The sequence below is a fragment of the Psychrobacter sp. A3 genome, from assembly GCF_028823565.1.
Lineage (GTDB): Bacteria > Pseudomonadota > Gammaproteobacteria > Pseudomonadales > Moraxellaceae > Psychrobacter > Psychrobacter celer.
Map to the genome: position 1 here is coordinate 1 of NZ_JAPEHS010000014.1, position 43,292 is coordinate 43,292.

Annotated in this window: 34 protein-coding genes and 1 pseudogene; 19 read left to right on the top strand and 16 right to left on the bottom strand. The window is 47.9% G+C overall.

Features of this window, described 5'->3' with window-relative positions; genetic code table 11:
• Positions 1-28: 28 nt before the first annotated feature.
• The 6 genes from NK638_RS03745 to NK638_RS03770 form a co-directional block, all read right to left on the bottom strand.
• Entirely contained in the window at positions 29-988 is a 960-nt protein-coding gene (locus NK638_RS03745; RefSeq protein WP_274631991.1) for a MetQ/NlpA family ABC transporter substrate-binding protein, read from the bottom strand.
• A 168-nt stretch (positions 989-1,156) separates the two neighbouring features.
• Positions 1,157-1,843: a methionine ABC transporter permease gene (locus NK638_RS03750; RefSeq protein WP_274631992.1), complete on the bottom strand. Its 687-nt coding sequence runs from the start codon at positions 1,841-1,843 to the stop codon at positions 1,157-1,159.
• Between the two features lie 18 nt (positions 1,844-1,861).
• Entirely contained in the window at positions 1,862-2,632 is a 771-nt protein-coding gene (locus NK638_RS03755) for a methionine ABC transporter ATP-binding protein (RefSeq protein WP_274631993.1), read from the bottom strand.
• 298 nt (positions 2,633-2,930) lie between these two features.
• Positions 2,931-5,177 (bottom strand): HAMP domain-containing sensor histidine kinase, encoded by a 2,247-nt coding sequence (locus NK638_RS03760; protein WP_274631994.1) that lies wholly within the window; start codon positions 5,175-5,177, stop codon positions 2,931-2,933.
• Positions 5,178-5,275: 98 nt separating this feature from the next.
• Complete coding sequence (locus NK638_RS03765) at positions 5,276-5,998, bottom strand: response regulator transcription factor (RefSeq protein WP_058025471.1); 723 nt, start codon at positions 5,996-5,998, stop codon at positions 5,276-5,278.
• A gap of 307 nt (positions 5,999-6,305) precedes the next feature.
• The gene (locus NK638_RS03770) at positions 6,306-7,604 is read right to left on the bottom strand and encodes an efflux RND transporter periplasmic adaptor subunit (RefSeq protein WP_274631995.1); all 1,299 of its coding nucleotides are present in this window, start codon (positions 7,602-7,604) and stop codon (positions 6,306-6,308) included.
• Between the two features lie 786 nt (positions 7,605-8,390).
• Here NK638_RS03770 and pilG point away from each other — a divergent pair.
• From pilG to NK638_RS03815, 9 genes and pseudogenes are all read left to right on the top strand, one after another.
• Positions 8,391-8,768 (top strand): twitching motility response regulator PilG, encoded by a 378-nt coding sequence (gene pilG, locus NK638_RS03775; RefSeq protein WP_075100386.1) that lies wholly within the window; start codon positions 8,391-8,393, stop codon positions 8,766-8,768.
• A gap of 219 nt (positions 8,769-8,987) precedes the next feature.
• Positions 8,988-9,350 carry a response regulator gene (locus NK638_RS03780; protein WP_075100388.1) on the top strand — a complete coding sequence of 121 codons (363 nt, stop codon included), beginning with the start codon at positions 8,988-8,990 and terminating at the stop codon, positions 9,348-9,350.
• Between the two features lie 3 nt (positions 9,351-9,353).
• Complete coding sequence (locus NK638_RS03785) at positions 9,354-9,884, top strand: chemotaxis protein CheW (protein WP_274631996.1); 531 nt, start codon at positions 9,354-9,356, stop codon at positions 9,882-9,884.
• Between the two features lie 516 nt (positions 9,885-10,400).
• Positions 10,401-11,474 (top strand): annotated as a pseudogene (locus NK638_RS03790) (methyl-accepting chemotaxis protein); the annotation flags it as partial.
• Between the two features lie 72 nt (positions 11,475-11,546).
• On the top strand, positions 11,547-12,512 hold the full coding sequence (locus tag NK638_RS03795; RefSeq protein WP_274631997.1) for a CheR family methyltransferase: 966 nt from the start codon (positions 11,547-11,549) through the stop codon (positions 12,510-12,512).
• Positions 12,513-12,567: 55 nt separating this feature from the next.
• A complete protein-coding gene (locus tag NK638_RS03800) occupies positions 12,568-19,536 on the top strand; it encodes an Hpt domain-containing protein (protein ID WP_274631998.1) in 6,969 nt (2,322 codons plus the stop codon).
• Positions 19,526-20,527, top strand: coding sequence for a chemotaxis protein CheB (locus tag NK638_RS03805; RefSeq protein ID WP_274631999.1), 1,002 nt, complete (start codon positions 19,526-19,528; stop codon positions 20,525-20,527). Before NK638_RS03800 ends, NK638_RS03805 begins: the two co-directional genes overlap by 11 nt.
• Before the next feature lie 17 nt (positions 20,528-20,544).
• Positions 20,545-21,051: a hypothetical protein gene (locus NK638_RS03810; protein WP_274632000.1), complete on the top strand. Its 507-nt coding sequence runs from the start codon at positions 20,545-20,547 to the stop codon at positions 21,049-21,051.
• Between the two features lie 121 nt (positions 21,052-21,172).
• Positions 21,173-21,700 (top strand): cytochrome b, encoded by a 528-nt coding sequence (locus NK638_RS03815; RefSeq protein ID WP_274632001.1) that lies wholly within the window; start codon positions 21,173-21,175, stop codon positions 21,698-21,700.
• 102 nt (positions 21,701-21,802) lie between these two features.
• Here NK638_RS03815 and minE read toward each other — a convergent pair whose 3' ends face one another.
• From minE to NK638_RS03840, 5 genes are all read right to left on the bottom strand, one after another.
• On the bottom strand, positions 21,803-22,096 hold the full coding sequence (minE, locus tag NK638_RS03820) for a cell division topological specificity factor MinE (RefSeq protein ID WP_105244123.1): 294 nt from the start codon (positions 22,094-22,096) through the stop codon (positions 21,803-21,805).
• 2 nt (positions 22,097-22,098) lie between these two features.
• Entirely contained in the window at positions 22,099-22,911 is an 813-nt protein-coding gene (gene minD / locus NK638_RS03825) for a septum site-determining protein MinD (protein ID WP_192994936.1), read from the bottom strand.
• A 523-nt stretch (positions 22,912-23,434) separates the two neighbouring features.
• Complete coding sequence (gene minC / locus NK638_RS03830; RefSeq protein WP_274632002.1) at positions 23,435-24,328, bottom strand: septum site-determining protein MinC; 894 nt, start codon at positions 24,326-24,328, stop codon at positions 23,435-23,437.
• 135 nt (positions 24,329-24,463) lie between these two features.
• Positions 24,464-25,561 (bottom strand): hypothetical protein, encoded by a 1,098-nt coding sequence (locus tag NK638_RS03835; RefSeq protein ID WP_274632003.1) that lies wholly within the window; start codon positions 25,559-25,561, stop codon positions 24,464-24,466.
• A gap of 256 nt (positions 25,562-25,817) precedes the next feature.
• Positions 25,818-26,783 (bottom strand): acyltransferase, encoded by a 966-nt coding sequence (locus NK638_RS03840; RefSeq protein ID WP_274632004.1) that lies wholly within the window; start codon positions 26,781-26,783, stop codon positions 25,818-25,820.
• A gap of 455 nt (positions 26,784-27,238) precedes the next feature.
• Here NK638_RS03840 and NK638_RS03845 point away from each other — a divergent pair, with 455 nt between their 5' ends.
• From NK638_RS03845 to NK638_RS03875, 7 genes are all read left to right on the top strand, one after another.
• Positions 27,239-27,895 (top strand): OmpA family protein, encoded by a 657-nt coding sequence (locus NK638_RS03845; RefSeq protein ID WP_274632005.1) that lies wholly within the window; start codon positions 27,239-27,241, stop codon positions 27,893-27,895.
• A gap of 314 nt (positions 27,896-28,209) precedes the next feature.
• Positions 28,210-29,670, top strand: coding sequence for an imelysin family protein (locus tag NK638_RS03850; RefSeq protein WP_274632006.1), 1,461 nt, complete (start codon positions 28,210-28,212; stop codon positions 29,668-29,670).
• 272 nt (positions 29,671-29,942) lie between these two features.
• The gene (locus NK638_RS03855) at positions 29,943-31,604 is read left to right on the top strand and encodes a di-heme oxidoreductase family protein (RefSeq protein WP_274632007.1); all 1,662 of its coding nucleotides are present in this window, start codon (positions 29,943-29,945) and stop codon (positions 31,602-31,604) included.
• 95 nt (positions 31,605-31,699) lie between these two features.
• The gene (locus tag NK638_RS03860; protein ID WP_274632008.1) at positions 31,700-32,848 is read left to right on the top strand and encodes an imelysin family protein; all 1,149 of its coding nucleotides are present in this window, start codon (positions 31,700-31,702) and stop codon (positions 32,846-32,848) included.
• A 3-nt stretch (positions 32,849-32,851) separates the two neighbouring features.
• Positions 32,852-34,435, top strand: a complete 1,584-nt coding sequence (locus NK638_RS03865; RefSeq protein ID WP_274632009.1) for a DUF1513 domain-containing protein — start codon at positions 32,852-32,854, stop codon at positions 34,433-34,435.
• Between the two features lie 70 nt (positions 34,436-34,505).
• Positions 34,506-35,132, top strand: a complete 627-nt coding sequence (locus tag NK638_RS03870; RefSeq protein ID WP_274632010.1) for a M48 family metallopeptidase — start codon at positions 34,506-34,508, stop codon at positions 35,130-35,132.
• Positions 35,133-35,255: 123 nt separating this feature from the next.
• On the top strand, positions 35,256-35,858 hold the full coding sequence (locus NK638_RS03875) for a methyltransferase domain-containing protein (RefSeq protein ID WP_274632011.1): 603 nt from the start codon (positions 35,256-35,258) through the stop codon (positions 35,856-35,858).
• On the opposite strand, the gene NK638_RS03880 is transcribed toward NK638_RS03875, so the two are convergent.
• Together NK638_RS03880 and NK638_RS03885 are read right to left on the bottom strand one after the other, a co-directional pair.
• The gene (locus NK638_RS03880) at positions 35,839-36,507 is read right to left on the bottom strand and encodes an HD domain-containing protein (protein ID WP_274632012.1); all 669 of its coding nucleotides are present in this window, start codon (positions 36,505-36,507) and stop codon (positions 35,839-35,841) included. The two genes, NK638_RS03875 and NK638_RS03880, sit on opposite strands and share 20 nt — an antisense overlap.
• A 54-nt stretch (positions 36,508-36,561) precedes the next feature.
• A complete protein-coding gene (locus tag NK638_RS03885; protein WP_105244112.1) occupies positions 36,562-37,470 on the bottom strand; it encodes a hydrogen peroxide-inducible genes activator in 909 nt (302 codons plus the stop codon).
• A 293-nt stretch (positions 37,471-37,763) separates the two neighbouring features.
• Between NK638_RS03885 and ahpC the strand changes: the two genes are divergently transcribed.
• The gene (gene ahpC, locus NK638_RS03890) at positions 37,764-38,330 is read left to right on the top strand and encodes an alkyl hydroperoxide reductase subunit C (protein ID WP_075100409.1); all 567 of its coding nucleotides are present in this window, start codon (positions 37,764-37,766) and stop codon (positions 38,328-38,330) included.
• Positions 38,331-38,612: 282 nt separating this feature from the next.
• Entirely contained in the window at positions 38,613-39,479 is an 867-nt protein-coding gene (locus NK638_RS03895) for a glucose 1-dehydrogenase (RefSeq protein ID WP_274632013.1), read from the top strand.
• A gap of 92 nt (positions 39,480-39,571) precedes the next feature.
• On the opposite strand, the gene NK638_RS03900 is transcribed toward NK638_RS03895, so the two are convergent.
• Complete coding sequence (locus tag NK638_RS03900) at positions 39,572-39,835, bottom strand: YdcH family protein (protein ID WP_274632014.1); 264 nt, start codon at positions 39,833-39,835, stop codon at positions 39,572-39,574.
• 411 nt (positions 39,836-40,246) lie between these two features.
• On the opposite strand from NK638_RS03900, the gene ahpF reads away from it, so the two are divergent.
• Positions 40,247-41,824, top strand: coding sequence for an alkyl hydroperoxide reductase subunit F (ahpF, locus tag NK638_RS03905; protein ID WP_274632015.1), 1,578 nt, complete (start codon positions 40,247-40,249; stop codon positions 41,822-41,824).
• 176 nt (positions 41,825-42,000) lie between these two features.
• Here the strand turns inward: ahpF and NK638_RS03910 are convergent, their stop codons facing one another.
• Positions 42,001-42,333, bottom strand: a complete 333-nt coding sequence (locus NK638_RS03910) for a TIGR01244 family sulfur transferase (RefSeq protein ID WP_100750024.1) — start codon at positions 42,331-42,333, stop codon at positions 42,001-42,003.
• Positions 42,334-42,669: 336 nt separating this feature from the next.
• On the bottom strand, positions 42,670-42,996 hold the full coding sequence (locus tag NK638_RS03915; protein ID WP_274632016.1) for a beta-lactamase hydrolase domain-containing protein: 327 nt from the start codon (positions 42,994-42,996) through the stop codon (positions 42,670-42,672).
• Positions 42,997-43,292 lie beyond the last annotated feature (296 nt).

The window sequence follows — 43,292 nt, forward strand, 5'->3', positions numbered from 1 at the left end:
TTTATAGACGCGGAAGCACGGTTATAAATTACTGCGCCGCTTCGGTCTCTACAGCCGCATTTTCAGGGGCTTTGGTTGCGTCGGCGGTGTTTTCACCCCAGATTTTTGGGTATTTGTAGCCCGGGAATGTCTCATGCGCGTACTTTTTAAAGGCTTCTGAGTTATAGGCGTTGGTGACGTCTTCTACCCATTTTTTACCAGTATCGGCAGACTTGATCGCTGACCAGTTGACATAAGCAAAGCTTGGCTCTTGAAACAGTGCTTCGGTCAATTTGATACCAGAGTCGGTGGCATAGTTACCATTAATCACCGCAAAATCAACTTCATCACGGGCACGTGGCAGCTGTGCGGCTTCTAATTCGACGATATTGATGTCGTATTTGCTGTTATCCGCGATATCAGTCTTTGAGGCTGTCAACGGATCGATATTGTCTTTTAGCGTAATCCAGCCAAGGTCGTCCATCATCACAAGGGCGCGCGCAAAGTTGCTTGGATCGTTTGGTGCTGAGACACTCATGCCTTTGTAGGCTTCATCAAGGCTGGTCTTTTTACCTGAATAAAGACCAAGCGGGGCGGTCGGTACTTGGAATACCTCAACCAAATCTAGATTGTTTTCTTTTTTAAAGGTATCAAGATAAGGTTTATGCTGGAAGATATTGATATCCAAGTCGCCTTCAGCCAGCGCCAAGTTAGGACGCACATAGTCGGTAAATGCGATGAGCTCAACTTCATAACCTTGTTCTTCTAGCGCGCCTTTGACTTGGTTACGTACCATGTCGGCAAAGTCACCTTCAGTGGTACCGATGACGATTTTGCTATGCTCAGGATCGATATCGCTGTCCGCTGCTTGGGCTGTGGTGTTTTCAGTCGCCGTTTCTTTGTTGGCTTCTGGCGCTGATGAGTTGTTACAGCCCACCAATACAAGCCCTGTCATACCAACGGTTGCAAAGGCAGTGGCCAACTGACGGCTGATATCTGTTAATTTCATAAAATTTCCTTATTCGTACATGGGATTGGGTTATGTGAGTCGCGCCTGAGCATTAAAAAAGCAACATTCTACATAGTAATGCTGCTTTTTATGATAAGAGCTAAGAGGATTCATTACTGCCAAAAATAAACTGAGTCGCTGGCAATGTCAAGTATTTGCCGAAGCGGTTTAACGTTTGTCTAAGCGGTTGGCCAGCCAGTTACCAGACGCTTGGATAGCAATGACCATGATCGATAGCATAATCACGATAAAAATCATCACCTCAGTTTGGTAACGATAATAACCATAACGAATGGCCAAATCGCCCAAACCGCCGCCGCCGATCATACCCGCCGCCGCAGAGTATGACAGCAAGCTGATACACAAGATAGTCACTGACAGCACCAGCCCTGAGCGCGCCTCGTTAAGCAAGACTTTGATAATGGTAAAGGGGCGAGCGCCCATCGACTCGGTGGCCTCGATGATACCGCGCGGGACTTCACGCAGGTTTTGCTCGACCAAACGGGCAAAATAAAACGAGCCGGCAATCGCAAGCACCAAAGAGGCGGCAATCGGTCCGATACCTGTACCGACGATGGCTTTGGTAAATGGACTCATCGCAATCATTAAAATCACAAACGGGAAGGCGCGCATAAAGTTGGTGATGCCGCCTAACACACCATATAGTGTTTTATTTTGCAAAAACTGTCTATCGCTGGATAAGAATAAGAATATTCCAAATAGCCCACCGATCAAAATGGCAACCGTCGTTGAGATACCCAGCATGATAAAGGTATCAATAAACGCAGTCACAATATCTTTACGCAGCGCAAACAGCTTCTCGATCGAGGCGGATAGTTCCGTACCAGTTAACATATTATTTCTCCTACCTCATTAGTCCTCAACGACTAAGCCTTTGCCAATCGGGGTGGTGGCCTGAATCAGACCATCTCTTACGTCTGCAACCTCAAGCAGCTTGCCTTGGTGTAGTAAGGCGGCGCGGTCGCAAAGCCTGCGAATCACATTCATCTCGTGGGTGACGATGACGATGGTCACGCCTAGCTGCTCGTTGATATCACGCAGACAGGTGAGCAAGCTACGAGTTGTCGCAGGATCGAGGGCACTGGTCGGCTCATCGGCCAGTAGCACCTTTGGACTAGGCGCTATCGCGCGGGCGATACCAACGCGCTGCTTTTGGCCGCCTGAGAGCTGCGCTGGATAGTGACCGGCGCGATCAGTCAGATCGACAATCTCCAGGCAGTCCATGACACGCTGATGAATATCACGACGCGGATAGCCTGCGACCATCAAGTTAAAGGCCACGTTGTCAAAGACGGTGCGATTGGACATGAGATTAAACTGTTGAAATATCATACCGATATTGTGGCGCGCCACTCGTAGGTCGCTGGCTGATAAGTTGGTCAAATCAGTGCCATCGATGATGACCTGACCTGAATCTGGACGCTCGAGCATATTGATCAGGCGCAACAAGGTGGATTTACCGGCACCTGAATAGCCCATTAGGCCAAAGATTTCACCTTGCTGGATGGACAGTGACGTCGGCTCGACAGCAGTAAACCAGTGGGGTTTGCCATCTTTGTCTTTGATTGAGCGGTCACTTAAAAAACTTTTGGTCACATCGTTTAAGACAATCATGTCATTCATGGAGGGCTCAAAATTCAATGGTTTTTTTAATGTCACAAACGCCTTGTTTTGCCTCTATCGTCATCTAAGAGGTAAAAAAACAACCGTTCATAACCCTATAATAAGGGGCGCTAATATAGCATATTGTCGGGTACTTTGGATATGCGCATCCGCGACCCGCTTATGATGAATAGCGATTAGGCAGGGGAGGCGAGGAAAAGAGGCAGATAATAAGAGCGGTTTTTGACAAGAAGACGGCACACTTAATAAAGGGGTTTGTGCTAGAGAGGGGTTTGCGCTAGCAAGATAAGAATACGTCCTAGCCATTTGGATGATAGTGCGGATTATGCTTGACTGGCAGTATGACCAAAAACCTTGTATGGCCATTGATGGTATCAGTGATGATACGGCCCTGATGCGCGGTGACGATTTGTGATACCAGTGATAACCCCAGCCCTGAGCCTTTATTTTTTTGTTGCAAACGCACAAATGGGCTAAACACTTCTTCGCGCTTTTCTTCAGGGATGCCAGCTCCTTCGTCGATGACGGCCAGTACCGCGTATTTGGGCAGAGGACGTTCAGGCTCTGTTTTGGTTTTTTTGAGATGCTTGGTAAACAAGCCTTCTTTGCGCGGCGCGTCCATAGTCTCCCCGTCAAGCTGCGTCGCGTTTTTGCTACTAAATTTCTGGTCTTTTGGCTTTTTACTATCATCGCTAGTGGCTGTGCTATCGGCGATGGCGCTTTTTTGGCTGTGGCCATTTTTTAGCGCATTGATACCTTTGCTCATCAGACTGTCTTTGGTTTTTTGTACTGTAAGGTCACTATCAGCCTGCGCCGCGCTCTCAGGTACCGCACGCCAAATGACTTTTTTGATTTTGTCCGCAAACTCAGAGGTAAAGCGCTGATAGTCTGTCATCACAGATAGCGATGCGCGCGCGTCCTTTGGTTTAAGAGCGGTATGGTTATTGGCCGAAGCGAGAGCGTTATCATCCGTCTCCGTTGCAAGCGTGTCATCCGCCCTTACTACAGATGTCTTAATCTGATGCGTCTCGCAGTTTGGTGTTGCATCGTGGTTAGGACGGTCAGCAGCGTTGTCGTTTGTCGTGTCGACCGCAGTGTGAGTAGCATCAGTATTATCTGCCTCATTAACGACAGCGGCCTCGTCAACGAGCGTTTCGCCGTTTTTGTAGATAGGCGGTGCAGGCAGGGCCATGACCGTCTCTGTCATGTCTGCTTCAGCCGCGGCGGTATCTGTGAGCGCGGTATCGTCGCCTTGCGCTGATGCCGCCCGCCCATCCTCTCGGGTTGGAGCCGCGGTCTCATCATAGGAGTCAAAGTCTGAGCTATTATAGTCGGCGAAACTACTGCAAATGAGGGTTTGCAGCAGGTAGTCTGGGATGCTATCGGCCTCGTCAATGGTCTGTACGCCATATAGCAGTACGGTCACTGGCGGCACCCCATGTAGCATCGCATTGGTCAATAGATTGCGAATCAAATGGGTTAGCATAGAGGCCTGCCCATCGATGACGATGTGCTCGCCGATCAACGTCGCTTCAGGGTAATGTTGGCGCTCTTGATTGATGAGATCGTATAGATCTAGGCGCTCTACTTGCTGCAACGCATGACCTGCATCCAAGCGGCTGACCAGCAAGATGCTTTCTACCAAGTCATTGAGCCCAGACAAATCGCGATTGATGGCTTGGGCGCGTTTATCAAACTTTTCTTTGATATCAGAGGGCAGCGCGCCTGCCAGCATGTCCATCATCTCAATCTGCAAGCGAATACGCGTGATGGGTGTGCGTAGCTCATGAGAGGCGTGCGCCAGCAGTAAGTTATTGGCATCGACCAAATGCTCGATTTTTTGTGCCGCTTGGTTAAAACCGCGCGCCAAGGAAGCAATCTCATCATTACCGCGCGCATTGACTCGCACGGTAAAATCACCATCACCCAGCTGCGTCATCTGCTGGCTCATCTGATTGATACGCCACGTCATGGTGCGAGCAATAATCCACAAAACCCCTGCCATGATAAGCAGCAGCAATAAGGTGCCGGTAAATAGGTTCAATGCCGCAGAAAGGGCTGGTTTTTTGGGCGGTAAACGCGGTTCGTACAGCAGCGTATAGCCTGTGCTGCTATATACTTGTGCTTGCTGGGTCGTGGCGGTATCAGAAAAAGAAGGGAAAACGCGTGATAACAAAGACGGGGTAGGCGGCAGCTCTAATGGCAAATCGCTGTGGTCGGTTTGCATCAGCAAATGACCATCGCTGTCATACAGACCCATCTTGGCCTGTAAAGACTCGTCAAAAATATCAAAGCTTTTTTTGACGACCGCCAGCATAAACCGCGACTGCAAACGGTTGTCTTTGCTAATGGCGATATTTAGCTCATGCAAAAAAGGATCGATTTGCCCTAATATCTGAGTGGCCAATACCTCGGAGCGAATTCCCGCATCTTTATCATGGACCAGCTGGGTCAACAGCACCATCGCCACTGCAAATAAGATAAGCGCCAGCATCACACTGGCAAATAGCTTGGCAAATAAAGAGCGAAAACCCAAGTGCTGCATTAAACCATCTCTATTATCAGACGTTTATAACGATTCAAAACGGCTACCATACAGTCTGCCGTTTATAGCGTGCTACCGCTCATAATATGAACAAACAATCAGACCTGATCGGTGGCAAATTGATAACCGACGCCGCGTACGGTGATGATACGTTTGGGCTGGCGAGGGTTGTCTTCAATCAAGGCGCGTAAACGTGAAATATGCACATCAATGGCGCGGTCGATATTGTCTGAGCTGTCATCATTTGGCATCGCCTGCCAGAGCTGCTCACGATTGAGTACTTTACCAGAATGCGTGGCAAAGTAGTGTAGTAATTGAAACTGATGCGTGGTCAAACGTACAGGCTCATCATCAATCGTCACCTCATGACTGTCAGGAAATACGCTTAAGCGGCCAAACGTCAAGCTATCTGACTGGCTGTCTGCTTGGTTTGGCTGCTCATGACGGCGAATCACAGCGCGGATACGAGCCAATAACTCACGCGGCTCAAAAGGCTTGGCGATATAGTCATCGGCACCCATCTCAAGGCCCAACACGCGATCTGTGGTATCACCTTTGGCCGTCAACATGATAATAGGTACTTTATTGGTCATGTTGTTTTTATTGCCACGGATCTTTTGACAGACCTGCATACCATCCATATCGGGCAGCATCAAATCAAGCACAACCAAATCGATATCGCGCTCTTTGGTATCTAATAAGTCAAGACCTTCTTGACCAAGCCCTGCGTGATGCACGTCGTAATAATTCATGGTCAGATAGTCACTGATCAATTCTGCTAAATCTGGATCATCTTCTATTAATAAGATCTGTTTACTCATGGGTTATCCTCTAGTTGTTGTTATCATGGGTCAGGCGTTTATACAGCTCTGTACAGTCATTCTGATAAATACATCAGATGCGACCGCTGTTATGCCAAACGTCTGAATGCGCTATTTAAAGACATTATTTAAAGGCACTATTTAAAAGTACTATCTCGTAAATATACATACGCTTAAATACGTATGCTTGCTGTAAACGCGCTAATAATAAAGACCGCTAATAAAGACATAGTGCCTAATTTTGCTGTGACAAAACAAGACAAGCTTTGTTAATGTTTCTACATAATGTAACTGCCAGCGTAAGCCATTAGGACACAATGACTTTTTTGCCTTTAGAATCAAGGGGTAAATCGGCCAAGCAAATCAAGCTATCATTACTGATGCCTGCGATCAGATACTGCTGAGTGGTGGGGTTAAACTCGATTACTTCTACAGGCTGGCGCGCCAGACGCTGATCTTGTCCGATGATCCACACATTTGCCGCCAATGGCCTTAGAGGTTTATATGGCGGTGAATGCAATTCTGTCAAGTTCACATCATGTAAAGCGCGTCTAGGCACGATAGTGCCGACATCGATTTGTCCATAGTTGACCCGCCCCGTGACCTGCATCTTAGGCAGCAGTTTTTTGCGACTGCTCTCGTTATCGATCACATTGACATGGACCAGCAGCTTTTTGGGGTGCGGGGCTTCGACCAGTTTGCTGACTTGACCGGTGAACTGATCTGTCAGCTCAGCGGTTGTAAAATTAACCGTTTGTCCTACCGATAGCTGCGGCTTTGCCTGAATAGGCACGGTTGCGACAAAGTATAGCTTGGTCTCATCAGCGATCTGCAATAAGGACGTACGTGCAGCGAGCTGCTGTCCTGCGGCGGCATTTAACTGCGCGATCCGCCCAGCGAAGCTGGCACGCACTGTGATAAGTTGGTATGACGAATGCTTTGAGGCGTCGTCCGGTGTGTCTGTCGCAGCGTCTGCATCCGCGTCGTTTTGGCGCGGCAGCTTGGCTGAGGCAGGGTTGCTGTCGGAGGTGGCTTGGCTAGCAGAGGTAGACTTGCTATCGATGGCTGATGGCTCGGAGGCCGCGTCCTCTATGGTGGCTTGTTTTGTCTGCTCCGGACGAGGTGAGGTTTTTTCAGTAGCTGGGTCTTTTGCTGCACTTTTGGTTTGCGGTGCTGCATTCTCGGTTTGCGGCGCTGAGTTGCCATCGGCCTCTGTATTTATCTCATCTGAGCGTTTGGGAGGTATTTGACTGGTCATGTCCAGCCGTCGGACGATAAGCAAAGGCGCGTCTTTTTCGACCTGCTGACCTTCACTGACCAGTACTTGTTCGACATACAGCGGCTGGGCGGCGACAAACTGACTTTGTTTGATCGGCTGTATATTGCCCTGTAGCCCGAGGCTGGGTTGATAGCGCGATGGTTTGATACTTAGAATATGGTCTGGCGTCATCGTCACCGTGCTATCACTGATGATCAGTGGGTTATCTACTGTCTCACTGTTTTCGGCTGTGACAGGCTCATCGGTAGGCGGGGAGGGCTGACAAGCCAGCAGCAGCAAAACGCTAAGTAAGTACGGGCTTTTTTTTAACCATTGAAAAGCTGTCATAGCAGTCACCGTTATAATCGTCGTTTTATTATATAGTGAAATCCTGTGAGGTGAAACGATTGTACGCTAGCTGATTGTGCAGTGACCAAACATTGCCGCTCGTCATGCCATCATGACTGCCAAATGCTAAACCATACAACCTGCTAACAACCTGCTGATAGAAGCATGACTGGAGTATGACTATAGGTAGCTATTTAGATAACCGTTTAGGTAATTATTTGGATAGCTATTTAAGTTGTTAACTAGGAGACTGGTCAGTCTGAACATAAATTTGTTAATCACTGGAATTGCATGAACAACTGTGCTAAAACAAACATAACAAAATATATTGATACATTTTTATCACAATCGAAAATTATTCAGCAATGTGGTGGTTGATTCTATATAATGCAGAAATATCATGAAGTTGGTGAGTTTTTTGCCCTGTTTTTATCAAAAAGTAGGATGACGATAGTTTATGGCAAAGTGCTTTAATGTTTTTTATGCATTAAGATACCTTTATCTGGCGACACGCTAAGCACAGTGGTTGGTGATTGGCCACCGGATTGAGCGTCAATCGATTCAGCCACCATAAATTGCCTATCATGACCCAGATGGCGGGGGTACTTTTGCTCAGGACTGATAAAAGCCAGATACTCATAAAAGAAAAGATAGGTCCGCTACGATATAGATAGATGGCAGAGGTCGTCTCAAGCCCATAATCAATAAATGATCAATTGAGAATACCCTAACAGCTGTGTTGATAGATCGCGTGACAAACCCATAGTCGTTCATAGGACAATGAGAATGGAAAATAATTTTGATGGCTTAAAAGTGATGGTGATTGATGATTCCAAAACCATTCGCCGTACTGCAGAAACCTTGTTACAAAAGGCTGGCTGCGAAGTTGTAACTGCTATTGATGGCTTTGATGCACTTGCAAAGATTGTCGATAACAATCCCGATATTATTTTTGTGGATATTATGATGCCACGTTTAGATGGTTATCAAACCTGTGCTTTGATCAAAAACAACCCTGATTATGCCGACAAGCCTGTAATCATGTTGTCATCTAAAGACGGTTTATTTGATAAAGCACGCGGCCGTATCGTTGGCTCTGATGAGTATCTGACCAAGCCATTTAGTAAAGACGAGCTGTTTGACGCGATCAACCAATACCGCTAGACAAAGGGTCAAAATAAATGTGCCAGACTATCTTTGAGCGTGGCGTATTTTGTGCAGGTTTTGATATCACGTACGGCTGTTGCTAGCCGCTTGACAACGAGTAACCACTGCGGTGAGAGGCGTGTGATCATGAGTATTTGGAGCACAGGCTTTAGTAGTTGGTCTTTATAATATATTTGAATATCCAAATGCATATCTTCGTAAATAAAGGAAAATCCTATGACTACCGTCTTAGTCATTGACGACTCGCCATCTGAAATGGCGAAATTTCGCGACATGCTCTCCAAAAACAATTTTCAAGTGTTGGAGGCGACCAATGGGGAGCAGGGCTGTCAGATGGCAGCAGATCATCTGCCAGATGTGATTTTGATGGATGTGGTGATGCCAGAGATGAATGGTTTTCAGGCGACACGCAAGATCACCCGCGGCAAAACCACCGCCCATATCCCAGTGATCATGATCAGTACCAAAAACCAAGAAACAGACCGTGTATGGGGTAAGCGTCAAGGCGCTAAAGAGTATATGAACAAACCCATTGACGAGAGCAGCTTGGTCAATATCATTCGTCGAGTAATGGAGTAGCTTGTGGCTTCCAAAGGGTTTATTGAGCTTCTGCGTCTAGCAGATCTGGCACGCGCGCGCAAAAGTGGTCGCCGCAGTGGGCAAGAATATGACTGGCAAGGTGTGGTATTTGAGATTGGCGGACAGCGTTTGGTGGCGCCAATGGGTCAGGTATCGGAGGTGTTGGCCATGCCAGAATATACCAGCTTACCCTTAGTGAAGCCTTGGATGCTAGGTATTGCCAATATCCGTGGTCGTTTATTACCGATCACGGATTTGTCACAGTTTTTACAAGTACCTAGCCGTGTGGCGCAAATGAGTCAGCGTAAGGTCATTGTCATCGATCACGACAACCTGTTTTCAGGTTTGCTCGTCGATCAGGTGATCGGTATTGAGCAGTTTACCAGTGAACAATATCGCGCCGAGGCCATCGAGCCAAGCTCACCATTTGCGCCTTATAATCACGGTAAGTTTTATAAAAATGAGCAAGATTGGTATATTTTCATGCCAAGCTTACTAGCGCAGGATTTGCAGTATAGCGATGCGGCAATATAACTGTCGATAATACAGAATCTGTCTCATTCATAAAGACAGAGGATTAGCGACTGACATGATGCGGTTGGATGTCAGCATTCATACAGGCTTTGTTGATCGTTGTTTTGATAACAATAAGATTGTCAAAGTCAGTCACGATAAGACTTTGACGATTGTTTGAAAGGAATACGTAAGATGAGTGATGTTATAAAAAAACCTGTAGCTGGTACGCCCAAAACCACAGCGGATGGCAAAGATGCCTATAGTGAATGGAATTTATTGCTGGTTCTGTTTGTGGCGATAAGCGTGGCTTGTTTGATTTGGCTAGGCAACTCTGTATCGTCAGTGAGTCAGTATTTCTCTGACTTTAATCAATCGGTCATTCTGCCTGTGGTGGTGTTGATCATAGGCATGCTAGGTATTTTCTTTGCCTTATATAAAATCCTAAAACAACGGGGCGGCTCAGAGCGCATCTTGATCGAAAAAGAAACCCTACGTCGCCGTCAAGAAGCCGAGGCGGAGTCTGAGCGTGCTCGTCAAATCCAAGAAGAAAACGAGCGTAACCAGATCGCTATTTTGCGTCTACTCGATGAGCTAGGCGACTTGGCAGAAGGGGACTTGACCGTCAATGCGACTGTATCAGAAGACTTTACAGGGGCGATTGCTGACTCAGTCAACTTTGCCATCGACCAGCTGCGTCAGCTGGTACTGGTCATTAACAGTACCGCTGAGCGCGTCTCGCAATCATCAGAGCAAACACAGATGAACGCTGTAGAGCTGGCCGAAGCCTCTGAGCACCAAGCACAAGAGATCGCTGGCGTGTCGGCGGCGATTAATGAGATGACGGTGTCGATTGACCAAGTGTCTAACAACGCCTCAGAGTCAGCGACCGTGGCCCAGCGCTCAGTTGCCATTGCCTATAATGGAGCCGAGGTGGTACAGCGCTCTATCGAAGGTATGAACGTGATTCGTGATCAGATTCAAGAAACCTCAAAGCGTATCAAGCGCTTGGGTGAGTCGTCACAAGAGATTGGCGATATCGTTAGCTTGATTAATGACATTGCCGATCAGACCAACGTTTTGGCCTTGAACGCGGCCATTCAGGCGTCGATGGCAGGTGAGGCAGGCCGAGGCTTTGCGGTCGTTGCTGATGAAGTTCAGCGCCTCGCTGAGCGTTCAGCCAATGCGACCAAGCAGATCGAAACACTGGTAAAAACCATTCAGGCAGATACAAATGAGGCGGTCGTTTCGATGGAATCAACGACCTCTGAAGTCGTACGCGGTGCACGTCTGGCAAAAGACGCCGGTGAGGCACTAGAAGAAGTGCAAAGCGTTTCAAACACGCTCGCTGATTTGATCCAAAACATCTCAAACGCGGCATTGCAGCAAGCTGAATCTGCAGGCCATATTTCACACACCATGAACGTCATTCAAGACATTACGTCACAGACCTCATCAGGTACCATGGCGACTGCGCGCTCTATCGGCGAGTTGAGTGAGATGGCAGCCGCACTACAAGAGTCCGTCACTGGGTTTAAAATCTCAAATGACGATGAGTTGTTGGACGCTGATATGCTAGAGTCTGAAGAGGTTTTATCAGAGAGCGTCTGATAAGTATTTGGTGCCAGAGCCTGATTCGGTAAACAGGTGCAGTAACGGTGCATAACAATGATAGCAGGTCATGTGGACGATCTTAATCAACCAACCCGCAGCTTTGTTAAAGCAAGCAGCGCTGCGCTGGGCAAGACGATAATGCAAAACGATCATTTTGATGCGCAGCAATGGCAGCGGTATATAGAGCTCGAAACGGGCTTTGTACTACCAGATGTCCAGCTAAAATGGTTAAAAAATGCGATTGATCATACCGCCCAGTCGCATGGCTTAAGCGTCAAGCAGCTATGGTATCAGCTGCCCAAAAGCAATGCGCTGCGTCAACAGCTGCTGGACAAAGTACTTATCCACGAAAGCCGTTTTTTTCGACATCAGCCTTCGATAGATTTTGTGACCCAGTGCGCCGCCGAGCATCAAAGCCTAGTTCTAAACGCCGATAGGATAAGTGCTGATGGGGTAAGCGGCGTAGATAAATTGTTTCGTATTTGGAGTGTGGGCTGTGCCGGTGGGCAAGAGGCGTGGTCGCTGACCATGAGTCTGGCGGCGCAGCAGCTGACGAGGTTTGCGATATTAGGTACTGACGTTAGTGAACAAGCACTGGCAAAAGCACGGTTGGCGCAATATGACAAACGTCAGCAGGCCTTGATTCCGCAGCACTGTCAGCCGTATGTGTATCCGTTATCAACAAACCGCCCAACGCCTACATCGAGCTTGGCAGATACCGCGATGCCTGCTACAGCGATACAGACATCATGGCAAGTTGCCCCAACGCTGCAATCACACGTAAGCTTTGCTTTACATAATATTATCGAGCAGCAACCACCCACGCCACATCTGCAGCAGGTGATTATTTGCCAAAACATGCTGCTGTATTTTCGCAAATTTGATCAGCGTGATATTTTGGCGCGGCTGTCAGCGCAGTGTGCTCCCGGTGGATACATTGTATTGGCTCCGGGTGAGGCGCTGTTTTGGCGTCCTGCAAATATGCGCCGTATTGCGAACCCACAGGTTAATGTGTGGCAAAAGACCAACACTTAAGCCCCGTGCCTTCATGAGTGGCAAAATTAGTGCCTAGACGAGTTAGGATGACCCTATGAAAAACCAGCCCAATGACATAGTGACGCTTGAGTGGTTGCTCCCTCTATTTAATCAGCAATTATCACAGGTATCGGATGGCTGGCAATTAGACGCTGATCCCATCAATTATGAGCACATGGTCGTGCCCTATCATCAGCTCGGTGGCGCGCTCATCATAAGCAATCTACCGGCATTGGCAGATCTGGCATACAAGCTCAGCGCATTAGCAGAAGTTGGTGGTCGCGATGGCCTAGCTAGCGAGGCGCGCCGCGTGGGTCAGCTTGCGCACCGATTGTTGCAGCGAGCGCTAAATCAGTATGCTCGCATCGGCAGTCACCATACCGCTTCAATCACGGCCGCCGCGGAGCAACTGCTTGAGGTGCTAACGCAATTGGGAGCGGCTAGTGGGTCATCATTGGCATCCAGCGCTATTCAGCAGGGTGCATTGCATCAAAAAACTGACACAGATGCGGCTGTGGCTGGGTTTGAGCTGGCCGTACCAGTGCGAACAGATGACGTCACCGAGCATCTAGATGAGCAGCAATACCAGCAGTTGTTGCTCGTCTGGCGACAACAAGTACAAGTGTTGTTAAGTGTTAATAGTAATCAGCCGCCGTTATTAACCCCGCTAGAAAAAGTCAGCCAATACCTGCGTCAGACGAGCCAAGAGGAAAATTTGCAGCGGCTCTGGTACTTGACTGAGCTGTGGTTTAGTGAGCTTGCGCAAAACACCGCTCCGTTGCCTAAGCAGTATGCCCCTCTGTTAAGCGAGCTTGAGCAGATCATTGATGCTTTTGTACAGCAAACACCGCCTGTGCCAAGTGTCATCAACAGCCTTATAACCAATATTTATATCGAGCTAAGTGGTCTCGACCAAAGCAGTGACAATACGCAGTCGATACTGAGCAACTTGCCCCAAAGCTCGGCGGTAGAGTCGCGTTTTTTACCGCGTATATTGAGTGAACTTGAGACTTTGGTTTTTCATTTAGACAAGCCAACCACACTGTTGTATCCGCTGCAAAAGATACAAACCCAGCTGGAGGGGCGTGGTTGGACATATTATGCCGCTCAAGTGGCAGAAATACTGACCGAGATAGAGCAGGCGCTGGCGTCTGAGGCGGCGCTGACCCAAGTACAATGGCAAATTGAACAAAAGCTGCAAGAGCTATACAGCGCTATTTACAATACGGAGCAAGTGATCTCGCAAAAGATTGGTGAGGCCGCCGCGTTTGTTCCTTTTTCTGATGTACTTGCCAGTGCCAACGATCAACCCGTCACAAGTGCTGATGCTGTGTCGGCGGGTGAAGGGCTGCGTGAGCTGCGCATTGCTGTCGAAGACGTCAAACAAAGCTTTAATGAGTATATACAGCGTCAAGAAGTGCAGCTGCTACCGACGACTGCTGACTTTGCAAAAATCGGTCAAGCCTTTGATGATATGGGGTTGCCAACGATCTGCCAAACCACCGATCAGATCGCGCATATCTTTAGCCAGCTAAAAACGCACGAGATTGATGCGCTGAGTTGGGATGTGACGCAAGCCTTGGCGGAAGCACTGACGTCAATTGAGCTGTTGTTAGACTATCTGGCTCAGCAGATTTTTGATCAGCAATTATTAACGCTCGCAAGTGAGCATACGGCCAGAGCAGAAGCACTGCTTGATGCTTATATTGAGGCACCAGAGATGGTTAGTGATACTTTTCATACCCAGACACCTGCCGCAACTGACGTGCTGCGCTATGATGACAGCGGTGAGATTGCTCCTGCCAGTCATGATCTATCTGCCCAGCCATCCGATGATGCGCTAGAGGATGACAACATGCGTGATGACAACGTGCACGATGACAGTGCTACGCATAAGGATAGTGAGGCATTGGCCGAGGCTCGCACGCAGCTGCAGCCTGATAGCTTTGAGGCAGATGCTGATATCCGTGAGATATTTATCGAAGAAGTCACAGAAGTGATGGCTGATTTAGAAGACTTTTTGCCTATTTGGCAGCAAGACTCACAGGATTTGACACCCTTGACAGAAGTGCGTAGAGGTTTTCATACTCTAAAAGGCTCAGGGCGCATGGTGGGGGCTTTTAGCATCAGTGAGATGGCTTGGTCTATCGAAAACTTGCTGAATCGATTGTTGGACAAAACCTTGCCCGTCACCGAAGACGTGGTAACTCTGGTCACGCAAACCACAACGAACCTGCCCACTCTGGTCGCCGACTTTCAAGCGAAACGGCCGCCAAGTGTGGATCCTGCTATCACAATACTGCAAAGCCGTAACCTATTGAGCGGACAGCCTATCGACGCTGGATTGGTCGAAAGCGAGTCTGCATTGGTCATCTCTGACACCGAGTCAGGGGCTGAGGCGGAAATGCTGGCTGATGAAGTGCAAGTGGCAGCTGACGTCGCTGCATCACAGAGTAATGATGCCGCTGCGTCTGATGAGATCGGTATGGATATAGCCGATACCGAAGTGCGCGGCGAAACGGTGTCTTTGTTTGATTTTGAGGTTCCAGTAGTGCTTGCGCCCTTTATGCCAGATGCTGGGCAGCTACCAGCCGATGCCAATGATGCAGACCCTGATATTAAAGAGATATTTATCGAAGAGGCCGATGAGGTATTGAGCGAAATCGTGCCTTTGTATGAAAACTGGCGCATGTCTCCTACTGACCTAGATGCCTTGACAGATATTCGCCGCGGCTTCCATACCCTAAAAGGCTCAGGCCGCATGGTCGGGGCCAACTATAGCGCTGAGCTGGCTTGGGCCATTGAAAATATGCTCAATCGTGTACTGGATCACAGTATTGAGATGACAGCAGATATCACTCAGCTAATGGCTGATGTATTAGCCGCTTACCCAGCGATGCTCGCTACCTTTGAGCAAGGTGGTGAAGAGTATCCAGCACTGATACCGTTATGGATTGCCTGTGCAAACGCCTATAGCAAACAAAAATCTCAGGACTTTAGTTACCCTGCCTTACTGGCGCAAATGGGCAGTACGCCTGCGTCTGATATTCACAAAGACGACTTGGCTTTAGCTTCAGAGCGGTGGGATGAGACTGATGCCGATGAGATTGAGACTGCGAGCGACTATGAAGGTAGTGATGACAGCGAGGTAAGGGACGCTGTAGCGGCCATAGAGGTAGATAGCACCTTGCAATCGCTTACTTCTGTCAATGAGATGATGGCAGAAGCACCGGTGATTTTGACGCCGCAGAGCGAAGAAGAGCAAGCCTTCTGTGAGATTTTCATCGATGAAGCCGAAGCGTTATTACAAGACATTGAGCAGTTTGTTGCCACGCATCGAGATCAGCCTCAGATTGAGGTGACCGATGAGATTGTACGAGCCTTTCATACGCTGCGCGGCGCATCAGGCTCTAGTGCGTTAGCGGCTATCAGTGACGTGAGTGCGACGATAGAGCATAGTTTAGAGCTGCTACAACAGCAAGATACCGCGATGACGCCGCTGCATTTAGAGGCGTTGGCACGGTCAGCTATGCTGATCAATGGTTATCTAACGAATTATAAGCAAAACGTCCAACAACCTGATGTTTCGGCGGAAGATGCCCAAAGCCAGCAAGATATTGCGTCATTGCAAGCCATGCTTGGTGAGCAGTATCTCATCCATGACGATCAGACAGCCTCCGACAATAAGCCAACGATTGAGCAGTTGTTGGATGACAATATTGATGAGTTATTAGACGCTGAGTGGGAGCTAGAGGAGGCGCTAAGTCAGGGGGATATCTCGCAGGCTCAGCGCTATATAGAGCAGCAACTTAGCCAAATCAAACACCTCACCAATAAAACCCAAGAATTTCCAAAATTCACTACTATCCTTGGCGGTTTGGCGCACGCTTATGCTTATCTACAGCGGCATCCAGAATCGGCAAAACAAGCAGAGGTGCAGGCGGTATTACTCGCTGGCCACGCGCAATTGGTCGGCTTGTTCGATGCGCTCGCTGGCAGCACTTCACTAAAAGTCGACCCGCAAGTGCTACATGAGTTGCAGGCGCTTGCTGGCTTCGATGACGGCGATGATGACGAGTCGATGGTTCGCACGGTTGCTGCACCCGAGCTGCAGCTTGAGTCGATCGATACCGATGTAGAGCTGCTTGAGATCTTCTTAGAAGAAGCGCAAGAGCTAGATGACGCGCTGGATGAAAGCTTTAGTAAGTGGCGTGCCGATATCACCAATATCAACGCGCTTAAAGTATTGCAGCGTCACCTACACACCATCAAAGGTGGCGCAAGAATGGCGGGCATTAGCAGTATTGGCGACCTGACCCACGAGGCGGAGAGCATTTATGAAGCCTTTGTAGAAAACAGGAAAACACCAACCGCGCAGTGGCTAAAGATTATGCAAGTGGTGCAGGACACCATGTCATTGCAAGTCATGCATATCGTTCGTCATCAGCAGTCGTTTTTTGCTACAGAATTGATTGAGCAGTTACAACAGTTTGAAAAAGCAGACACATTGCCAGCGGTGGTTGAGCTGATCATACCAGCACCGACCAACCACTTCGATGCCGACACCCAATCACAGGCTGACAATACCCAGCAGAGCCATGAAGTAGCAGACACGGTCAGCTTAGATACCATGATCAAGCAATCATGGGCCAATGGTTTGCCTGATCCTGATCTTTTGGCGGTGTTTTTAGAAGAAGCAGAAGAGCTGACCAACCAAAACCGACACTTGCAAGTGTTTTTGCAGGATGCCGAAGATACCGTGGCGTTGCAGTCGCTACAGCGTGATCTGCATACCATCACAGGTGGTGCCAAGATGGTCGGCGCCAGCGGCATCGCTGACTTGGCTTATGAGCTAGAAGCGACGTATAAAAACTTTGCCAGCCGTCGCCGTCCTGCAACCGAAAAAGCTCAAGCATTGATTGTTGCTTGTCACGACTGGCTGGCAGATGCGGTATTTATGCTAGGTCTACAGGTCAACCCGCCAACACCGACGCTACTGATTGAAGCGCTACAGCAGTTTGGTAAAAACCCTAATAGCCTAAAACAAGTACCAAAAGAGTCGCTGCAAGCACAGCGTACAGCGATCTTGCTGGCAAAAGAAGCACAAGATTCGCAATATCTAGAAAAAGACATCAGTCAGATGCCGTCGATGTTTGCAGAGACCGATGAGGAAGAGCAGAGCGCCAGCAGTAATGAGATGATTCGTATCTCAGGTGGCTTGATTGAGCATATGATCAACCTATCGGGTGAGTCTGCGATCAACCGTGCTCGTATCGATATGGGTATGAGCAGCTTGACCAACAGTATCGAAGAGATGGGCATTACCGTACAGCGCTTGGCCGATCAGCTGCGCCGTATGGAGACGGAGCTTGAAGCACAGATATTGTCGCAAATCGATGACGAGCTGATTAATAATGAAGGCTTTGACCCGTTGGAGATGGATCAGTACTCGTCACTCAATCAGCTGTCCAAATCATTGTCAGAGTCGGCCTCGGATTTGGTCGATATCAACCACACTTTATTAGAAAAAACCCGTGATAGCGAAAGCTTGCTGCTGCAGCTGGCACGTACACAAACCGAGCTACAGGACGGTTTGATGAACTCGCGTATGGTGCCGTTTACGCGCTTGACCCCGCGTCTGGAGCGTATCGTCCGTCAGACTGCAAACGAGCTTAATAAATCTGTAGAATTGACCATTATCAATGCTGATGATGAGATGGATAGAACCATTTTGGAGCGGATTACCTCACCGCTTGAGCATATGCTGCGAAACGCTGTCGACCACGGTATCGAAAACACCTCAGCTCGACTCAAAGCAGGCAAAGAGCGTAGCGGTCATATCACTTTAGAGGTGCACCGCGAAGGGAGTGAAGTCGTCATTCAGTTATCGGATGATGGCCGCGGTATCGATGTAGAAGCCGTACGCAACAAAGCCATCTCTCAAGGCCTTATCGATGCCAATGACGATAGCCTGACTGATGTCGATATCATGCAATATATCTTTAATGCCGGCTTGAGTACCAGTAAGCAAGTGACGCAAATCTCAGGCCGCGGCGTTGGTATGGATGTAGTGATCAGTGAGATTCGCCAGTTGGGCGGGGCGGTCACTGTGGTGTCGGAGCTGGGCAAAGGGTCACGCTTTACCATGCGCTTACCACTGACAGTTGCAGTGTCTGATGCGCTGGTCGTACGTGCAGCCGATCGCTACTATGCTATTCCACTGGTACAGATCGAGCGTGTGGTGCGTATCAACCCAGAAAAACTTTATGAGTATTATCAGTCCAACGACGCCACGTTAGCGTTTGAAGGGAATGATTACCGCGTACGTTATCTCAACGAGATTCTCTCGGGTAATAAGCTCAACGAGCTGATGGTCAATACCAACACTAGCCTACCACTGATCATCATCAAAAACCGCACGGGACAAAACATCGCCTTACAGGTCGATCAGATTGCAGGCTCACGTATTGAAGTGGTCGTCAAACCATTGGGACAGCAGCTATCCAACCTCTCAGGCGTTTCGGCGGCGACCATCATGGGTGATGGCTCGGTCATGCCGATTTTGGACTTGATTGCCCTAATGCGAAATGCGCCAAGGGTCAAAAACGTGACCAAGCCTAGCGGCACTCAGTCAAAACCGACGGTACTGGTGGTGGATGACTCAGTCACGGTACGTAAAGTGACCTCTCGTTTCTTAGAGCGTCAAGGCTTCAATGTGGCGCTTGCCAGAGATGGTATCGATGCTATCGAAATACTACAAGAAACCACGCCAGATATGATATTGCTTGATATTGAGATGCCGCGGATGGATGGCTTTGAGGTGGCAACGCAAGTCAGAAACAATCAGCGCTTACAGCATATTCCAATCATTATGATCACCTCGCGTACTGGTGAAAAGCATCGTCAGCGCGCCTTAGAGATTGGGGTAAATGACTATATGGGCAAACCGTTCCAAGAAAAACAGCTGCTTGATAAAATCCAGAGACTGCTGGGTGATGAGGTCAGCTTAACTTATGAAGGATAATGCAGGTATTTTGGCACTAACAGGGAAGACAAAAGCAAATATAAAGGTGCTGGTGGTGGCCGAAGACCATCATCAGCGCATGGCGTTTTCAGACACAGTTCGTAGCTGCGGTTTTGCGCTGATAGACTGTGTGTCGCGTGCGCAATTACAAAAAAAAACCACACTTTTTGAGGCCGAAATAGACATTTGGCTGATCGATAGCGACTATGACGATGATATGGCGACGGTGACGGCTGCCTCCAAACCTGCCGCCGTGCTGGTGGGATTTAGTCAAGCCCCTTATCTCAATGAAGCGCAGCTGTATGCTAAATGGCAGCGTCAACTAAAGCGTAAGCTGGCGCAGATGCTGGCATTGCCCGTGTTGGTGCATACGCCTGTCTATAAAAGCGATGATGCTGATAACGACTGGCATTATGTGGTGTTTTTGGGTGCCTCTATGGGCGGGCCGAGCGCGGTAAAAGAGTTTTTGGATAACTTATCGCCCACGCTACCGATTTGTATTTTACTCGCGCATCATTTTAACCAAACCATGATTGGTACGCTGCCCCGTATTTTAAATCGCCATAACGAGTGGCGCTGTCAGGTCATCACCTCATCGCAGCGTCTGCGAGCTGGTCAATGTCTGATAGCCCCTATAGACAAGCAGATAGTCTGTGACTCTACTGGGCGGGTGATACTGCTAGAGCAGCCTTGGGATGGTGAATACAAACCAGCTATTGGCCAGATTTTAAAAAACACCAGCGATGTGTACGGCAGTGAGCTTATCAACATCATATTTTCAGGTATGGGTGATGATGGCTCGCAATACTTGGATCTTATTCAAGATAATGACAGCCAATTATGGGCACAAGAGCCAAGCTTGAGTGCTTGTCCGAGCCAACCACAGGCCATCATTGATTCAGGTTATTGTGATTTTGTCGGCAGCCCTGTTCAATTGGCACAAAAACTTACCGACTATATTGGTGAAAAGGCGACGGCCTCTTTGCGTTAACTTACTGTGAGCGATGTATGAAACAAATTTTACGACACTCGTTTGAAGCAGTCAGCTTGCTGACCACAAACCACGGTATGCTGGATGTCACTTTTATTCCCGCTTTTAATCAGCCTGATTGGATTATTCCAAGCGGTCTGATTTTGAGCATTGAGGACACTCATAAGCGAGCCTCCAGCTATCATTGGCAGCAGCAAGTATTGCCTGTGTTTGATCTGCTCACGCAAGAACAAACGCCTGATAAGATGATTATACTAGAAGGTAACACCATAGAGCACCGCATGGTGCTCCAGACGTCAGGTCAATTGTATCAGCGCCAAGTGGGTATCTCTGATGTGAAAGATACAGATAGGCAGGCGTATTTTGCCGACTCTGACAGCACGGATAAAACTACCGCTGAGGGACGCTTTACGGCAGAGGGTATGCTATCCTACCTTTTTCAAACGGTGATGATTGAGGACACCGTTTATGTGGTGCCTGATTTAGAAAAAATCGCGCATCAGTTGGTTGAGATGGACAGCTAGCGTTCGGTTGGTATCGTTAATCTGTTTTAAAATAGATACAAACCTACGGCTATTCATTTTCCTTGTGTGCATTGCCAACCAATCACTGTCATAAATAGCGATAAGGATAATAGAGCAGCTCATGAATAACACACAGTCAAATATGTCCAAGTGGTCAGTCACTAGTCGCGTGTTTCATTGGATTAGTGCGGTTTTGTTGCTAGTCACTTGGATTCTGATATTGTTACACGAAAACCTCGATAGCAATCTTTATATCGGCTTGCATAAGGCGTTTGGGATCAGTTTATTGTTTTGGATGATCGCGCGGGTGATTAACCGTGTTTTTACCAAAGCGCCGTCAGCACTGCCCATGCCAGCTTGGCAGTTGTGGGTCTCTAAACTGTCGCACTTTGCCTTGTATGCTACATTGATCGCGATGCCGTTGGCGGGTTTGTTGATGTCTGTATATGGTGGCAGACCGGTAGATATTTTTGGTTTGTTTCAGATTCCAGTATTTGTCACACCAGATAGAAGCTTGGCGCGTTTTTTTAATGACATGCATACCGATATCATTTGGCCGATGATTATCGGCTTTACATTGCTACATATCGCTGCAGTGTTGTATCATCAGTTTGTCAAAAAAGACAACCTGCTCGCTCGTATGAAATAAGCGTACTGACAGATTGCCACATAGAAAAGCCCTAAGTAAGATGCTTAGGGCTTTTTCGTATGCGTCACAAAATCGCTGATAAGAGGCGCTGTACTGCTAGACTTATCTTTTTTTGTGCTCAGGCAAATTGATGTTCATTTCTAAGACGTCTAAGCTGTCTTCGGAGCGATGATTGATATTGACATCATCAATCTGTACACCATTGACGTATTTATTGACAACCTCTAGTATTTCACGCTTCATTTTTTCGATGCGATCGGCGGTGAGACGACTATTTAGGCGGTTTTCGCTTGCAACGATGACCTTAAGACGCTCAGTGGCTAGGTTGGCGCTACCAGCACTACTGCTGTCATCAGTACCAAATAGGCTACTCCAAAATCCTTTTTTCTTACTCATTATTAACTCCCAAACCAGCGCTGTAGTAGACTCTTTTTCTTCACATCGATATGACGCAGCGGACGCTCTTCACCCAAAAAGCGGGCAACGATGTCATCATAACATTGACCAGCAACCGAATCGCCATAATGAATCACAGGCTCACCATGGTTAGAGGCTTCCAAGACGGAGTGGCTTTCGGGCACCACACCGAGCAATGGCACTTTTAAAATATCATTAGAGATGGTGTTAATGTCCATCATCTCATTTGCTGCTGCACGTTCAGGATTGTAGCGCGTGATGACCAAATGCTCACGGACGGAGCCTTGGTTTTCTGCAACTTTTTTTGTTTGGCTTTGCAAAATACCAATAATGCGATCTGAGTCACGAACCGAGGAAATCTCAGGGTTGGTGACGATGATGGCTTCATCAGCATGATACATGGCCAGCTGCGCGCCGCGCTCGATACCAGCAGGCGAGTCGCAGATGATATAGTCAAACTGCTTAGACAGCTCAGACATGACCTCGCTCACGCCCTCATCTGTCAGAGCGTCTTTATCACGCGTTTGACTGGCAGGAAGGATATACAAGTTTTCAAGCTGTTTGTCTTTGACAAGCGCTTGCGACAAACGAGCATTGCCGTTGATCACATCGACAAAGTCGTACACGATTCGATTTTCGCAACCCATGATTAAGTCTAGATTACGTAGACCCACATCAAAATCGATAACGACCGTCTTATAACCACGCAATGCTAAACCGGCGGCAAAAGAGGCACTTGTCGTGGTTTTGCCCACGCCGCCTTTACCTGAAGTGATGACAACTATCTTCGCCACAATGGCACACTCCTATGAATCAATGGGATATCTATTATAAAAAATAGCGCACGCTTATATCGTTCACTGTAAATATAAGCACTACCTGCGAAAGTAGCCTAGCATAAATAAACAAAAATTTATAGCAGGTCTATACGGCAGTAAACAATCTGTATCAGTCGCCCTGCACACCATCAGATGCCAGTGTATTTATATCTAAACGACGATACCGAGTTCAATACCAATACCAATACCAGTATGACTCGTGCTATGGCACCTCTCTATAGCCTATAGACCGGCGCAACATAAACGCCTTAACAGATGATATAACGAGCGCTGATGAATAGGGTAAATAGTGGCAGAGCCAGCAATTCATCATAGAGCAGTTTTGTTAAATAAACTTACAGTACTATTAAAGCGGTCATTATCTATAGTGAGACTGCCCATATCGTAGCATTATTTGTCGCCAGCCATGTTTTTATTTGCGCAGACGCTTACAAGCCAGAGCTGCTGGTATTGCGGCTGGCACTTTTGTCTACTAGCGCTATACATCATCCATGACTGTAAATACTAAACCTTCTCCTTCGACAAACCGCACTTGTACTGATTTGTCGATCACGTGCTCAGGTAGGTTGTCGCGCAGGCAGTAAGTGCCAGCGACCGATACCAATGAGGGGTTAAAGACTTGACAGAAGATACGCGCGTCTTTGTCGCCGGTGGCACCTGCTACCAGACGGCCTTGCGCACGCCCATATACGTGTAGGCTGTTGTCAGTGATGGCTTCAGCGCCGCTATTGACGCTATTGGTCAAAATCAAATCGCCGCCCACATGATTGAGGCTTTGGCCTGAGCGTAGCATTTGGTCATAAATAAGGCTGGTGATTTGCTCAGCGCTGACCAATGTCTCAGCGGCAACATCAGCGAGCGTTGTCTCAGTGGTAGCGGTAGCGCTGACCAATGTCTCAGCGGCAACATCAGCGAGCGTTGTCTCAGTGGTAGCGGTGCTATCTGTCGCGGCGTTATCTTCTGGACTGCTGGCCGCGCTTGATTCAGCAGGTTGGTTTGCGGTGACTTGCTGACGCTGGGTCGCTGGTTTTTTGGTCGGTAAGATGCGCTCAATACGCTTGCCATCAGCAGGAAAAATGGCCAAACGCAGCTCACGCGCCTGTGCATCCAGCAAACCTGTGACGACACCGATGGGCTGTAGTCCCCACGACCATAGCAGCTCTACCAAAGCAGAGAGATCCTGCTCGACCTCGCTATCGATAAGGACTGGGATATTGCTCGATTTACCGCTGAGTGTGGCTGCAAGCTGAGCTTCGATAGCACTGAGATCATCTGTGCCAAACTGCAAACGCGAAAAGGTCAGCATCTTGCCATAAAACGCCAACGCTGGTGCGGCGCTTGCGCCTTGGGTGCCATTATCTAAAACTGTCATATATCAATCCTCAAGAAATAATCTTGTCGCTGTCTTTACCGTACTATGTATTGTCGTGTCATACGCTGTATGACTCAGTGATGCTGTGTGATACCAGTCTTTATCTGGCATTGGGTTGATGGTCAAATGTATCGCTCAAAGGTTGAGCATGTCTTGATGTTTCCACTGCTGGACTTTTACCTGTGCTTCAAACTCCGTCAAACTGTCGTCGATAATACTAGAGACTAAAGTGTCCAGTGCGCTGTTGTCGGTGTCTATTTGCGCAATACCACTGGCAATGGCCACCATCAACTCATCTAAGCGTTCAGGGTCTAGCAGACGTTTATTGAGAGCGTACACGACGTTTTCCCCAATATTGTGCCCGACATGCTGTAGCTGCGACTCAATCAGGCTACCAGCGATGGGTATCATGCGCAGATAACGACGCAGCTCAGGCGTATTGGCCAAGCCTTCTTCGATAGCACCGCCCATCTCACGGGCGAGTATGCTGCCGCCGCCTGAGGCTGCAGTCAGTGCCTGTAGTTTGGGCACCAGCTCTGTGCGCAGGACGGAGAGTACCGCAGCTTCTATCTCACGACGATTGCGCGCTATCGTGGACTCGATAAAGGATTTGTGTGTTTCAGGATTGGTCAGCTGCTGCCGAAAGTTTTGGATGGTGGTCAGTATCACGCGATCAGACAGCTCTTCTAATAAGAGGTCAATATAAAACTTGATGCGATTGATCCAAGGCTGCGGCAGTACTTGATAGCCAAGCTGATACAGACGGCGGCCAATGATGACAGCACGAAACAAGCGCAGCGCGCGCAGCTGCGGAAAACAGCCAAGCACTTCATACCAATGCACAAAAGGAAAAAAGAACCAGCGATAATATACATTGTCTTTGATTGCAATTGCCCAGCGTAGCAACAGCTCTGCGATCAAAAATATCGTAAAAAACCCACCAGCGGTACGCAAGGGGTCGTGTAAGGTGTTTTGATACCAAAGCAGCGCCTCACTGATGCGCAGCCACTCTGCGACATGACTGCTAAAATTGCTCATCAAAATCGCATCGATACTGATCAACAACAGATCAATACTGATGGCCACGATCATCACAATGTCATAAGCCAGCTTTGCGCGGTTTGGCTTTGGCCGATTGGGGCGACTGGGCGGCGGATGATCAGGTAGCCGAGTCGACTGATTGGGCACAGAGGCTGTGTTCAGCTGCGAGCTAGGAGTAGATGAGGCGGGCACAGTCAGACCTTATTAATGATAAAATGATAAATGGTACAAAGCATAGGTGAGATAGACGGCGTACGATAAATACATCTTCACCATCAGCGGATCATGACTCACATTATCAATGAATAGGACTAAAAAACAACCCATCTTTTATGATATCGGTCGCTTGCAATAAAAATGATACGTGAATGCCGATAGCGTGGCTCGCCGCGCAAGACCAGCCACCAGTGATTTGGCTGCTATTTAGCCATCATGCAGCATTCAAGTATTATGAAGTATGGTCAGCGGCAGGGTTGTGCTCAAAATCTGCTAACATGTCGCTGATGCGCTGATCTTTGTCGCGCCAAACTTGCTTAATCCACGCAAACATTTGTGCTTTTACTTGCTCATCGTTTTCGTAGCCGCCGCGTTTAATCCCAGCAAACAGCTCAGCTGGGATGTCTAGGTATCTGACGTCAACGCCTAAGCGTTTGATATTGCCTTTCCACAGATCGGTGTAGGTAGGGACGCCATCAGGATACACGATGGTCATATCCAGCAGGCCATCCATCTCACTGCCCAGTGCATTGATGGCTAAAGAGAGTCCGCCGGCGCGTGGTTTGAGCAAATGTGTATAAGGAGATTTTTGCTGTTCGTGTTTGGCTTGGGTAAAGCGTGTGCCCTCTAGGTAATTTAACAACGTGAAGGGCTTGTCTTTTAACAACGCGCAGGCACGTTTGGCTTCCTCGATATCTTGGCCTTTTAGGGCAGGGTTTTTTGCCACTGCTTCTTTTGAGTGTCGGCGCATCATTGGGAAGTCTAAAAAGTAAAACGCCTGACCCACGATTGGGATATAAATCAGCTCAAACTTGGTAAAAAACCGTGTGAGCGGCAAGCGTTTTTCGCTGATATATTGGACAATGCTGGTATCGACCCAAGACTGATGGTTGCTAATGAGCAGATATTTGCCCTCAGTATTGACGTCGTCGGGCAGGCTGATCCGCCAGTCCTTACGCGGCAACATGTTATCAATCAAGGCATTATTGCTACTGATCCAGTGGTTGGTGATTTTGATGACGGTTTTATCGGCGATCGGCGCGCCGGTGATGATTTTGCCCACGCCCATTAACCATAAAGGAATACTACCAACGAAGCTGTTGGCTGCAATGACGCCTGTCGCCGTCGCAAGCGAGACCGCTTTTCCGAGCTTTGGGCTGCGCTTATGTATTTTTTTGATAGTAGATGTCAGTCGCATGCTAAATCCTTTTCAATCGGTATTGTTGGAATATTTATGGTCCACCGCTTAAGACAAAAGGTATGGTGAAGTAAGTTCATATACGAAGTGATTTTAGCAGAAAGCACTCATAGTGTACGAGTGTAAACGTGACTTACGATAACAAGTTTTGAGATGAGACTGATAGTCGGCGTGAGAGCGAGTGATTTTGTGGGTAAAGAATCTTTTTATGATTATCAGGGCTCATGAGTAAAAGATATCGTAGCAGAAGAAAACCGCACAAAGTCCTGTCTTTTTTAATAGTATATTCTGCACTTTTCATACATAGGTGTGACAAAATATTACACATAATAAGATTGTAATTGCCATAATAATGATGAGTGTATACAAGCACCTAAATGAGATTAATGGAAAAATCTTTATAAAAAGCACAATTTATTTGTCATTTTACTGGTTTAAATTTAAGAGGAAATATTATGCGTAACCAACTTATGATTGCAGCAGTAGCATCAGGTCTAGCTTTAAGCGGCTGTACTACTGATCCAAACACCGGACAGCAGCGTCTAAATAAAACTGCTTTAGGTACTCTAGCAGGTGCAGCAGGCGGCGCGGTAATTTCTAAAGCAACAGGCGGCGAAAAGACAGGTCGCGATGCTGCTATCGGTGCAGCACTAGGCGCTGGCGTCGGTTACTACATGGAGCGTCAGGCCAAGCAGCTTGAACAGCAAATGGCAGGCACTGGCGTGACGGTTGAGCAGAACCCAACGACAGGTGACATTGATCTAGTCATGCCAGGCAACATTACCTTTGCTTTTGATGATGCGACCCTAAGCTCATCTTTCAAGCCAACGCTTGATAAGCTGGCCTCGACCATGAACCAGTATAACAAGACCACGGTAAACATTGCAGGTCATACAGACAGCCGCGGTTCAGCTTCTTATAACATGGGTCTATCACGTGACCGCGCTTATTCAGTAGCCAACTACCTAACAGCACGCGGTGTGTCTGCCAATCGTATCAATGTAGTGGCTTACGGCGAGTCTCGCCCAGTTGCGGACAACAGCACTGACTATGGTCGCCAGCAAAACCGCCGCGTTGAGTTGACCATCAACTCGCCACAGAGCGTTAACTAATTTATCGTTCTATCGATAAGTAAAATAGTTATAATAAGTAGATCGATCATAAAAGAGTCAGCGAATTGCTGGCTTTTTTTATGCATATTATGCATAAAATCAGACTATCACTATCGCCGTGAATGCTGATGTAAAATTAAATATTGATAATGATTATCAATAAACCTATAATTCATAGAGGTTTTGGATAAATGCCGTAACATAAGCGCAATAACCGATACTGACTTTATCTACATTATGATATATAGATAAAGTCAGTACGCGCTGTGGCACTGACGACGATTTTTTCTTTTGTAATATCTTTGAGGATGTGTATGACGATTACCACAGGAACGAGCCGTAAGATTTTCCCCACCGCTTTGGCTGCTGCGCTGACAGGGTTATTAATGGTGTCGGGTTGCACCAAACAAACCGACGAAAATGCCGAGACAAGTGCAGAGAGTCAAACAGAAGTACAAAGCGCAGAGTCAGTGGACAGCGGCGAGCTATCGGCGACCGATCAGGCACATACTGACAGATTGGTAATCAGCTATGCCAATATGGCTCATGCTGCCTACAAAGACTCACTTGAAACGGCTAAAGCGCTACAAAAGGCGGTAGAGACCTATGTAGAGACGCCCACTGAAGCCAATCTAGAGGCGGCAAAAGCAGCTTACAAAACGGCGCGTCAGCCATACTCTCAGACAGAGGTTTTCCGTTTTGATGAAGGGTTTGTGACGGCCAATGATAAGCGCGCCATCGGTAGTGTCGATGGCTGGGAAGGTCAGGTCAATGCGTGGCCACTTGATGAAGCTTTGATCGACTATGTCAGCGATAGCTACGAAGGCGAGTACAACAGCCAAGACAATATCATCAATAGCGACAGCATCACGGTCGGTAGTATCAAACAAGATACCAGCAATATTACACCTGAGTTACTGGCAGATATGAATGAGATCGGCGGTAGTGAAGCCAATGTCACCACAGGCTATCATGCGATTGAGTTTATGCTATGGGGTCAAGACACCAACGGCGTCAGCGCAGGGGCAGGCGAGCGCCCTGTGACTGACTATGTCACCGAAGCTGGACAATGTACCAGCGGTGATACAGTCAATGAAGACGTCAGTATCTGTGAGCGTCGCGGCGAGTTCTTAAAAGCGGCAGCGCAGTTGCTGGTAGATGACCTCACAGCGATGGAAGCCGAGTGGCAGCCTGAGAGCGAAAACACTCTACGTAGCGATCTGATGGCGCGTAAATACGACAATGGCCTACGTCAAATCATGTATCAAATGGGCAGCTTGGCCTTAGGTGAGCTGGCCTCTGAGCGTATGCAGGTCGCGTTTGTGACGGGCTCTACTGAAGATGAGCACGAGTGCTTTAGTGACTTAACTCACCTAAGCTATGCCAATAACGCACGCGGCATCCAAAACGTCTTTAATGGCAGCTATAAGACTGTCGCTGGCAAAACCATCGGTGGCTACGGTGTCAAAAACTATCTGATCGATAGTGGTCATCAAGAAGCAGCTGATAAGCTGACTGCTGACTTTAAAAAGGTCGAAGACGCCTTTAATGTCATCGTAGAAAAAGGCGAAAAAGAAGGCATCAAGGTCGATCAGATGATTGCAACGGTCGGTCAAGCGAGCAAGCATGACATCTCAGCAGAAGAGCAAAACAAACGCCGCGGCTGGATCGAGGCGGGTATCACAAGTCTGCAAGCGCTAACAGATGGTATCGAAAATGCGGCAAAAGCAGTCGGTATCGATAACTTAGACGCGGACGCTGGCTCACAGTTTTAAGCGATTGACTTCTCTCACATAGAATAATTTCATGATGTCGATTATGTTTTACAAGTCATGAAAAGCTGACGGAAGATATGTTTGTAAAAGGACAAGTTATATATAATACATGCGTTGTTAACGACCGTTAGCAACGTATTTTTACGTGCAATAAAATAGGTCAGACGTTGACTTATAGCGTCGATGTATTTTTATACCGTTATATTGATAAGAAAAAATACTGTTATAGCCAGCCATTTTAATGGTTCTACTTGAGAACTAAGGCAACACCTATGAGCGTCATTCCTGCCAAACCCTCTGCTTTCCCTTTCTTTTCTTCAAGCTTACAAGGTACATCGTTGAAACTTGCGCTCACCGTCGCAGGTGCAATCGCCATCAGCGCTTGTCAGCCCACGGATAGCACGTCAGACAGCGCATCGACCAATAAAAATACCAATGACACTGCCGTTGCAAGTGGCGAAGGCGCGTCCGCTTTGACGCCTAAACGTACGCAAACCGTGGAAGCGCTGGCTGGCGTGCCAATGCAGCAGCTGGTGACATTTGACCCGCAAGAGATCAAACAAGGCGGCGACACGGGCATTAGCATTACCAGTAGCGAGAGTTACTCCAAACCCTCATCCAATCTGTCCGCCTCGCGTAAGGGCAGTTTTTTTATTGGTAATGCGTTTTTTCGTCAGCCGTGGGTGGTCGCACCTGCCAGTACCGATAGCCGTGATGGCCTGGGAGCATTGTTTAACGTCGCGGCTTGTCAGTCTTGTCATGTCAAGGATGGCCGTGGCCACGCACCGATGAGTAGTGAGGACGATGCCGATAGCTTGCTGATTCGTTTGGCGATGCCAGCGACCACCGATGAGGAGCGAGCGCAGCTGCAAAACTCGCTGATCGAAAAAGTCGTGCATCCGATGTATGGCGGCCAGCTACAAGATCGCGGTATTCAGGGCGTGCCTGCTGAAGCAAGAATCGCGGTGCAGTGGACAGACAAGCCCGTCACTTTCGCTGATGGTCACGTCGAAACCCTGCGCGCGCCCACCTTTCATCTGACCAACCCAGGCTATGGGGCGTTTGATGATGAGGTGATGGTATCGCCGCGCGTGGCCTTGCCGATGATTGGGCTTGGACTGTTGGAACAAATACCTGATGACGATATCAAGAAACAAGCCGTCGATAATGACAGCGCAAATATCAGTGGCAAGTTTAACTGGGTCATGGATCCACAGACGGGCAAAACCGCGTTGGGACGCTTTGGCTGGAAAGCAGGACAAACCAAGCTTTTGACACAGAACCAAAGTGCTTTTAATGAAGACATGGGGCTGACCTCAAATATCCGTCCTCATGAGTCCTGCATGCCTGCGCAAACGGCGTGTGTCAATGCAACCACGGGCGCTGATGAGCAAGGCGGTGGTAAGCCGCCGGTGGAAGTCAATGACGAGGTGGCCAAGTTTGTGGAGTTTTATACACGCAATCTGGCCGTCCCGCATCGCCGCAATGCCGAGGATAAGCTGGTACTTGCTGGCAAAAAACGCTTTTATGATATGGGCTGCCAAAGCTGTCATACCCCGCGCTATCAGTTGCCAAAAACCGACGATGACCATCTTGAGCAGCACGGACAAGTGATTTATCCTTATACTGATTTGCTGTTGCATGATATGGGCGACGAGCTTGCCGATCGGACGATTGCTGGTAAGCTGCCGCCCAAAGACGCGCAAGTAGAGTTTTTGGCCAACTCTTATGAGTGGCGAACGCCGGCTTTATGGGGTATTGGTCTTGCCCAAACGGTTGATCCACAAGCGACGTTTTTGCATGATGGCCGTGCACGCACCTTGATGGAAGCAGTACTATGGCACGGCGGCGAGGCCGAAAAACAAAAACAAAAAGTCCTACAGTTAGATAAGCAAGGACGAGCTGAATTGACAGCGTTCTTGCAGTCGCTATAAATTGCTTGACCAAAGGCGTGTGGGCAAAGGGTGCGCTCTTAGCAAACGACCAATAAACAATTGATAAAACCACTCATACAAATACCGAGAAACTTATGAAAATAAACCCTGCTGTAGCAATGGCACTGTCTGCTTTGAGTGCGGGCCTGCTGATCAGCTGCGTCAAACCTGCAGATGAAAACAAAGCGCCAGACTCTGAGGGTCAAGAAGTCGCGCAAGATAGCGCTGCTACGCCTTCTGTAGATGACAAAAATGACAGTACAGAGCGTATCGCTGCTGTCGATATCAGCGCTGAGACAGAAAAGACCTATCTGACCCATGTGGCAGATGACCTCGTCATTCCTGCCTATGCCGATGCGGCGCGTCAAAGTGAGCTGCTGCATAAGCTGGCACAAAAGCACTGTCAGTCAGACGTAGTCAGCGGTGATGAGCTGCAAGCGCTGCGGGATCAGTGGCTGGTGCTGGCACAAGCGTGGGCGCGCGCTGAGATGATCAACTTTGGGCCTGCCACCGCTAGCATGAGCAACCTATATATCAACTACTATCCTGATGAGCGCAGGCTGGTGCATAGCGGTGTGGCTGATTTGATCGCAGCCAATCCAAAGCTCACCGCAGAGCAGCTCGCTGATGAGAGTGCTATCGTGCAAGGGGTGCCAGGACTAGAAGAAGCCCTGTACGCCAATGATCGCTTGGATGCGGGGCAGTGTGCTTATGTGCTAAGCGCCAGTGATGCCTTGAGTACGCGCCTACAAAACATCGAAAAAGACTGGCAAAAAAATGCGACAACGCTGTTGGCGATTGATAAAACAGCTGATAGCGATCAGGGCCTAAATCAATGGTTCAATTCGTTATTGTCATTGGTTGAGACCATGAAATCTAACGCCATTGACCAGCCTTTGGGACTGACCGGCAAAGCCAAAGGTCATGTGCCAGCCGCCACCGCTGGCCAAAGCCGCGCCATTATCAATGCCAAATTAGCCACGTTAAATGAGGCGCTGACCGACCCTGTCCTGACGGCAATCCTCGGCAGTAATAATGAAAACAACGTCGCTGATACGCTATCGACTGCCTTAGCAGATGCCACCACGCTATTGGCGCAGATGCCAGAAGATATCGCCACGGCTGATAAAGCAACGCAGCAAGAATTGTATGACCATCTGACCACCATTACTCGTATTATCAAGCGCCAGCTGATACCGGCACTCGGTATCCGTGTGGGCTTTAATAGTACCGATGGCGATTAAATAATGCGTAAGCGTAACGACGATACCCATAACCGAGATTTACTATCGAAAAATAGCAATCAGTCTCGCCGCGAGCGACTGACGTCCGCTGTCATGACGACGCTCGCTAGCGTCACAGGTACGGCGGCGCTGGTCGCTGTCCATCATCATTATCGTAAACGCCGGCAGCCCGATGCAAGCTTGCAAGATTACGTGATCGGTGTCCGTGCGCAGTGGCAGACATGGCAGCTGAGCAGTAGCTCAGAGCCACAGCCGTCAGGGCAGCCTAAGTGGTCAAAGCTAGCACGCTTTTGCCATGCTTGCCAGCAGGCGGCAGTGACATGGCAGCGAGCCTATCAGCAGCCTTATTCAGATAACACTGATAACAACGCTATATCTGATTTGGCTGCTGTGCATACCACCACCATGATGGCACGCCCCGTGTGCTGGGTAAGTGGGGTGGCATCTATGCCAAAAAATCTTACTGCCACTGACCACACTGATGGACAGTCTGACAATGACTTTGGCGTCGTCGGTATTGACGCTGATAGACAGATCGTTTGGCAGACCACCATGCCTGAGCGTGTCCATGATATCGTCGTACAGCCGTCTGTCGATGGAGTGCTTGATACAGATACTCAGTACGATATGCAATACCATAAAACCAATCATCAGCAGCGCCGTGATGTCGTGGTGATGGGGCGTCGCCCTAGTGAGAGGTTTTGGGTGCTTGATACTGCCACAGGGCAGGTCAAGACAGCTATTCAAGCGGCAAACTATCGACATTTTTATGGTCATGCCTGCTATAGCTTAGATGCCCAGCGTTTGTATGTGACCGAAAACGATACGGTGAGCCTCGATGGCAAAATCGGTGTCTATGATGCGACTGATGACTATCAGAAAATCGCAGAATTTGATGCTTTTGGTATCGGCCCGCATGAGCTGGTGATGCATCCTGACGGCGACACACTGGTGATCGCCAATGGCGGTATCAAAACCGAGCAGGCCTCGCGCGAGGAGCTAAATCTAGACAGCATGCAGCCGTCATTGGTGTATCTCAATCGTCATACGGGCGCGTTGCTGGAGCAGGTCGTCCCAGCGCACAACCAGATGAGCGTGCGTCATCTCGCCATGCATGACGATGGCCGGGTGATGATTGGTATTCAGTTTCAAGGAGATAAGCATATCAATGTGCCCTTGGTACTGACGCATCAGCGCGGCGATGCTGACTTCGAGCCGCTCACCATGCCTAATGATGAGTGGCAGCGCTTTCATCAGTATATCGCCAGCGTCGCCGTCGATAGTGTGCATGATTTACTATGCGTCACCACCCCAATTGGCGGCTGTGCGGCGATTTATGATCTAAATACGCAGCAAATGATCGATGATGTCAGTTTGCCAGATTGTGCGGGCGCATCGGTGTTGGCTGATGAGAAAAAAGCAGGTTTTATCGTGAGTGATGGGCAAGGGCGGCTAACGACATTGGAGGTGAAGTCGGCACCGACAGCGGCGTCAGCAGCCAACACATCGCTAGATACCGCTTGGCAAGTGAGGAGCGATAGCAAGTGGCATAAAATGTCTTTTGACAATCATTTGCAAGCGCTATAACGGCGATAAGTGCTAAATAACAAAGCAAGAATATAAGTATGTAAGGAGATAGGCCATCAGTTTACATGCGGTGAGACAACATCTTGCGCAGGCAGGGATAGAGCTGCAAGTCCATAAAAAGCGCGTCAAAAACATCAATTTTCGCTTAAAGCCCTACACACTGATGGTCTCCGCACCGGCTTTTATCAGTACCGCGCAGATCGAGCAAGCCATTGCCAAGCGTGTGTCTTGGGCAATCGACAATCATGCACAAGTCTTAGAGCAGCACCAGCGTAAACATCGTCCTTTAGCGGACGCTTCAACGGCCGACAGCCCTATTTTACTTTGGGGTGCCGAGCAATCTATCACACTCAGCCATGATAAAAAACTGGCCTATTACCGTGAGCAGCTTGCGGCTATCATGCCGTCATTGTTTGACAAGTGGCAACCTGTGGTCGGTGCCTATGCCAATGAGATACGCCTAAAAAAGATGCACACGCGCTGGGGCAGCTGCAACACGCGCGCGCGTCGTATTTGGCTGTCTGTGTATCTGCCTGCCTATCCGCTTGAATGTACCGAATACGTCATCGTCCATGAGCTGTGCCACCTGCATCATGCTAACCATAGCCATGAGTTTTGGCAAACGGTGGCGACCGCGATGCCAGACTACCGGTATTGGCACGATATGCTAGCAGGCAAGACAGGGCAGTTGGATTAAGAATGGTATGGTCAATCCTATATAATATAATATCGACCATAATACTGACTAAAATACTGATATGATAATCTATAACAGTACAAAACGTATTATTAAAAATAAGCAATCAAGGATAAATATAATATGGAAAATGTCAGTCAAGCCGAGTTTTGGCAGCTGCGCTACGAGCAAGACAGTACCGGTTGGGATATGGGACAAGTGTCGCCACCGCTCAAAGCCTATATAGACCAGTTGCCTGAATCTGCTAAGGCGCAGGCTATTTTGGTGCCAGGAGCGGGGAATGCTTACGAGGTAGGCTATTTGCATGAGCAAGGCTTTACCAATGTAACGCTGGTGGACTTTGCTCCAGCGCCCATCAATGACTTTGCCGAGCGCTATCCTGACTTTCCATCTAAGCATTTAGTTTGCGCCGACTTTTTTGAGTTATCGCCTACGCAGTATCAGTTTGATTGGGTACTTGAACAGACGTTTTTTTGTGCCATTGACCCTTCACGCCGCGATGATTATGTCAAAAAAATGGCCTCACTGCTCAAACCACAAGGTAAGCTGGTTGGCGTGTTGTTTGATGTCGATTTTGGCCGTGATGAGCCGCCCTTTGGTGGTACAAAAGAAGCGTATCAGCAGCATTTTGCCAGCCATTTTGATATAGATATTATGGAGCGCTGCTATAACTCACATCCCGCACGGCAAGGCAGAGAGCTATTTATTAAGCTGCAAGCAAAGTAAGCTCGCGTTGGATGTTCGCTCGTGCTGGCGTCTCAAGCCGCTCATAGTAATAGCAAGTTAGATAAAGCTTTGGATGCGCCAATAGTCTGTTTAATACCGCCATGCGTCCTGTACGATATTCGGCTAATGGCACATGGCTATACTCTTGGCGCACCGCTTGCGCATAGCGCTCGTACTGTGGCCAAGGCGCAGCCAAAATGCTTAAATCCATATCCAATAGATAAGCGGCATCATTGATTTTGTCAGGGTCGGATAGCCCCGTAAGTTGATGGTTGGTCGTCATCATGATCAGCGCATAGAGGTGCTCGCACTGCTCAGCGCAAAGATACGGGCGTAACGTCTCTGCTGCGTACTCGGCGCTTTTTCGCTCATTGTCTGTACGCAGCGGGTCGTATACCACATCATGATAAAACAGGGCTAATGCGATAATATGAGGCTCATTAAGCTTATGCTTGATTTGCTCAAACTGTCCAAACAATTGCTGCAAGTGGCGTAAGGTATGATAAGCGCGCTGATTTTCGTTATAGCGAGTAGCGATATCTTGCCACAGCGCATGGACTGTCGCCGGCTTGATATCGCTATTTATCGCAGATAAGTGCCGGGCAAAATAATGACCAGAATTAAGGGTTATTTGCGAAAATTGGCGCATACCTCACCTAAGTTGCTTTGCTTATGACTATTCATTACGGCTAAGTCCTGCAGCTTAGGACTTGTTTGCCGCTTCTTCTAATGCTTGTTTAAACACATTACCCAGCAGATTTACGTCATCGACCCGTGCATAGTTTAAACGCGTGACAAAGGCGATATGACGATGCGGTCCGGCCTCGGAAAGTGGCACAGCGACCGCGTTTTGGTTATGTAGATGCAGCTGATCTAAGGCCATCTCTGGCACCAGCGTCGTTCCCATGTTGGCAAGTGCCATCTGAATCAAAGTATTAAGACTGGCATCAGAAAAACTTGATTTCATCTGCGCGCGATCGAAATGACAGACGGATAAGGTTTGATCGGTTAAGCAGTGACCCTCGCCTAATAGCATCAGATTCGCGGTCGCTAGCTCATCAGAGCTAATGCTATCAAGCTTGGCGTGCACATCGTCTTTGGGAAATACCGCAAAAAAGTCCTCGCTCCAAAACTCAAAACTGTGTAGCCCATCGACGGCATAAGGCAAGGCAATAATAGCAGTATCGATATGGCCGTAGCGTACCTGCTCGAGTAGGCGCTCGGTTTGCTGCTCGATGATGGTCATGCGAAACTCAGGATAATGCTCGCGCAGCGCGGGCAGTACTTTAGGCAGCAAGTACGGCGCAATCGTTGGAATGATACCGACCGTCATCGGATATGCAAGCGGGGTCTTGTGACTGTGGGCGCGGGTGGTCAAATCCCGCACTTCAGAAAACACCCGCTGAGCGCGTGTCAAGATATCTTGCCCAATCGGGGTGATCAGCACTTGCTTATTGTTACGCTCAAATATTTGCGTATCTAGCTGTTTTTCGAGCTCTGCGATACCGAGACTCAGCGCAGACTGTGAAATATTACATTCTTCGGCGGCGCGCTTAAAATGGCGGTGTTTGGCGACGGCTAAGGCAAACTCAAGTTGACGTAAAGTAATCATAAAACCTCTCTATTTATGGGCTTTTTAATGCTATCTTGTCAGATGATTGATGTCGGATACTTGCTTACTATCAGGCCCGCATACACGCATACAGCACTGATGATAAAAACTAGAGATAATAGTTTAACAAGTTTAATAAAACAAAACATCACATTAAAAACTTTTAACTGGATTAACCATGAAATTCGCGTATAGTTTGTCATGTAGCCCAGAGAGTTAAAGGCTTGGTAAAAATAGCCAACTCTATCATCACAATGTAACTTAAAACACTGTAATCAAAAAAGGAGCCAATCATGGCAGCTATTATCAATCAAGAAATCCCAGAATTCTCAACAGAAGCGTTTGTAAACGGTGAGTTCAAAACCATCACTTCAGAAGACGTAAAAGGCAGCTGGGCTGTGTTTATGTTTTACCCACACGACTTTACTTTTGTTTGCCCAACTGAGCTTGAAGACATGGCAAACCATTACCAAGAGCTAAAAGACTTAGGCGTAGAAGTGTACTCAGTATCAACTGACACGCATTTCGTGCACAAAGCATGGCACGACTCTTCAGAAGCGATTGGCAAAGTCACTTTCCCAATGTTGGGTGATGGCACTGGTAAAATCACTCGTGGTTTTAACATCATGATCGAAGAAGACAACGCTGCCCTTCGTGGTACTTTCATCGTTGATCCAGATGGTCTCATTAAAGTTGCTGAAATCCATGACCTAGGCATCGGCCGTAGCGCAAAAGACGTGGTACGCAAAGTAAAAGCCGCTCAGTACGTTCGTGACAACGACGGCGAAGTTTGCCCAGCCGCTTGGGAGCAAGGTCAAGCAACGCTAAAACCAAGCCTTGACTTGGTTGGTAAAATCTAAGTAGTCGATTGACCTCTTAGGTAACGTTATGGCACTGACGACTAACTATGTTTAGAGCCAGTATCATAGACAAAGACCCTATCAGCAGATGTTGATAGGGTCTTTTTTTACATCTCGTCCACAGGTTGATACCAGATTTTACCAAATTCTATTTTCGGTTATTTATGCTGATAACAGGCTTTGCACGATAAGCGGCAGTGGATTATTCAAAAGCTTGTTTTATCATCGATGATTTAATCACAACCATTATAAGTATGAATATGATAATAAAGGAGTAAAATCATGAGTCATCAATCAGAAAATAAAGACTTTCCTCAGCAGCAGCAGTCTTTGCCCGGCTCGCAAAAACAACAACATCCAAGCCCTGAGGTACTACCGCGCGACTATCCAGATGGCAAGCTGGCTGGCAAAGTTGCGATTGTGACGGGGGCTGATAGCGGCATCGGTCAAGCGGTGGCGATTTTATTTGCCAAAGAAGGCGCAGATGTGGTGGTCAGCTATCTATGTGAAGATGAAGACGCTAAAAAGACGCAGCATCACGTTGAGTCCTATGGTCGCCGCTGTTTATTGGTTGCCTCTGACTTGTCAAAAGAAGACAACTGTAAGGCGCTCATTGATAAAACGGTTAAAGAGTTTGGCAAAATCGATGTTTTGGTTAATAATGCAGGCAGACAAGTCGAGCAGCAAACGCTCACGGACATCAGCACCGAGCAGCTCGATGAGACCATTCATACCAATTTTTATCCGCATTTTTGGCTGAGCAAATTTGCCCTGCCGCACATGCAGGCGGGCAGTAGTATCATCAATACTACCTCCATCACCGCCTACCGCGGCAGCGATCATCTGATGGACTATGCTGCAACCAAAGGCGCTATTTTATCCTTTACCCGTGCGCTCTCCAACAATTTGATGAGTAATGATAAAGGTATCCGCGTCAATGGTGTTGCGCCGGGGCCAGTTTGGACACCGCTTATCGTCGCATCATTCACACCCGATGAGATTGAAACATTTGGCCAAAGCTCGCCGATGGGACGAGCAGGGCAGCCAAATGAGGTTGCGCCTGCTTACTTGTACTTAGCAAGTGATGATGCAAGCTATGTGACAGGACAAGTGATACACGTCAATGGCGGCGAAATCATTGGCGGTTGATAACTATTGACTAGCTATATTATGGAAAAAAAACCCCATCAGCAGAAATTGATGGGGGTTTTATATGATTAAAAAATGTCTGTGTTTTTGCCCTAGGGCGTATGGTGCTGAGCCTGAGACTGTAATTTGTTTTTATCGATGATTTGATAAATCTCATCTTTTAAATGCAGCTTTCGTCGTTTCATTTGCTCGATTTCGTCTTCGCGGCTGGCATGTTTGACTGTGTCTTTTTCCAGCTGATTGATTTGCTGATCCAGCATGGTGTGCTCATCAAAAATGCTGGCAAAGTGACTGTCTTTTTGTTTTAGCTCGCTGATGATCTCTCGGTTATCTTGCCATGTATCAGTCTTTCTCATATTGTCATCCTTGTTATGAAGCGCCAGCTTGCCACAAACACCAGCAAGTATGAGCGCATGATCGTGAAGATTGCTGTAATGGTGAGACTTGAGGTTGATGCAGACAAATAAGAACCCTTCCCATTCGCCACATTTGATTGTAGCGAAAAAACCGCCTTGATACCATGGCAATCCGCCAAGGGTGGTTTTAATATTGATTATGTTTAATAGTTTACGATTGGTTTTATAAAACGTAAGGTTTGAGTTTCTCAGCTTGCCCAACATGCCTAAACCCATGATAATAGAGACATCAAAGGGCATAAACCAAATGCCCAATCGCTTTTTTATAACAGAAACAGCCACAAAAAAACCGTATTTGAACAGGCAATGCGACAGTTGCCGTTACATATCCAATAATGATGGGGAACAAACATGATAGATCAAAATTTATTAGATGCGATCAAAAGCTATAGCGAAAACATGACTCGTCCGATTACCTTTGTATTGGGTAGCGGTGAGCACGAAAAACGCAGTGAGTTGATTGATTTTTTGAGTAAAATCGCAGGCACGACTGATAAGATCAATTTCGATGCACAAGCCACTGACGACAGCCTGCCAAGCGCGATCAGCTTTGCGATTTATAGCCATATCGATGGCGCGCTAAATGATACGGGTATCGTCTTTAGCGGTATCCCAGGTGGCCATGAGTTTACCTCGCTGGTTTTGGCAATCTTGCAAGCGGGCGGTCATACGCTGAAGTTAGATGAGGGTATTCAAAAACTGATCAAACGCTTTAATAAGCCGTTGCAGTTCCAGACTTATGTCTCGTTGTCTTGCCACAACTGCCCAGAAGTGGTGCAAGCGCTTAACCAATTTGCGATACTCAACGATGATATCAGCAACGAGATGATCGATGGTGGGTTGTTCCAAGAGCAGGTCGAGGCAAACAATATTCAAGGCGTGCCAGCGGTTTTCTTAAACGGTAAGCCATTTGCCAATGGTCTGATCGATACGGCAAAGCTCATCGAAAAACTGCAAGAGCAGTTCCCTGACTTGCTAGCAGAGGCAGGCGCTGACGAAGACCAATTAGAGCAGCAAGATGTCACCATCATCGGTGCTGGTCCTGCTGGGGTTGCCGCCGCGATTTATACCGCGCGTAAAGGCCTCAAAGTCACCATGGTCGCTGACCGTATTGGCGGACAAGTAAAAGACACGCAAGACATCGAAAACCTGATTTCTGTACCGTTGATCACGGGTAACGAGTTGTCAGCCAACTTTGAAAAACACTTGCGTGAGTACAACATCACCCTAAAAGAGCACGTCAGTGTCAAAGAAATCGGTGAGACGGCTGAGGAAAATTATAGCATTCATCTAAACACCGGTGAGAGCTTTGAGACGCGCAGCATTATCCTTGCGACCGGTGCCCAGTGGCGCAAGCTTGGTGTGCCAGGCGAAGAAGAAAACATCGGTCAAGGCGTGGCTTACTGTGCTCACTGTGATGGCCCGTTCTTTAAAGGTAAAGACATCGCCGTCATCGGTGGTGGTAACTCAGGTGTCGAGGCAGCACTGGACTTAGCGGGTATTGTCAATCATGTGACGGTGCTTGAGTTTGCAGACGACCTCAAAGCTGATCAGGTGCTGATTAATAAAGCCAAAGAAAAAGACAATATCGAGTTTATCACCAATGCGGCCACTCAAGAGATCAAAGCGACTGACAATAAAGTAACGTCTATCGTTTATCAAGATCGCAGCACCGGTGAGACCCATGAGCGCGATTTGTCAGGAGTGTTTGTTCAGATTGGTCTTGTGCCAAACACGGATTTTGTCAAAGGCTTTGTCGATCTAAATCGCTTTGGTGAGATTGAAATTGATGAGCGCTGCCGCACTGACCGCAAAGGCATCTTTGCTTGTGGTGACGTGACCACAGTCCCCTTTAAGCAAATCAATATCGCGATGGGTGAGGGTAGTAAAGCAGCATTATCAGCGTTTGAATACTTGGTTATGCAGTAAGCTTTTACTTAATTACTTATCTTTTATAAAACACACCCCTGAAGTCTATATAGGCTTCAGGGGTTTTTATGGTTCATCGTTTATGCCAAGCGTCTTGAGCATTGTTAATGTCATTAGCACAGGGACTTATTGTTATTGCCGTGGGGTATCTGGCGGGTGCATGACTTAATGATAGGCTAGTCGTCTAGCAAATCCATGCGTTTGGCCGCTTCGTAGATACCGGTTGAGCGGTTGCCCGTACGGCAAAAGATCAGCATGGGCTGCTCAGCTTGATTAAAAAAATCTGCGAATTCTTCGACGTGGTGTTGGCTGAGCTCACTACCGGCAAAAGACACTTCTTTGTAAGCCAAGCCTGCCTCGGTCGCTGCCGCTTCAATCTCTGCGCTGGTTGGCTGTCCTGGCTCTTCGCCATCAGGGCGGTTATTGATGATGGTTTTAAAACCATTTTCGGCGAGCATAGGGACTTGGTCAGGGGTGATTTGCCCTGTGATACGAACTTGATGACTCATAAATCTTCCTATTTTTAGTTGTGTGGGCTGGTTTTTGCGCCAGCGTTTTACGTGTATAGAGCTGTTGGGCTCTATCTTGGCTTCTTATCAGCCAAAAATCAGAGATGGCTGTTTGTAGCTTATAGCTTATAGCGTGTATTCATAAAGCCATACAGTCATAGAGCGCAGAGCAATACCCCAGCGGTACTTGGCTATAGTCGATACACTCTAAAAATGTCATAGCGCTACTGGGATGAATTTTGCGCAGCCTCTGGGAACGCAGCACGCAAGTAAAATTTATACCAGTAGCGCGTTTAAATCCATAACAGTTTTACATTCAGATAACTATATATATGCTTACAACAAACCCTGCATCAAGGCGCTTTGATACAAGAGCTTGGCACGCGCTCCAGTACCACAAAACATCAAAATGGGTTTAGGCAGCGTGTGATAAAGGGCGGCAAACTGCTCGACGGTCAGCATACTCAAACGCTCATCATCAAAAGGCAGGTGCTGATAGCTTAGGTTTGCCTGCTCGGTGGCATCGGCAAACTCGCCACTATTGGGCTGTGACTCCACTTCTGCATCAGGGCGGATGTTGAGCACAGAGCGATAGCCCAGCTCGGCAAGTTTGATACACTGGCTGGGATAAATTTGCTTATAAATCGTTATGTCAGCGGTCATAAATAGCTTCGATTAAATATGTGAAAAATGGGATAGGGCAGTCGGTCTGTCATAAGACGGTAAAGCGTCAGGCACCCTCCGTGATTTGTCTATACAAAAAAACAGCCTGCTTTATATCCTATCATAACGATATTTTATTGCCAGTGACACCAGTGATTGATGCGATGTCGTAAAAACAAAGCGGCAAACAGCAGCTTGCAACTATAAAATCATACGTATAGTCGATACACTCTAAAAATGCCATAGCGCTACTGGGATGAATTTTGCGCAGCCTCTGGGAACGCAGCACGCAAGTA

Bases quoted from the DNA above. Each gene is read 5' to 3' on its own strand.
- NK638_RS03745 (WP_274631991.1), bottom strand. From the start codon at position 988: ATGAAATTAACAGATATCAGCCGTCAGTTGGCCACTGCCTTTGCAACC.
- NK638_RS03750 (WP_274631992.1), bottom strand. From the start codon at position 1,843: ATGTTAACTGGTACGGAACTATCCGCCTCGATCGAGAAGCTGTTTGCG.
- NK638_RS03755 (WP_274631993.1), bottom strand. From the start codon at position 2,632: ATGAATGACATGATTGTCTTAAACGATGTGACCAAAAGTTTTTTAAGT.
- NK638_RS03760 (WP_274631994.1), bottom strand. From the start codon at position 5,177: ATGCAGCACTTGGGTTTTCGCTCTTTATTTGCCAAGCTATTTGCCAGT.
- NK638_RS03765 (WP_058025471.1), bottom strand. From the start codon at position 5,998: ATGAGTAAACAGATCTTATTAATAGAAGATGATCCAGATTTAGCAGAA.
- NK638_RS03770 (WP_274631995.1), bottom strand. From the start codon at position 7,604: ATGACAGCTTTTCAATGGTTAAAAAAAAGCCCGTACTTACTTAGCGTT.
- pilG (WP_075100386.1), top strand. From the start codon at position 8,391: ATGGAAAATAATTTTGATGGCTTAAAAGTGATGGTGATTGATGATTCC.
- NK638_RS03780 (WP_075100388.1), top strand. From the start codon at position 8,988: ATGACTACCGTCTTAGTCATTGACGACTCGCCATCTGAAATGGCGAAA.
- NK638_RS03800 (WP_274631998.1), top strand. From the start codon at position 12,568: ATGAAAAACCAGCCCAATGACATAGTGACGCTTGAGTGGTTGCTCCCT.
- NK638_RS03805 (WP_274631999.1), top strand. From the start codon at position 19,526: ATGAAGGATAATGCAGGTATTTTGGCACTAACAGGGAAGACAAAAGCA.
- NK638_RS03810 (WP_274632000.1), top strand. From the start codon at position 20,545: ATGAAACAAATTTTACGACACTCGTTTGAAGCAGTCAGCTTGCTGACC.
- NK638_RS03815 (WP_274632001.1), top strand. From the start codon at position 21,173: ATGAATAACACACAGTCAAATATGTCCAAGTGGTCAGTCACTAGTCGC.
- minE (WP_105244123.1), bottom strand. From the start codon at position 22,096: ATGAGTAAGAAAAAAGGATTTTGGAGTAGCCTATTTGGTACTGATGAC.
- minC (WP_274632002.1), bottom strand. From the start codon at position 24,328: ATGACAGTTTTAGATAATGGCACCCAAGGCGCAAGCGCCGCACCAGCG.
- NK638_RS03840 (WP_274632004.1), bottom strand. From the start codon at position 26,783: ATGCGACTGACATCTACTATCAAAAAAATACATAAGCGCAGCCCAAAG.
- NK638_RS03845 (WP_274632005.1), top strand. From the start codon at position 27,239: ATGCGTAACCAACTTATGATTGCAGCAGTAGCATCAGGTCTAGCTTTA.
- NK638_RS03850 (WP_274632006.1), top strand. From the start codon at position 28,210: ATGACGATTACCACAGGAACGAGCCGTAAGATTTTCCCCACCGCTTTG.
- NK638_RS03855 (WP_274632007.1), top strand. From the start codon at position 29,943: ATGAGCGTCATTCCTGCCAAACCCTCTGCTTTCCCTTTCTTTTCTTCA.
- NK638_RS03860 (WP_274632008.1), top strand. From the start codon at position 31,700: ATGAAAATAAACCCTGCTGTAGCAATGGCACTGTCTGCTTTGAGTGCG.
- NK638_RS03865 (WP_274632009.1), top strand. From the start codon at position 32,852: ATGCGTAAGCGTAACGACGATACCCATAACCGAGATTTACTATCGAAA.
- NK638_RS03875 (WP_274632011.1), top strand. From the start codon at position 35,256: ATGGAAAATGTCAGTCAAGCCGAGTTTTGGCAGCTGCGCTACGAGCAA.
- NK638_RS03880 (WP_274632012.1), bottom strand. From the start codon at position 36,507: ATGCGCCAATTTTCGCAAATAACCCTTAATTCTGGTCATTATTTTGCC.
- NK638_RS03885 (WP_105244112.1), bottom strand. From the start codon at position 37,470: ATGATTACTTTACGTCAACTTGAGTTTGCCTTAGCCGTCGCCAAACAC.
- ahpC (WP_075100409.1), top strand. From the start codon at position 37,764: ATGGCAGCTATTATCAATCAAGAAATCCCAGAATTCTCAACAGAAGCG.
- NK638_RS03895 (WP_274632013.1), top strand. From the start codon at position 38,613: ATGAGTCATCAATCAGAAAATAAAGACTTTCCTCAGCAGCAGCAGTCT.
- NK638_RS03900 (WP_274632014.1), bottom strand. From the start codon at position 39,835: ATGAGAAAGACTGATACATGGCAAGATAACCGAGAGATCATCAGCGAG.
- ahpF (WP_274632015.1), top strand. From the start codon at position 40,247: ATGATAGATCAAAATTTATTAGATGCGATCAAAAGCTATAGCGAAAAC.
- NK638_RS03910 (WP_100750024.1), bottom strand. From the start codon at position 42,333: ATGAGTCATCAAGTTCGTATCACAGGGCAAATCACCCCTGACCAAGTC.
- NK638_RS03915 (WP_274632016.1), bottom strand. From the start codon at position 42,996: ATGACCGCTGACATAACGATTTATAAGCAAATTTATCCCAGCCAGTGT.